Source organism: Roseovarius sp. (assembly GCF_027019125.1).
In the GTDB taxonomy this organism is placed as follows: domain Bacteria; phylum Pseudomonadota; class Alphaproteobacteria; order Rhodobacterales; family Rhodobacteraceae; genus Roseovarius.
The window spans coordinates 1-56,586 of the sequence record NZ_JALUXE010000030.1; the positions used below are offsets into that span (position 1 = coordinate 1).

General features: G+C 63.7%; 53 protein-coding genes and 1 other RNA gene. 32 read left to right on the forward strand and 22 right to left on the reverse strand.

All coding sequences use genetic code 11. The features are described from left to right. Positions 1-147: 147 nt before the first annotated feature. The gene (locus MVC20_RS12290) at positions 148-366 is read left to right on the forward strand and encodes a hypothetical protein (protein WP_297541765.1); all 219 of its coding nucleotides are present in this window, start codon (positions 148-150) and stop codon (positions 364-366) included. Positions 367-448: 82 nt separating this feature from the next. Here MVC20_RS12290 and MVC20_RS12295 read toward each other — a convergent pair whose 3' ends face one another. Continuing rightward, positions 449-1,579 carry a site-specific integrase gene (locus MVC20_RS12295; RefSeq protein ID WP_297541767.1) on the reverse strand — a complete coding sequence of 377 codons (1,131 nt, stop codon included), beginning with the start codon at positions 1,577-1,579 and terminating at the stop codon, positions 449-451. 108 nt (positions 1,580-1,687) lie between these two features. Between MVC20_RS12295 and dusA the strand changes: the two genes are divergently transcribed. Then, complete coding sequence (dusA, locus tag MVC20_RS12300) at positions 1,688-2,713, forward strand: tRNA dihydrouridine(20/20a) synthase DusA (protein WP_297541769.1); 1,026 nt, start codon at positions 1,688-1,690, stop codon at positions 2,711-2,713. Here dusA and MVC20_RS12305 read toward each other — a convergent pair. Next, positions 2,703-3,593 (reverse strand): LysR family transcriptional regulator ArgP, encoded by an 891-nt coding sequence (locus MVC20_RS12305; RefSeq protein WP_297541772.1) that lies wholly within the window; start codon positions 3,591-3,593, stop codon positions 2,703-2,705. The two genes, dusA and MVC20_RS12305, sit on opposite strands and share 11 nt — an antisense overlap. Before the next feature lie 118 nt (positions 3,594-3,711). Between MVC20_RS12305 and MVC20_RS12310 the strand changes: the two genes are divergently transcribed. Both MVC20_RS12310 and MVC20_RS12315 read left to right on the forward strand, forming a co-directional pair. Then, complete coding sequence (locus MVC20_RS12310; RefSeq protein WP_297541774.1) at positions 3,712-4,305, forward strand: LysE/ArgO family amino acid transporter; 594 nt, start codon at positions 3,712-3,714, stop codon at positions 4,303-4,305. Between the two features lie 95 nt (positions 4,306-4,400). After that, positions 4,401-5,321 (forward strand): DMT family transporter, encoded by a 921-nt coding sequence (locus tag MVC20_RS12315; protein ID WP_297541777.1) that lies wholly within the window; start codon positions 4,401-4,403, stop codon positions 5,319-5,321. 6 nt (positions 5,322-5,327) lie between these two features. Here the strand turns inward: MVC20_RS12315 and choV are convergent, their stop codons facing one another. The 4 genes from choV to MVC20_RS12335 all read right to left on the reverse strand — a co-directional run bounded on the left by choV (position 5,328) and on the right by MVC20_RS12335 (position 9,840). Next, on the reverse strand, positions 5,328-6,356 hold the full coding sequence (choV, locus tag MVC20_RS12320; protein WP_297541779.1) for a choline ABC transporter ATP-binding protein: 1,029 nt from the start codon (positions 6,354-6,356) through the stop codon (positions 5,328-5,330). Then, a complete protein-coding gene (choW, locus tag MVC20_RS12325; RefSeq protein WP_297541781.1) occupies positions 6,353-7,189 on the reverse strand; it encodes a choline ABC transporter permease subunit in 837 nt (278 codons plus the stop codon). Before choW ends, choV begins: the two co-directional genes overlap by 4 nt. A gap of 67 nt (positions 7,190-7,256) precedes the next feature. Further along, entirely contained in the window at positions 7,257-8,186 is a 930-nt protein-coding gene (gene choX, locus MVC20_RS12330; protein ID WP_297541783.1) for a choline ABC transporter substrate-binding protein, read from the reverse strand. Positions 8,187-8,286: 100 nt separating this feature from the next. Then, positions 8,287-9,840 carry an ABC transporter substrate-binding protein gene (locus tag MVC20_RS12335; protein ID WP_297541785.1) on the reverse strand — a complete coding sequence of 518 codons (1,554 nt, stop codon included), beginning with the start codon at positions 9,838-9,840 and terminating at the stop codon, positions 8,287-8,289. A gap of 240 nt (positions 9,841-10,080) precedes the next feature. Here MVC20_RS12335 and betI point away from each other — a divergent pair, with 240 nt between their 5' ends. From betI to MVC20_RS12355, 4 genes are all read left to right on the forward strand, one after another. Continuing rightward, positions 10,081-10,668: a transcriptional regulator BetI gene (gene betI / locus MVC20_RS12340; RefSeq protein ID WP_297541787.1), complete on the forward strand. Its 588-nt coding sequence runs from the start codon at positions 10,081-10,083 to the stop codon at positions 10,666-10,668. Continuing rightward, positions 10,665-12,173, forward strand: a complete 1,509-nt coding sequence (gene betC / locus MVC20_RS12345; RefSeq protein ID WP_297541789.1) for a choline-sulfatase — start codon at positions 10,665-10,667, stop codon at positions 12,171-12,173. The genes betI and betC overlap by 4 nt, the downstream gene beginning before the upstream one ends. A 73-nt stretch (positions 12,174-12,246) precedes the next feature. Continuing rightward, a complete protein-coding gene (betA, locus tag MVC20_RS12350) occupies positions 12,247-13,905 on the forward strand; it encodes a choline dehydrogenase (protein ID WP_297541791.1) in 1,659 nt (552 codons plus the stop codon). 63 nt (positions 13,906-13,968) lie between these two features. Further along, positions 13,969-14,649 carry a thermonuclease family protein gene (locus MVC20_RS12355; protein ID WP_297541793.1) on the forward strand — a complete coding sequence of 227 codons (681 nt, stop codon included), beginning with the start codon at positions 13,969-13,971 and terminating at the stop codon, positions 14,647-14,649. 82 nt (positions 14,650-14,731) lie between these two features. Here the strand turns inward: MVC20_RS12355 and MVC20_RS12360 are convergent, their stop codons facing one another. After that, positions 14,732-15,424 (reverse strand): metal-dependent hydrolase, encoded by a 693-nt coding sequence (locus MVC20_RS12360; protein ID WP_297541795.1) that lies wholly within the window; start codon positions 15,422-15,424, stop codon positions 14,732-14,734. Positions 15,425-15,568: 144 nt separating this feature from the next. Here MVC20_RS12360 and gatC point away from each other — a divergent pair, with 144 nt between their 5' ends. The 9 genes from gatC (at position 15,569) to ctaD (ending at position 24,224) form a co-directional block, all read left to right on the forward strand. After that, positions 15,569-15,856, forward strand: a complete 288-nt coding sequence (gatC, locus tag MVC20_RS12365) for an Asp-tRNA(Asn)/Glu-tRNA(Gln) amidotransferase subunit GatC (RefSeq protein WP_037268196.1) — start codon at positions 15,569-15,571, stop codon at positions 15,854-15,856. Next, a complete protein-coding gene (gatA, locus tag MVC20_RS12370; RefSeq protein ID WP_297541798.1) occupies positions 15,856-17,343 on the forward strand; it encodes an Asp-tRNA(Asn)/Glu-tRNA(Gln) amidotransferase subunit GatA in 1,488 nt (495 codons plus the stop codon). The genes gatC and gatA overlap by 1 nt, the downstream gene beginning before the upstream one ends. Positions 17,344-17,380: 37 nt before the next feature. Next, a complete protein-coding gene (locus MVC20_RS12375) occupies positions 17,381-18,109 on the forward strand; it encodes a hypothetical protein (protein ID WP_297541800.1) in 729 nt (242 codons plus the stop codon). Positions 18,110-18,173: 64 nt separating this feature from the next. Then, on the forward strand, positions 18,174-18,806 hold the full coding sequence (locus MVC20_RS12380; protein ID WP_297542748.1) for an N-acetylmuramoyl-L-alanine amidase: 633 nt from the start codon (positions 18,174-18,176) through the stop codon (positions 18,804-18,806). Between the two features lie 12 nt (positions 18,807-18,818). Continuing rightward, an RNA gene (gene rnpB, locus MVC20_RS12385) (RNase P RNA component class A) lies at positions 18,819-19,232 on the forward strand. 34 nt (positions 19,233-19,266) lie between these two features. Beyond that, a complete protein-coding gene (locus tag MVC20_RS12390) occupies positions 19,267-19,773 on the forward strand; it encodes a DUF2244 domain-containing protein (RefSeq protein ID WP_297541802.1) in 507 nt (168 codons plus the stop codon). Between the two features lie 42 nt (positions 19,774-19,815). Then, entirely contained in the window at positions 19,816-20,595 is a 780-nt protein-coding gene (gene rlmJ, locus MVC20_RS12395) for a 23S rRNA (adenine(2030)-N(6))-methyltransferase RlmJ (RefSeq protein ID WP_297541804.1), read from the forward strand. Positions 20,596-20,672: 77 nt separating this feature from the next. After that, the gene (locus tag MVC20_RS12400) at positions 20,673-22,328 is read left to right on the forward strand and encodes a pentapeptide repeat-containing protein (RefSeq protein ID WP_297541806.1); all 1,656 of its coding nucleotides are present in this window, start codon (positions 20,673-20,675) and stop codon (positions 22,326-22,328) included. 222 nt (positions 22,329-22,550) lie between these two features. Beyond that, positions 22,551-24,224, forward strand: a complete 1,674-nt coding sequence (ctaD, locus tag MVC20_RS12405; protein WP_297541808.1) for a cytochrome c oxidase subunit I — start codon at positions 22,551-22,553, stop codon at positions 24,222-24,224. A 321-nt stretch (positions 24,225-24,545) separates the two neighbouring features. On the opposite strand, the gene MVC20_RS12410 is transcribed toward ctaD, so the two are convergent. Beyond that, positions 24,546-26,237, reverse strand: a complete 1,692-nt coding sequence (locus tag MVC20_RS12410; protein WP_297541810.1) for a winged helix-turn-helix domain-containing protein — start codon at positions 26,235-26,237, stop codon at positions 24,546-24,548. Positions 26,238-26,352: 115 nt separating this feature from the next. Here MVC20_RS12410 and MVC20_RS12415 point away from each other — a divergent pair, with 115 nt between their 5' ends. Beyond that, positions 26,353-26,769: a hypothetical protein gene (locus MVC20_RS12415; protein ID WP_297541812.1), complete on the forward strand. Its 417-nt coding sequence runs from the start codon at positions 26,353-26,355 to the stop codon at positions 26,767-26,769. 417 nt (positions 26,770-27,186) lie between these two features. Further along, complete coding sequence (locus tag MVC20_RS12420; protein ID WP_297541814.1) at positions 27,187-28,116, forward strand: dihydroneopterin aldolase; 930 nt, start codon at positions 27,187-27,189, stop codon at positions 28,114-28,116. A gap of 10 nt (positions 28,117-28,126) precedes the next feature. Here the strand turns inward: MVC20_RS12420 and MVC20_RS12425 are convergent, their stop codons facing one another. The 5 genes from MVC20_RS12425 to MVC20_RS12445 form a co-directional block, all read right to left on the reverse strand. Then, the gene (locus MVC20_RS12425) at positions 28,127-28,810 is read right to left on the reverse strand and encodes an ABC transporter ATP-binding protein (RefSeq protein WP_297541816.1); all 684 of its coding nucleotides are present in this window, start codon (positions 28,808-28,810) and stop codon (positions 28,127-28,129) included. Continuing rightward, the gene (locus tag MVC20_RS12430; RefSeq protein WP_297541818.1) at positions 28,803-30,089 is read right to left on the reverse strand and encodes a lipoprotein-releasing ABC transporter permease subunit; all 1,287 of its coding nucleotides are present in this window, start codon (positions 30,087-30,089) and stop codon (positions 28,803-28,805) included. Before MVC20_RS12430 ends, MVC20_RS12425 begins: the two co-directional genes overlap by 8 nt. Before the next feature lie 289 nt (positions 30,090-30,378). Then, entirely contained in the window at positions 30,379-31,734 is a 1,356-nt protein-coding gene (gene proS / locus MVC20_RS12435; RefSeq protein WP_297541820.1) for a proline--tRNA ligase, read from the reverse strand. An 80-nt stretch (positions 31,735-31,814) separates the two neighbouring features. Beyond that, a complete protein-coding gene (gene argE, locus MVC20_RS12440) occupies positions 31,815-32,978 on the reverse strand; it encodes an acetylornithine deacetylase (protein ID WP_297541822.1) in 1,164 nt (387 codons plus the stop codon). A gap of 2 nt (positions 32,979-32,980) precedes the next feature. After that, entirely contained in the window at positions 32,981-34,801 is a 1,821-nt protein-coding gene (locus tag MVC20_RS12445) for an ABC transporter ATP-binding protein (protein ID WP_297541824.1), read from the reverse strand. 274 nt (positions 34,802-35,075) lie between these two features. Here MVC20_RS12445 and MVC20_RS12450 point away from each other — a divergent pair, with 274 nt between their 5' ends. From MVC20_RS12450 to MVC20_RS12460, 3 genes are all read left to right on the forward strand, one after another. Continuing rightward, positions 35,076-36,776: a peptide ABC transporter substrate-binding protein gene (locus MVC20_RS12450; protein WP_297541825.1), complete on the forward strand. Its 1,701-nt coding sequence runs from the start codon at positions 35,076-35,078 to the stop codon at positions 36,774-36,776. Between the two features lie 89 nt (positions 36,777-36,865). Beyond that, entirely contained in the window at positions 36,866-37,873 is a 1,008-nt protein-coding gene (locus MVC20_RS12455) for an ABC transporter permease (RefSeq protein ID WP_297541827.1), read from the forward strand. Further along, entirely contained in the window at positions 37,866-38,798 is a 933-nt protein-coding gene (locus MVC20_RS12460) for an ABC transporter permease (RefSeq protein WP_297541829.1), read from the forward strand. Before MVC20_RS12455 ends, MVC20_RS12460 begins: the two co-directional genes overlap by 8 nt. Before the next feature lie 107 nt (positions 38,799-38,905). On the opposite strand, the gene mltG is transcribed toward MVC20_RS12460, so the two are convergent. Both mltG and fabF read right to left on the reverse strand, forming a co-directional pair. After that, complete coding sequence (gene mltG / locus MVC20_RS12465) at positions 38,906-40,063, reverse strand: endolytic transglycosylase MltG (RefSeq protein ID WP_297541831.1); 1,158 nt, start codon at positions 40,061-40,063, stop codon at positions 38,906-38,908. Beyond that, complete coding sequence (gene fabF / locus MVC20_RS12470) at positions 40,063-41,322, reverse strand: beta-ketoacyl-ACP synthase II (protein ID WP_297541833.1); 1,260 nt, start codon at positions 41,320-41,322, stop codon at positions 40,063-40,065. Before fabF ends, mltG begins: the two co-directional genes overlap by 1 nt. A gap of 204 nt (positions 41,323-41,526) precedes the next feature. On the opposite strand from fabF, the gene MVC20_RS12475 reads away from it, so the two are divergent. The 4 genes from MVC20_RS12475 (at position 41,527) to folP (ending at position 44,524) form a co-directional block, all read left to right on the forward strand. After that, positions 41,527-42,504 (forward strand): Ldh family oxidoreductase, encoded by a 978-nt coding sequence (locus MVC20_RS12475; RefSeq protein ID WP_297541835.1) that lies wholly within the window; start codon positions 41,527-41,529, stop codon positions 42,502-42,504. Between the two features lie 77 nt (positions 42,505-42,581). Continuing rightward, a complete protein-coding gene (locus MVC20_RS12480) occupies positions 42,582-42,986 on the forward strand; it encodes a cytochrome c (RefSeq protein WP_297541837.1) in 405 nt (134 codons plus the stop codon). Between the two features lie 53 nt (positions 42,987-43,039). Then, positions 43,040-43,438 (forward strand): DUF4864 domain-containing protein, encoded by a 399-nt coding sequence (locus MVC20_RS12485; protein WP_297541839.1) that lies wholly within the window; start codon positions 43,040-43,042, stop codon positions 43,436-43,438. A gap of 75 nt (positions 43,439-43,513) precedes the next feature. Then, on the forward strand, positions 43,514-44,524 hold the full coding sequence (gene folP / locus MVC20_RS12490; RefSeq protein WP_297541841.1) for a dihydropteroate synthase: 1,011 nt from the start codon (positions 43,514-43,516) through the stop codon (positions 44,522-44,524). 133 nt (positions 44,525-44,657) lie between these two features. On the opposite strand, the gene MVC20_RS12495 is transcribed toward folP, so the two are convergent. Further along, positions 44,658-45,575, reverse strand: a complete 918-nt coding sequence (locus MVC20_RS12495) for a DMT family transporter (protein WP_297541843.1) — start codon at positions 45,573-45,575, stop codon at positions 44,658-44,660. Between the two features lie 66 nt (positions 45,576-45,641). Next, positions 45,642-46,664 carry a ketol-acid reductoisomerase gene (gene ilvC, locus MVC20_RS12500; RefSeq protein ID WP_037269717.1) on the reverse strand — a complete coding sequence of 341 codons (1,023 nt, stop codon included), beginning with the start codon at positions 46,662-46,664 and terminating at the stop codon, positions 45,642-45,644. Between the two features lie 127 nt (positions 46,665-46,791). On the opposite strand from ilvC, the gene MVC20_RS12505 reads away from it, so the two are divergent. From MVC20_RS12505 to MVC20_RS12515, 3 genes are all read left to right on the forward strand, one after another. Beyond that, positions 46,792-47,247, forward strand: a complete 456-nt coding sequence (locus MVC20_RS12505) for an Lrp/AsnC family transcriptional regulator (RefSeq protein ID WP_037268261.1) — start codon at positions 46,792-46,794, stop codon at positions 47,245-47,247. Further along, positions 47,244-47,702 (forward strand): Lrp/AsnC family transcriptional regulator, encoded by a 459-nt coding sequence (locus MVC20_RS12510; protein WP_037268264.1) that lies wholly within the window; start codon positions 47,244-47,246, stop codon positions 47,700-47,702. The genes MVC20_RS12505 and MVC20_RS12510 overlap by 4 nt, the downstream gene beginning before the upstream one ends. A 64-nt stretch (positions 47,703-47,766) precedes the next feature. Then, the gene (locus MVC20_RS12515; RefSeq protein ID WP_297541846.1) at positions 47,767-48,894 is read left to right on the forward strand and encodes an aminotransferase class V-fold PLP-dependent enzyme; all 1,128 of its coding nucleotides are present in this window, start codon (positions 47,767-47,769) and stop codon (positions 48,892-48,894) included. A 3-nt stretch (positions 48,895-48,897) separates the two neighbouring features. Here MVC20_RS12515 and MVC20_RS12520 read toward each other — a convergent pair whose 3' ends face one another. The 3 genes from MVC20_RS12520 to MVC20_RS12530 form a co-directional block, all read right to left on the reverse strand. Then, positions 48,898-50,100, reverse strand: a complete 1,203-nt coding sequence (locus tag MVC20_RS12520; RefSeq protein WP_297541848.1) for a UbiH/UbiF family hydroxylase — start codon at positions 50,098-50,100, stop codon at positions 48,898-48,900. Between the two features lie 32 nt (positions 50,101-50,132). Further along, entirely contained in the window at positions 50,133-50,351 is a 219-nt protein-coding gene (locus MVC20_RS12525; protein WP_297541850.1) for a hypothetical protein, read from the reverse strand. An 85-nt stretch (positions 50,352-50,436) separates the two neighbouring features. Continuing rightward, entirely contained in the window at positions 50,437-51,081 is a 645-nt protein-coding gene (locus tag MVC20_RS12530; RefSeq protein WP_297541852.1) for a pyrimidine 5'-nucleotidase, read from the reverse strand. A gap of 102 nt (positions 51,082-51,183) precedes the next feature. On the opposite strand from MVC20_RS12530, the gene MVC20_RS12535 reads away from it, so the two are divergent. Further along, positions 51,184-51,834, forward strand: a complete 651-nt coding sequence (locus MVC20_RS12535; protein ID WP_297541854.1) for a GntR family transcriptional regulator — start codon at positions 51,184-51,186, stop codon at positions 51,832-51,834. On the opposite strand, the gene MVC20_RS12540 is transcribed toward MVC20_RS12535, so the two are convergent. Continuing rightward, positions 51,775-53,703, reverse strand: a complete 1,929-nt coding sequence (locus MVC20_RS12540; protein WP_297541856.1) for a glycosyltransferase — start codon at positions 53,701-53,703, stop codon at positions 51,775-51,777. The genes MVC20_RS12535 and MVC20_RS12540 overlap by 60 nt on opposite strands. 94 nt (positions 53,704-53,797) lie before the next feature. Continuing rightward, on the reverse strand, positions 53,798-54,946 hold the full coding sequence (gene carA, locus MVC20_RS12545; protein WP_297541858.1) for a glutamine-hydrolyzing carbamoyl-phosphate synthase small subunit: 1,149 nt from the start codon (positions 54,944-54,946) through the stop codon (positions 53,798-53,800). Between the two features lie 162 nt (positions 54,947-55,108). Here carA and MVC20_RS12550 point away from each other — a divergent pair, with 162 nt between their 5' ends. Beyond that, the gene (locus MVC20_RS12550; protein WP_037268281.1) at positions 55,109-55,567 is read left to right on the forward strand and encodes a GatB/YqeY domain-containing protein; all 459 of its coding nucleotides are present in this window, start codon (positions 55,109-55,111) and stop codon (positions 55,565-55,567) included. 518 nt (positions 55,568-56,085) lie between these two features. Further along, the gene (locus MVC20_RS12555) at positions 56,086-56,556 is read left to right on the forward strand and encodes an Rrf2 family transcriptional regulator (protein ID WP_297541861.1); all 471 of its coding nucleotides are present in this window, start codon (positions 56,086-56,088) and stop codon (positions 56,554-56,556) included. Positions 56,557-56,586 lie beyond the last annotated feature (30 nt).

A 56,586-nucleotide genomic window follows, 5' to 3' on the forward strand; every position in this document is an offset into this window, starting at 1 on the left:
GGATGGTTGGGAAACCTTGGCTCAGCCCATCGCTCCGATCAGCCTTGACCTCGCGGCCTGATCAGGCCCAAATCCACATGCTCGGAGAACGCCGCCGGAGAATTTCTACCAGATTCGAGACACAACCGCCGCGAACAACTTTCCGAAGTGATCCAGAAATGGTCTGCCGCGATGTCGATCGAAAGCTTTTTTCGCGAGGCGGAAGAGCGACTTGCCGGCGTCGAGCCCGAGAGGCGCCAGGCCTTGTCCTCTCGGCTTGATCTGGCACGGTCCATGATGGGAACGCTCGATCCGCTGGAGTTTCTGGAACAGTGGGTGGCACCGGATGAGCGTTACACGCGCCTCTATCAAGACGATCAAGATTAATTTATATCAGATACTTGGTGGGCATTTGTCATGTGTCACCTCTAAGCTTCCGAACCCGTTTGCTCCGAAGCCTGGCGGCATCTTATCGCCGCGCTGAACTTCTCCTGCGCTGCCTTGGATTCCGCGTCGTGACTTCAGCGATCCAGCTCCAGTCCTCGAACTTGTCCCCGGTTTGGCGCAGGTGGGTGTAGCGCTTGAGCGACGTCCAGGATCGGTGGCCGGAAACAGCCGCCGCGTGTGGAACGTTGTAGCCGATCTCGAACAGGCGCGAGACACCTTCGTGCCTGAGGTCATGGAACCGCAGATCCTCGATCCCCAGAAACTGCGTTGCCCGTGTAAAGGCCGCGCTGATCGCATCGGTGGAGTAGGGGAAGATCTGGCTCGCGTGTTTTGGCATCGCCTCGATGATCTCCAGCGCCGGATCGGGCAGGTCGCACCAGACGTCGTTGCCCATCTTCTCGCCGGGGTTCTTCATGTCGCGCACAAGGACGCGTTTACCCTCCTTGTCGAGGTCCGCCCATTTGATGCGGGTGATCTCTTCCTGCCGCCGGGTCGAGAAAATCGCGAAAGCGATAACGCGATGCATGGGGACAGAGGAGGGGCGGCGGATCGAGCGGTCGAGGAAATGCGCCATCAACTGCTCGAGCTCGTCCAGTGTTGGCCGCCGATCGCGGTGACGGCTCTTCTGGGTCAGGCCTAGCTTCTTGGCGACGATCATCGCATTGCGCATCGCACGCTCGTCCAGCGGATAGTTCCAGGCCGGGCCGGCCACTGTGAAGACCGCGCTGAGATGTGACAGGTAGTTAGACACGGTTTGCGGCGAGACACCGGTATTCAGCTTCTCCTTGGCGAAGGCCACGATGTCGGCGCTGTCGATCTGGGCGCACAGCTTGTTCGCGATGTCGAACTCCTTGATGCTTTTCAGCACCTGCGCCTTGGTCCGACCGATTGCCTTCGCGCTGTCTTCCACATATTTGTCGATTGCGTCGCCGAGGGTCACTTCGCGGCGGCGGGTCTCTCCGATTGGCAAGTTTTCGAGGGCGCCGGGCTTGGCCAGGTCCTTCTCGCGCTTCTCGATCCAGGCCGCCGCGGTCGAGCGCAGCTCAAAGGTTCGGTTTTCGCGCCAGACGGTTTTTCCGGCCCGCCGAACGGCGATCTGGGCAAGCCAGGCGGCAGAGCCGTCTTTGCGCTTTCGCTTGATGATGGTACCCATGGGGTTACAACATTTGGCTCAAGTTACAACATTTGTTGTAAATCCTACCCGAAATGGGCGTGATTTACAACAAATGAGACAAGAACAGGCTCAAGGGCTGGGCGGTAAATGGCTGATAAAGATAAAAAATATAACGTTCTCAATGCGTCGCGTTTATCGGTTGCGCCTATGATGGACTGGACCGACCGGCATTGTCGCTATCTGCATCGGCGGCTTAGTCGGCATGCGTTGCTCTATACTGAAATGGTGACGGCACCGGCCTTGGTGCGGGGTAATGCGTTGCATTTGCTGGACTTTTCTGTCGAGGAGCATCCGGTTGCCTTGCAGCTTGGCGGATCGGACCCTGCGGAGCTGGCGCTGGCGGCGCGGATGGGGGCCGAGGCGGGCTATGCCGAGATCAATCTCAACTGCGGCTGCCCGTCGGACCGGGTGCAATCGGGGCGGTTCGGGGCGATCCTGATGACCGAGCCGGCGCTTGTGGCCGAGTGTTGCGCGGCCATGATTGCCGCGCAACCTGTTGAAGTTACGGTAAAATGCCGGATCGGGGTGGATGACCAGAACCCCGAGGAGGTGTTGCCGGAGTTCCTGGCACGGATCATCGCGGCGGGTGTGCAGCGGGTTCAAATTCATGCGCGCAAGGCCTGGCTTGACGGTCTCAGCCCCAAGGAAAACCGCGACATTCCGCCCTTGGATTATGATCTGGTGCAGCGGATGAAGATGCTGTTCCCCAATCTCCACATCTCGATCAACGGCGGAATTACATCGTTGGATCAAGCGGTTAGCCTGCTTGATCAAGGTCTGGACGGGGTGATGGTCGGGCGCGCGGCCTATCATCAGCCGGCGGATATTCTTTGTGCGGCGGACCGGCGGATTTACGGTGCCACCGGGCCGGATACCACAGCAGAAGGGGCGGTGCGGGACATGCTCCCCTATATCGAGGCGCATCTCGCAAGCGGTGGGCGATTGCACCAGATCACCCGGCATATGTTGGGTCTTTTTGCTGGAAAACCGGGCGCGCGGGCGTGGCGGCGGCATCTGTCGGAGGGGGCGACGCGGCCTGGTGCCGGGCCGGAACTGGTCGAGCGGGCCTTGGCAGAAGTAACAGACCTTACGGAATCCGCCTCTATTTTGTAAGGTCGCGCAGCCCCAGCCGCGCCCCACGGCGCAGCGCGCGGGTGAGCGGGGCGAGAGCCTTGCCCAGAAGCCGGGTCCATTGCCAATAGAGCGGCGTGTCGAGCGGGCAGTCGGCGCGCAGGAGGCAGAGCGTGCCGCGTGCCAGATCCTCGTGCAAGAGCGCCTCGGGGGCCATGCCCCAGCCCATGCCAAGCCGCGCGGCGGTCACGAACCCCTCGGAGGACGGCAAGCGGTGACAGGGCGGCGAGAGCGTGGCGCCGGTGGCCTTTGTGATCCATCGGTGCTGTAACTGATCGTTCATATTGAACTGCAACATCGGGGCGGTGGCGAGCCTCTCTGCCGTGGCCCCGTCGGCAAAATGCCGGGCCATGAATTCGGGGCTGGCGATGGCCTGATAGCGCAGCGCCCCAAGTGCCATGACATCGCAGCCGGGCAGGGGGCTGGCGCGGGTGGTCAGCGCGCCCAGCACTTCGCCGCGCAAGAGCCGGTCGTGCGACATATCCTGATCGTCGATCACCAGATCAAAGAGATGATCGGGCAGGCTGGCCAAGGCCGCGGGCAGCCATGTGGCGAGGCTGTCGGCATTGACGGCGAGGCGCAGTCGGGTTTGCGGCGCAGGGGCAAGCCCTGTGATATCCTCTCGAAGCCGGGTTTCCAGCAGGGCAATCTGATCGGCATGGGCGGCAAGGCGTTGGCCCACGGGGGTTGCGGTGCAGGGTGTCGTGCGATGCAGGAGTTGCGCGCCGACGCGGGTTTCCAGCGCCTTGAGCCGCTGCGAGATGGCCGATTGCGTGAGGCCAAGCGCCTGTGCCGCGCCCTCGAAACTGCCGGTTTGCAGAATGGCCGAGAGGGTGGCGAGATGCTCGGGCGGCAGGGGCATTAGAATATCTGATGAGACATAAGCATATTGAATTTGAGTAATGAGATGCGCGCCGATAGGCAAGCCCCGGCGGCGCGGCCGCGATCGAGTATTTGAAGAACGAGGAAAGGGCGGGCGGATGCAGGCGGGGCTGGCGGGATTTGCATTGGGGTTGAGCCTGATCATGGCCATCGGGGCGCAGAATGCCTTTGTGCTGCGGCAGGGGCTGCGGCGCGAGCATGTCTTGGCGGTGGTGTTGGTGTGTGCGCTGTCCGATGCGGTGCTGGTGGCGGCGGGTGTGACCGGCTTTGGTGTGTTGTCCGAGGCGGTGCCGGGGCTGGAGCGGATCATGCGCTATGGCGGGGCGGCGTTCTTGCTGGTTTACGGCGCGCGCAGTTTTCTTGCGGCCTGGCGTGGTGGGGGCGCACTTGAGGCGGGCGAAGGTGCGGGCAGTCTGCGGCGCGCCGTGCTGACATGTCTCGCGCTGACATGGCTCAATCCGCATGTCTATCTCGATACGGTGGTCTTGCTGGGGTCGGTCTCGGCGCAATATGCGGATCGCCTTGCCTTTGGTCTGGGGGCGGTCTCGGCGAGTTTTGTGTTCTTCTTTGCCTTGGGCTATGGCGCGCGCCTGCTCGCGCCGCTCTTTCGCCGTCCGGAAAGTTGGCGGGTGCTCGATGCCGGGGTGGGCTGTGTGATGTGGGCGATTGCCATCGGGCTCTTGCGTGGCTGAGCCATGCGTCAGGTGACAGGGTGCGTTGCGCGAACCGCATGGCAAAGCGCCAAGCCAGCCTCGACAGCCGGGCAGAGGCGTGAATTAATGCAGCCATGAGCGCGCAACAGGCAAGCAAGGCAGAGAGCACGGCAAGGCCGGGCTGGGGCATCTTCTGGATGGTCGTCACGGGGCTTCTCTTTGTCGGGGTCACGGCGCTGGTCAAGGTATTGGGCACACGCGTGCCCGCGCCGCAGGCGGCGTTCCTGCGCTATGCCATGGGCCTTGTGTTTCTCATTCCGATGCTGGGATCGCTTTGGCGTTTGCGGCTGGATCGCGGCACCTGGGGGTTTTTCGCCGCGCGTGGGCTGGTGCACACGGTGGGCGTTGCGCTGTGGTTCTATGCCATGGCGCGGATTCCCATCGCCGATGTGACGGCGATGAACTATCTGGCGCCGATCTATGTGACGCTGGGGGCAGGTCTTTTCCTCGGTGAGCGCCTCGCGCTACGGCGGGTGCTGGCGGTGGGCGTGGCCCTGATCGGGGCGCTGATCATTCTGCGGCCCGGATTTCGCGAGGTCGGGTCGGGGCATCTCGCGATGATCTTTACCGCGATTTTCTTTGGCGCGTCCTATCTGATTGCCAAGGTCGTCTCGGGGCGCAGCAGCCCCGGCGTGGTGGTGGCGATGCTGTCGATCACGGTGACAATCGGGCTTGCGCCCTTGGCGGCGGCGGTCTGGGTCACGCCGACGGTTTGGGAATTGGCGATCCTCTTTGGGGTGGCCTGTCTGGCCACGGCGGGGCATTACACGATGACGCTGGCGTTTCGCGCCGCCCCCCTGGCGGTCACGCAGCCGGTGACCTTCCTGCAACTTGTCTGGGCCGTGCTCTTGGGGGCGCTGGTCTTTGGAGAGGGGGTGGATGTGTTCGTGGTCTTGGGCGGCATGGTGATCGTGGGCGCGGTCAGCTTTATCAGCTGGCGCGAGGCGGTGCTGAAGCGGCGGATCACACCGACGGTGTCGGCGACCAAGGTCTGAGGGCGCTCAGGCGCGCGGATCCAGCAGCTTGGCCAGAATGCGGTTGCGGGTGATCTGACCCAGCAGTTGGCCATTCTCGGACACGCCAACCGGGCGGTCATGCCCCTGGGCGCATTCCATCACGTCCTGAATGCTGGCATCGGGGCCGACGCAGGTCTCGGGCGTGCCCACCGCAGGCTCCATCACGTCGCGCGCGCAGAGCACGCCAAGCGGGTTCATATGGGCCACGAATTCGGCCACATAATCGGTGGCGGGATTGGTGAAGATGTCCTGCGGGGTGCCGCATTGCACGATGCGCCCGCCCTCCATGATGGCGATGCGGTCGCCCAGTTTGAACGCCTCGTCCAGATCGTGGCTGACAAAGATGATGGTGCGCCCCAGCGTCTTTTGCAGGTCGATCAGTTCGTCCTGAAGATGGTTGCGGATCAGCGGATCGAGGGCCGAAAAGGGTTCGTCCATGAGAAGGATCGGCGCATCGGTGGCAAAGGCGCGGGCCAGGCCCACGCGCTGTTGCATGCCGCCCGACAGCTCGCCCACGCGGCGCTCGGCCCAGTCGGAGAGGTTGACGAGCGACAGTTGCCGGTCGACGCGCTCGGCGCGCTCGGGTTTGGGGATGCCTGCCAGTTCGAGGCCGAGGCCCACGTTTTCGCGCACCGAGCGCCAGGGAAGCAGGCCGAATTGCTGGAACACCATGGCGATATGGTGCTGGCGCAACCGGCGCAGCGTGGCGGGGTTGGCGTTGGTGACATCCACCATGCCGCTGCCGTCGTGGATCTCGACCGTGCCGCGCACCACAGGGTTGAGGCCATTGACCGCGCGCAGGAGCGTGGATTTGCCCGAGCCCGACAGGCCCATCAGCACGAGGATTTCGCCCGGTGCCACCGACAGGTCACAGTCATGCACGCCCAGAACCTGCCCCGTGCTTTGCTGGATCTCGGCGCGGGTCTTGCCTTGATCCATCAAGGGCAGGGCGGTCTGCGGCGCATCGCCAAAGACGATGGAGACCTTGTTGAAATTGACGATTGCGTCGGTCATTTCCGGCCCTCCATCCGCAGCATCCGGTCAAGGACGATGGCCACGACGACGATCATCAGCCCGGATTCAAAGCCAAGGGCGATGTTGACCGTATTGATCGCGCGCAGCACCGGCACGCCAAGGCCGTCGGCCCCCACCAGCGCGCCGATGACCACCATCGACAGCGAGAGCATGATGGTCTGGTTCAGACCCGCCATGATCTGCGGCAGGGCGTAGGGCAGTTCCACTTTCCACAGGGTCTGGCGGTTGGTGGCGCCAAATGCCTGCGCGGCCTCCAGCAGCGGTTGTGGCGTGTTGGAGATGCCCAGATGCGTAAGGCGGATGGGCGCGGGGACGACAAAGATCACCGTGGCGATGAGGCCGGGCACCATGCCGATGCCGAAAAACACGATCGCGGGGATGAGATAGACGAAGGGTGGCAGCGTCTGCATGAGGTCGAGCACCGGGCGCATCCCGTCATAGAGGCGCGGGCGATGCGCGGCGGCGATGCCCAGGGGCACGCCAAGCGCCATGCAGAAGACACAGGACGAGACGACCAGTGTCAGGCTCTCGGTGGTTTCCTCCCAATAGCCCTGATTGAGGATGAAGAGAAAGCCGAGAAGCACGAAGAGGCAGGTTTTCCAGTTGCGCTGCAACACCCATGTCAGCGCGACGAAGATGCCGATGATGACCATGGGATGCGGGGTTTGCAGCACCCAGAGAAAGGCGTCGATCAGCCCCTCCATCAGCACTGACAGCATGTCGAAAAAGCCCGCGGCATTGTCCTGAAGCCAGAGGAAGAAGCCTTCGGCCCATTGGCCCACGGGGATTTTGTGATCGCTCAGCCAGTCCATGCGGGTGCCTCACATCTGATCTGTCTGGAAGGAATAGGGCGGCGCATGGCACGCCGCCCTTGGCCGCTCAGAGTCCGAGCGCCGATTTGACGGCTGCTGCCGCATCGCCACCGTCCTTGGTGGTCACGCCGGCAAGCCAGGGGGTGACGGCATCCGGGTTGGCCTTGAGCCAGGCGCTTGCGGCATCTTCGGGCTTGGCCCCGTCATTCAGGATCGCGCCCATGATCTCGTTTTCCATGGCCAGCGAGAATTCGAGGTTCTCGAGGAACTTGCCCACATTGGGGCATTCCGCGACATAGCCTGCGCGGGTGTTGGTATAGATCGTGGCGCCGCCCAGATCGGGACCGAACCAGTCATCCCCGCCGGTCAGATAGGTCATCTCGTGGTTGGCGTTCATCGGGTGCGGTTCCCAGCCGAGGAACACGATGGGTTCCTCGCGGCGGTCGGCGCGGCTGACCTGGGCCAGCATGCCCTGTTCCGAGCTTTCCTTGACCTCGAATCCCTTGAGACCAAAGGCATCGGCCTCGATCATGTCGAGGATCAGGCGGTTGCCGTCATTGCCCGGCTCGATGCCGTAGATGGTCGAGTCGAGCGCTTCTGCATGCTGCGCGATCGTCTCGAAGGAGGTGATGCCAAGCGCGGCGCCGGCGGCATTGGTGGCCAGCGTGTATTTCGCGCCCACGAGGTTGGCGCGCACGGTGTCGACGGTGCCTGCTTCGCGGTAGGGGGCGATATCGGCCTCCATGGTCGGCATCCAGTTGCCCAGGAACACGTCGATGTCGCCCGCGGCAAGCGAGGTATAGGTCACAGGCACCGAGAGCACCTTGGCCTCGGTCTCATAGCCAAGCGCCTCGAGCACGAAAGAGGTGGCGGCGGTGGTGGCGGTGATGTCGGTCCAGCCAACATCGGCAAAGGTCACACTGTCGCAATTGGCAAGCGCAGGCCCGGCGGCCGCAGTGGCGAGGGCAATGGCGGTCAGGGTTTTCTTGAAGGTCATGTGATGTCTCCCACGGTTGATTATTCCGGGGCTGCGCCCGGTTTGGCAAAGGCCCGAGGGAATCCCCCCCGGGCCTTGCAGTCAGGTCAGGTGGGCTGGATCAGGCCATCCACCAGCGCTCGATGAAGCGCATGCCGTCCACATCCCAATTGGCCCCGAGGGTGTCGGAATGTGCAATCTTGTTCGAGTTGCCAAAGACGTAGTTGGCGAACATCGGCACGATCACGCCGCCGTCGTCGCTGCAGATCTGCTGCATCTCGAAATACATCTCGCGGCGCTTGGCCTCGTCGAGTTCCGAGCGCGCCTTGAGCATCAGCTCGTCAAAGCGGTCGTTGCACCAGAAGCTGTCGTTCCATGCCGCGCCGCATTTATAGGCGGTGGCGAACATCTGATCCTCGACCGGGCGACCCGACCAGTAGACGGCGCAGAAGGGTTTCTTCATCCACACGTCCGACCAGTAGCCGTCATTCGCTTCGCGCACCGGCGTGAGGTTGATGCCCGCGCCCGCAGCGGAGCTCTGGTAGAGCACGGCCGCATCGACCGCGCCGCCAAAGGCCGCGTCCGCTGCCGAAAGCTTGACATCGAGACTGTCGAGGCCGGCCTGCTTGAGGTGGAACTTGGCCTTGTCGGGATCATAGGTTTTCTGCGCGAGTTCGGTGTTGAAATAGCGCTGGCCCTGGCCGATGGGATGGTCATTGCCGACCGAGCCATAGCCGAACAGGATCTTGTCCACCAGTTCCTGACGGTTGATGCCGTATTTCAGGGCAAGGCGCACATCGGGGTTGTTGTAGGGCTCTGCCCGGGTGTCCATGGCGAAGGTGAAATGCTGCGTGCCCGCGACCGAATTGATCTGGATATTGGGGTTGCGTGCCAAGAGGCCCACGGTCTTGAGGTCGAGCCGGTCGACCACATCCACATCGCCCGAGACAAGCGCCGTGGTGCGGGCGTTCTGATCGACGATGGCGAGGATTTCGGCGCTGTCGAACCAGGCCACATCGCTGCGCCAGTGGTTCGGGTTGCGCTCGACCGCAAAGGACACGCCGGGCTTGAAATCCTTGAGCACATAGCTGCCGCAGCCATCGCCCGATTTCCAGTCGATGCCGTCGCCTTCGGCCTTGCAGATCACGAGGTGATAATCGCTGAGGAAGAAGGGGAAGTCGGCATTGCCGCCATCCAGGGTAAAGACGACGATGTCATCGCCTTCGGTGGTGATGTCGGTCACGTTGGCCACCAGCGGCCCGGCGGCAGAGGTCGAATTCTCGCCCCGGTGGAAGTTGATCGAATTGACGACATCGGCCGCGGTGACGGCCTTGCCGGAATGGAAGGTTACGCCCGAGCGCAGCTTGAACCGCCAGACCGAGGCATCGGCCGAAGCTTCCCAGCTTTCGGCGACTTCGGGGATAAGCGAGCCATCGGCGGCCACTTCGGTCAGCCGGCCGTGGATGGCAAAGGCGAGCGAGGTTGTGAAGCTGTTGGAATAGGTGCCCGGATCAAGCACGTCGGTGGTCTGGCCGTGGCCGATGGCCGCGCGCAGATGCCCGCCGCGCGAAGGCGCCGCCTTGGCCCGCAGCGGCAGGCCCGCGACAAGAGCCGCCCCGGCGGTGGTGGCCATGAAACCGCGTCGGTTGATGCGGCCGGAATTCAGAATGGTCATGGTGGTCTTCTCCCTTTGGTTTGCTTTCCGAACCGGCCTTATGTCCTCTGGGGATCGCGCGGCCCCCTGCCGCGTGGCGGTCGGTTTATACCTGCCAAGGCTAATATGACGCCGTGATGAAATACAACGCCATTCTGGCTGGGGGGCGGTGTTGTGATGTGGTCCCTCTTGGTTTTTATTGATTGACGAGTCAATTAAACACGATTAGGCCAGTCTGGCAACAGGTCTTTGGAGGGTGTGATGCCGAAAATCGGGATGGAACCGATCCGCCGCACCGCGCTGGTGGAGGCCACGATTTCCGAGATCGGCGCGCATGGCAGCCTGGATGTGACCGTGGCGCAGATTGCCCGGCGCGCGGGCATGTCGAGCGCGCTGGCCCATCATTATTTCGGGTCCAAGGAGGCGATGTTCGCCGCCGCGATGCGCCATATCCTCTCGCTTTACGGGGCCGAGGTGCGCGGTGCGCTGATCATGGCCAAGACCCCGCGCGACCGGATCGAGGCGATCATCCGCGCCAGTTTCACGCCGGCGCAATTTCGCGGCGAAATGGTTTCGGCCTGGTTGAATTTCTACGTTCAGGCGCAGCGCTCGGACGAGGCGCGGCGTCTGCTGCATATCTATCAGCGGCGGCTGCGCTCGAACCTGCATCACGCCTTTCGCGTGCTGGCCCCCGCCGAGGCGCGCACGCTGACGCGCGGTCTCGCGGCGATGATCGACGGGCTTTATATCCGTCAGGCGCTGCGCGAAGGGCCGATGCAGCCCGGCCTCGCGATTGATGTGCTGCTGCATTACCTCGACACCAGCCTGCCCCAGAAGGACACCGCATGACCGCGCCCAATATCCTGATTTTCATGGTCGATCAGCTCAACGGCACCCTCTTTCCCGATGGTCCCGCGCCGTGGCTGCACGCGCCCAATCTCAAGGCGCTCGCGGCGCGCTCCACGCGGTTTGCCAATGCCTATACCGCCTCGCCGCTCTGTGCGCCGGGACGCGCGAGCTTCATGTCGGGGCTCTTGCCGTCGCGCAGCCGCGTCTATGACAATGCCGCCGAATTCGCCGCCGATATTCCCACCTATGCGCATCACCTGCGGCGCGCGGGCTATCAGACCTGCCTCAGCGGCAAGATGCATTTCGTGGGCCCCGACCAGTTGCACGGGTTCGAGGAGCGGCTGACCACGGATATCTACCCCGCCGATTTCGGCTGGACGCCCGACTATCGCAAGCCGGGCGAGCGGATCGACTGGTGGTATCACAACATGGGTTCGGTGACGGGCGCGGGGGTCGCGGAAATCTCGAACCAGATGGAATATGACGACGAGGTGGCGCACAACGCGCGCGCCAAGGTCTACGATCTGGCGCGGGGGCTCGATGCGCGGCCCTGGTGCCTGACGGTCAGTTTCACCCATCCGCACGATCCCTATGTGGCGCGCAAGAAATACTGGGATCTCTACGAGGACTGCGATCACCTGCTGCCAGAGGTGCCCGCCATGGCCTATGAGGCGCATGATGCCCACGCGCGGCGGATTTTCGACGCGAATGACTGGCGCAATTTCGACATCTCGCAGGAGGACATCCGCCGCTCGCGCCGCGCCTATTTCGCCAATATCTCGTATCTCGACGACAAGATCGGCGAGATTCTGGAGGCGCTGGAGAGCACAAGGCAAGAGGCGATCATCCTCTTTGTCTCGGACCATGGCGACATGCTGGGCGAGCGCGGGCTGTGGTTCAAGATGTGTTTCTACGAGGGGTCAGCCCGCGTGCCGCTGATGATTTCGGCCCCCGGCATGGCACCGGGGCTGATCACCGATCCGGTCAGCAATATCGACGTCTGCCCGACGCTCTGCGAATTGGCCGGGGCGGATATGTCCGAGGTGATGCCCTGGGTCGAGGGGCAATCGCTGGTCTACCTAGGGCAGGGCGGCACCCGCGACGCGCCCGTCGCGATGGAATATGCCGCCGAAGCGTCCCAAGCGCCGCTGGTGTCGCTGCGCTATGGCAAGTGGAAGTTCAACCGCTGCGCGCTCGACCCTGATCAGCTCTTCGATCTTGAGGCCGATCCGCATGAGCTGACCAATCTGGCGGACGACCCCGCCCATGCCGGCACCCTGGCGCAGTTGCAGGCCAAGGCCGAGGCGCGCTGGGATCTGGCGGCCTTTGACGCCGCCGTGCGCGAGAGCCAGGCGCGCCGCTGGGTGGTTTACGAGGCGCTGCGCAAGGGCGGCTATTACCCCTGGGATTACCAGCCGCTGCAAAGGGCGTCCGAGCGCTACATGCGCAACCACATGGACCTCAACGTGCTGGAGGAAAGCAAGCGCTTCCCGCGGGGCGAGTGATGCTTTCAACGTTCTGTGAATACGCGTTTTCCGCCCCTCGCGGCGGGAATTGCCCTGAAGGAAAGAGAAACTGATGCAAGCCGATTACATCATCGTGGGCGCAGGGAGCGCGGGCTGTGCCATGGCTTACCGTCTGGCCGAAGCAGGCAAATCCGTGCTGGTGATCGAGCATGGCGGCACCGATGCCGGCCCCTTTATCCAGATGCCCGGCGCGCTGAGCTATCCGATGAACATGAAGCGCTATGACTGGGGCTATCAGAGCGAGCCGGAACCGCATTTGGGAGGCCGCCGCCTTGCCTGTCCGCGCGGCAAGGTGATTGGCGGGTCAAGCTCGATCAATGGCATGGTCTATGTGCGCGGGCATGCGCGCGACTATGACCATTGGCGCGATCAGGGCTGCGATGGCTGGGGCTATGCCGATGTGCTGCCCTATTTCAAGCGGATGGAGAACTGGCACGACGGCGGCCACGGCGGCGATGCGGGCTGGCGCGGCACGGATGGCCCGCTGCACGTCAGCCGGGGGCGGCGCGACAACCCGCTGGTGCGCGCCTTTGTCGAGGCGGGCAAACAGGCGGGCTATCCCGAGACCCATGATTACAACGGCCATCAGCAAGAGGGGTTTGGCCCCTTCGAGATGACCGTCTGGAAGGGGCAGCGCTGGTCGGCGGCCAATGCCTATCTGCGGCCTGCGCTCAAACGCGAGAATTGCGATATTATCCGGGGTTTTGTCACCCGCGTGGTGATGGAAGAGGGCCGCGCCGTGGGCGTCGAGGTGATCCTCAAGGGCCGCAAGGAAGTGGTGCGCGCGCGCGCCGAGGTGATCCTTGCCGCCTCGTCGATCAACTCGCCCAAGATCCTGATGCTCTCGGGCATTGGCCCGGCCGCGCATCTGGCGGCGCATGGCATCCCGGTGGTCGCGGACCGGGCGGGCGTGGGCCAGAACCTGCAGGACCATCTGGAACTGTATATCCAGATGGCCGCAAGCCAGCCCGTGAGCCTCTACAAATACTGGAACCTCATGGGCAAGGCCTGGGTGGGCGCGCGCTGGCTCTTGAACAAGACCGGGCCGGGGGCCAGTAACCAGTTTGAAAGCTGCGGCTTCATCCGCTCGGCCGCGGGCGTGGACTATCCCGACATCCAGTTCCATTTCCTGCCCATCGCCGTGCGCTACGATGGCAAGGCGGCGGCGGAGGGGCATGGCTTTCAGGCGCATGTCGGGCCGATGCGCAGCCCCTCGCGCGGCGCCGTGACCCTGCGCAGCGCCAATCCCGCCGACGATCCCGTGATCCGCTTCAACTACATGAGCGAGGCGCAGGATTGGGAGGATTTCCGCAAATGTATCCGCCTCACGCGCGAGATCTTTGCGCAAGACGCCTTTGCGCCCTATGTCCGGCACGAGATCCAGCCCGGTGCGGCGGTGCAGAGCGACGATGAGCTTGACGATTTCATCCGCGAACACGCCGAGAGCGCCTATCACCCCTGCGGCACCTGCAAGATGGGGCGTGCGAGCGATCCGATGGCGGTGGTCGATCCAGAGGGCCGGGTGATCGGGGTCGAGGGGCTGCGCGTGGCGGATTCGAGCCTGTTTCCGCGCATCACCAATGGCAATCTCAACGCGCCCTCGATCATGGTGGGCGAAAAGATCGCCGATGCCGTGCTGGGCCGCAGCCCGCTGCCGCCCGAGAATGCAGAGCCGTGGATGCATGTCGACTGGGCGCAAAGCCAGCGCTGAGGCGTTAACCTTTTGTTCACCTTCTGTCTTGCGGGCGGGCAGCGGCCTCCGGCATAAGGGGGTATGTTAAGGATTTGTTTACTCATCGTTCTTGGTCTGGTCCCGCTTTCGGCGGGGGCAGAGGGGTTTGGCGGCCCGGTTCGGGTGATCGACGGCGATACGCTCGACGTGGGCGAGACCCGCGTGCGGCTGCATGGGATCGACGCGCCGGAGCTGGGGCAGATCTGCACCAACCCCGATGGCGAGACCTGGGATTGCGGCACATGGGTGGCCGAAGAGGTGCGCGCCCGGATCGAGGGCCGCGAGGCGCGTTGCGAGGCGGTGGAGAAGGACCGCTATGACCGCACCGTCGCGCGCTGCACGGTGGTGGGGCAGGATGTGGGCCGGATGCTGGTGGCGGATGGTCTGGCGCTGGCCTATCGCAAATATTCGATGGCCTATGATCTGGATGAAAAAGCCGCCGTTGTGGCGGGGCGCGGCCTGCACGAGGTGTTGATGGCGCGCCCCGAGGATCACCGCCGCATGGTGCGCGAAAACCGCGCGGCAGAGGCCCCGGCAAACGCGCCCGCGCCGCAAGGGGGCTGTGTGATCAAGGGCAACCGCAGCGGATCCGGCAATCGGATCTATCACATGCCGGGGCAGGCGGATTATGACGCGACGCGGATCAACGAGGCCAAGGGCGAACGCTGGTTCTGTTCCGAGGCCGAGGCCCGCGCCGCAGGCTGGCGCCGCGCCAAGCGCTGAGCGAGAGGAGCGATATGTGCCGCCCCGGGGCGAGCCCGGGGCGTGTTTGAGTATTTCTGGAACAGTGAAAGGCGCGGCGTGCTCAGAGAGTGATCGGCTGCATCACCTGCGGCTCGATCACATCGACCCCCGGCAGGGCCGCCGCCAGCGCCTCGGCGGATTGCTCCAGTATCGGGAAGGTCCGGTAGTGGCAGGGGATCACCGTCTTGAAGTCAAAGAAGGTCTTGGCCGCATAGGCGGCGCGGCGCATGTCCATGGTGAAATGCCCGCCCGCGCAGAGAATCCCGATGTCGGGCGCATGGAGCGCGTTGAAGACGCCCATATCGGCCATCACATCGGTATCGCCCGAGACATAGATCACATGCCCTTCACCGGCGATCATGTAGCCACATTCGCTGCCGGTGACCTGCGGTCCGGCGTCGGTCGCGATCGAGGTGGAGTGGGTGGCATGGACCATCGTCACCTGCACCCCGCCCAGATCGACCGTGCCGCCCTTGTTGAAGCCGACGGTCTGGATATTCTCCTTGGCCTCCCAATGGGACATGAGGTCATATTGCCCCACGACCGGCACGCCGAGGCGTTTGGCCAGGGGCAGCACATCGGCGACATGGTCGAAATGCGCGTGGGTCAGCAGGATATGGGTGGCGCCCTCGGTGGCGGGGCCGTGTTGATCCTCGGGCAGCATCGGGTTGCCGCCCAGCCAAGGATCTAGAAGCAGAACCTGTCCACCGATTTCGATCCGGAAAGAGCTGTGGCCGAGCCATGTGATGTGCATTGGTGTCTCCGCTAGGGTTTCATGTTGACCCATACCTTAGCAAGCATGTCGGGCAAGGAAAGGGGGCGATGTGCCGGCCCGATCCGCTTGCGCCCGCGCGGTCCCGGCGGTAAACGCAAGCCAAACGGATCGTGGGAGAGGCTCATGTCGATTGATCTCGAAACCGCCGCCAAGGTGGCCAAGCTGGCACGGATCGCCGTGCCGCAAGACGCGCTGCCGGCGCTGGCCAATGAATTCAACACCATTCTCGGGTTCATCGAGCAGTTGAACGAGGTCGATGTCGAGGGGGTCGAGCCGATGACAAGCGTCACGCCCATGCGCCTCAAGCGGCGCGAGGATGTGGTGAGCGATGGCAATCAGCAGGCGGCGGTGCTGTCCAACGCGCCCGATGCGCGCGAAGGATTCTTTGCCGTGCCGAAAGTGGTGGAATGATGACCGATCTCAACAAACTGACGATTGCCGAGGCGCGCGATGCGCTGCGCAAGGGCGACGTGACCAGCGTCGAGCTGACCGAGGCCTGTCTTGCGGCGGTCGAGGGGGCCGGGGCGCTGAACGCCTTCGTGCATCACACGCCCGAGATTGCCCGCGCGCAGGCCGCTGCGGCGGATGCGCGGATTGCCAAGGGCGATGCGCCCGCGATGTGCGGCATCCCGCTGGGGATCAAGGACCTCTTTTGCACCAAGGGCGTGCCCTCTCAGGCCGCAAGCCGGATTTTGCAGGGGTTCCGCCCGGAATACGAATCGACCGTGACGCAGAACCTCTTTGACGCGGGCGCGGTCATGCTGGGCAAGCTCAACATGGACGAGTTTGCCATGGGGTCCTCGAACGAGACCTCGTGCTATGGCAATGCCGTCAACCCGTGGCGGCGCGGCAATGATGAGGCGGCGCTGACGCCCGGTGGCTCGTCCGGCGGGTCGGCCAGCGCCGTGGCCGCCGATCTCTGCCTTGGTGCGACCGGCACCGATACCGGCGGCTCGATCCGCCAGCCTGCGGCCTTTACCGGCATCACCGGCATCAAGCCCACCTATGGGCGCTGCTCGCGCTGGGGGATCGTGGCCTTTGCCTCGAGCCTCGATCAGGCCGGGCCGATGACCAAGACGGTGCGCGATTCTGCCATCATGCTGGGGGCGATGTGCGGGCATGATCCCAAGGACAGCACCTCGGCCGATATTCCCGTGCCGGATTTCGAGGCGCTGCTGACCGGCGATATTCGCGGCAAGGTCATCGGTATCCCGCGCGAATACCGGATGGAGGGTATGCCCGCCGAGATCGAAAAGCTGTGGTCCGATGGTGCGGATATGCTGCGCGCGGCCGGGGCCGAGATCCGCGACATCAGCCTGCCGCATACGAAATACGCGCTGCCCGCCTATTACGTCATCGCCCCCGCCGAGGCCTCATCCAACCTCGCGCGCTATGACGGGGTGCGCTATGGCCACCGGGCCAAGCTGTCGCAGGGCGATGGCATCACGGAAATGTACGAAAAGACCCGCGCCGAAGGCTTTGGGTCCGAGGTGCAGCGCCGCGTGATGGTGGGGACCTATGTGCTCTCTGCCGGGTTCTACGACGCCTATTACAACCGCGCCCGCCGGGTGCGCGCGCTGATCAAGCGCGACTTTGACGAGGCCTTTGCCGCGGGCGTCGATGCGATCCTCACCCCCGCCACGCCAAGCGCCGCCTTTGGTCTGGGCGAGATGACGGATGCCGATCCGGTGCAGATGTATCTCAACGACGTCTTTACCGTGACCGTCAACCTTGCCGGTCTGCCGGGCATTGCCGTGCCGACCGGGCTGGATGGCAAGGGGCTGCCGCTCGGGTTGCAACTCATTGGGCGGCCTTGGGAAGAGGGCGATCTGCTTAACACCGCCTATGCGCTGGAACAGGCTGCGGGTTTTGTGGCCAAGCCCGCGAAATGGTGGTAAGGCGCGGGTCGAAACGGCTTTTGGCAGGATGAAAGACATGCGGTTCACTGTTGGTTTGGTTGCCCTGATGGCTCTGGTGGCCTGTGCGCCCGCCGTGCCCGATAGTGGCGCCGGGGTCGGCTTTCAGGATTATGACAGCTATCAGCGCGACAAGGCCGCGCGCGATGCGGCGCTGGCACGCGGTGCTCTGCCGCCGCCCGATGCCGTCTCGACCGAGACGCTGAGCGCTACGGGCCAGACCGCGGCGCAGTCCGACGACGCCGCCACCATCGCCGCCGAGGCGCGCGCCGCCCTTGAGGCGGCAGAGGCCAATTCCGGCGTGCCGCCGCTGAATGCCAGCCCCTCGAACCCGCCCCCCGCGGTCGAGAATGCCGCCGGGATCTCGCAAGAGAACAACTTTGACGCCGTGGGGGCCGAACGCTCGATCGCCGAGGATGCGGCGCGCATCGCCAACAACCGCGCGCAATACCAAGTGGTGCAACCACAGGCGATCGGCAGCCGTCCGAGCGACGTGGGCCCCAATATCGTGGACTACGCGCTGAGCACGAAACATGCCGTGGGCACGCCGGTCTATCGCCGCCTTGGCATCAATGCCGCCTCGAAGTTCGAGCGCAATTGCGCGCAATACCCCTCTGCCGATCAGGCGCAGCTTGATTTCCTCCGCCGTGGCGGCCCCGAGCGGGATCGTCAGGGGCTCGACCCCGATGGCGATGGCTATGCCTGCAACTGGGACCCGCGCCCGTTCCGCAACGCGGTGCGCGGCTGAACCTGCGGTGATCCGGCACCCGTCGCCCAATTTCGGCCCGCGCCGGGGCGACGTGCGGCCGGACATGATCGTGTTGCATTATACCGCGATGGCGACGCCCGAGGCCGCGCTTGAGCGGTTGTGTGATCCCGCTGCCGAGGTATCGGCGCATTACCTCATCTGCCCCAAGGGCCGCGTCTGGCATCTGGTCGAGGAAGCGGCCCGCGCCTGGCATGCCGGGGCCGGGCAATGGGGGGCCGTGACGGATGTCAATTCGCGCTCCATCGGCATCGAACTGGCCAATCCCGGCGCAGAGCCGTTTCCCGAACCACAGATGGCGGCGCTGGAAGACCTGATGGCGGGGATCATGGCGCGCTGGGATATTGCGCCTGCGCGCGTCATTGCCCATTCCGACATGGCGCCTGCGCGCAAGGGCGATCCGGGACCGCGGTTTGACTGGCGGCGGCTGGCGCGGCAGGGGCTGTCGATCTGGCCAGAGGTCGGGGCAGGGGGCGGGGCCACGCCTGCGCAATTCGCCCGCGATGCCGCGCGATTTGGCTATGCCCAAACCGAGGGTGTCAGCGACGCCGACATCCTGCGCGCCTTTCGCCTGCGGTTTCGCCCCTGTGGCACGGGGCCGCTCGCGCCGCAGGACTGCGCGATGATGGCGGACCTCGCCGCACGCTTCGCCGTTGACCGCGCCGCCCCAAGCGCCTAAGTCAGCCCTTGCGCGGAGGGCCGGATGGCCGCGGCACCTGAGAGGGTGACGAGGAAAGTCCGGACTCCACAAGACAACGGTGCCGGGTAACGCCCGGCTGGGGCAACCCAAGGGAAAGCGCCACAGAGAAGAGACCGCCTCGGAGCGATCCGGGGTAAGGGTGAAACGGTGGGGTAAGAGCCCACCGCGGGACGGGCAACCGGACCGGCACGGCAAGCCCCACCGGGAGCAATGCCAAATAGGGACCGCGCGCGGGGGCTGGTCCGGGGCTTCGGCCCGGGATACCGCCCGCAGGCATGTCTTGGCCCGGCGGTCCGGGTTGGCAGCTAGAGGGGCGGTGGCAACACCGTCTCAAGAGGAATGGTCATCCAGCCCCGGGTTTCGGTCCGGGGTGGACAGAATCCGGCTTACAGGCTCTCCGCGCTCTTTTCATTTCGCACCGGCGGATTAAAACCCCGACATGCCGTACCAATGGACCACGCCTCACCCCGAGGCCGACACAGATATGACCCTCTCGCTCTGGCCGCATCGCTCGTTGCCGCGCCGGGGCTTTGCCGCCTTTGTGCTGGCCACGTTCACGCTGATCACCGTGCCGCTTTATCCGCTTCTTGGCACGGCGGTGCTCTGGGGATTGTTGCCGTTTCTGCTCCTGGCGCTGGCGGGGATGTGGTGGGCGCTGGAGCACAGCTATCGCAGCGCGCGGCTGAGCGAGGTGCTGACCATCGCCCCCGAAGAGGTGCATCTGGTGCGCACCAATCCGCGCGGCGATGTGCAGGAATGGGCCTGCAACCGCTATTGGGCGCAGGTCAACATGCATGACACCGGCGGGCCGGTCGCGCATTACCTCACGCTCAAGGGGGCCGGGCGCGAGGTCGAGATCGGGGCCTTCCTGTCGGAAGAAGAGCGTATGGCGCTCTACGGCGAATTGCTGCGCGCGCTGCGCCCGCCTGCGCCGTTGGCGGGATAGGCGCCCCCTTTTCCACCCGCCCGCGACCTGCTACCAACCGCCATGCTCAGCTATCAGCACCATTATCACGCGGGTAATCCGGCGGATGTTCACAAGCACGCGGCCCTGGCCTGGGTGCTGGCCTATCTGTGCCAAAAGGACAAACCCCTCAGCTATATCGAGACCCACGCCGGGCGCGGGCTCTATGATCTGAATGACGCCGCCGCGCTCAAGACCGGCGAGGCGGCGCAGGGCGTGGCGCGGCTTGAGGCGCGCTTTGCCCCCGATCACCCCTACCGGCGCTGCCTGAGCCAGACCCGCGCCGCGCATGGGGCCGCTGCCTATCCCGGCTCGCCGCTGGTGGCCAAGCAGAGCCTGCGGGCGATGGACCACCTTTACCTCGCCGAATTGCACCCCGGAGAGCACGCGCATCTGCGCCGCACTCTGGCGGTCCCCGGCGTTATCCTCCGTCAACAGGACGGGTTCGCGATGGCGCAGGAAATCTGCCCGCCCACGCCCCGGCGCGGCCTCTTGCTCGCGGACCCCAGCTATGAGGTCAAGACCGAGTATGACAGCATCCCAAGACACTTCGCCCAGATCGCCCGCAAATGGAACGTAGGCATCCTCATGCTCTGGTATCCGATCCTGACCAGCGGCGCGCATGACGGGATGCTGACCCAGCTTGGCGCGGCCTTTCCCGAGGGGCTGCGCCACGAGGTGCGCTTTCCCCCGGTGCGCGCCGGGCACCGGATGCTGGGCTCGGGCCTGTTCGTGGTCAACCCGCCCTATGGGCTCGAGGCGGAACTCGCGCGGATAACAGAGGTGTTCGCGGCGAAGGGGTGAGGGGGATAAACCAGCCCCTTGCCCCGAGGCCCCGATCCCGCCAAGGTTGCGGGGCGCGTCGGTAAAGGGTGCCCCGTATGAAGGATAAAGAGCCGCCACAGGATTTGCTCGACTGGATGGGCGTCAAGAACGCGCCCAATTGGGTAGGGGCGAGGTCATTTGGGCGTCTCATCGGAACGCTCTTGGTGGTAGCGGTCCCCGCACTTTTTGCTGGATCACTGATCGCTGCATTTGTGGTGCTCTGGCACACTGTTGATCTAGCGATCAACGGTGAAGGCGGGGCGATAAATCTAGGGGCGGGTGCCCTGATCACCGCGCTCCTGGGTGCCCCTTTCCTGATCTGGAGCACGGTCCTTAAACACCAGACGGTGCGCTATCAGAAAGAGGGCCATATCACCGACCGGATCAACAAGGCGGTGGAGCAGTTGGGGGCGGAAAAGAGCGTCAAGCGCGACGGCGAGGAAACCACCGTTCCCAATATCGAGGTCCGCATCGGGGCGATCCTGTCGCTGGAACGCATCGCACAGGACAGCACGCGCTATGACAAGGGGCGCGATCATGTGCGGGTGATGGAGATTTTATGCGCCTATGTGCGGGAGAATTCCAAGGCTACCCCACCGCGCGACTTTCCCTTGCCAGAGTGGGAGCCGCTGAAGGACGATGCCACAGAGGAAGAGCGCGCGGCGCATGAGATGTGGCGACAGGCGCGGTTTGGGAAACATTTTAATGCCAACGCGCGTGAATGGGCGGCGAGCCTGCCGAAACCCCGCGCCGATATTGCGCAGGCGTTGCAGGTTCTGGGGCGCCGCACCGCCGAACAGCGGCAGGCAGAGGCGGCTTGGCCCAATCCGCGCACAGATGGGACGATCTGGCCGTTTGATACGGCCCTTGACCCGTTGCCAGACGTTTACGGCGACGCCACCCGGACAAAAGCAGAGATCGACGCCTTCAAGAAGAGACTAGACGCATGGCGCAAGGGGTTGCGCGCCTATTCCGGCTATCGGCTGGATCTGCGCGGGGCCAATCTGCAAGGTGCAGACCTCTCGGCGAAACGTCCAGATGCCTCTGACGCGGTGTTTTCCGGGGCCTTGATGCAAGGGGCGCGGCTGGAGGGGGCGAACCTCTGGACGGCGCGGATGGAGGAGGCGAACCTGAGCGAGGCGCGGATGGAGGGGGCGAACCTGGGCATGGCGCGGATGGAGGGGGCGGACCTGAGCCGGGCGCGGATGGAGGGGGCGAAGCTGGGCGCGGCGCGGATGGAGGGGGCGTACCTCGGCGCGGCGCGGATGGAAGGCGCGGACCTCTGGAAGGCGCTGATGGAGGGGGCGAACCTGATCGCGGCGCGGATGGAGGGGGCGAACCTGATCGCGGCGCGGATGGAGGGGGCGAACCTGGGCAGGGCGCGGATGGAGGGGGCGGACCTCTGGGAGGCGTGGATGGACGGGGCGGACCTCGCGCGGGCGCGGATGGACAGCTCCACCTTTCTCACGGCGGCTACTTTCCAAAGTGCCGCCGTGAGAGAGGTGGACTTCAGAAAGGTGCCGATTAGCGCCGAACAGGTCAATGCAAGTTTCGGCGATGACAGCGTGCGCCTGCCTGATCGGACTAAGCGCCCGGATCATTGGCCGGATTGGGTATTGCCAGATGAAGGCCCCCACTCCTTCAATACCGAATACCAAAAATGGCTTTCCAACCCCAACACCTATACGCCCCCGCCCAAGCCGGAGGGGTGAGGGGACAGGTCTTATCTCTCGGCCTCCGCACCCGAGCGCCACGCCCCCAAACCCCCCGTCATTCCCGCCCCCGACCGCAAGGGGGTGCGACAAAATTCTTTGATCTGCATCAAATTCGCGCATTGCCGCGCCCCCCCGGACAATCTAAAACCCTGAAACATCACGGGCAAGTGAGACTCAGGGTTTCCATGCCCCGGCACCAACACCAGCAGGAGGCAGACAATGGCAGATGCAGCCATTCACGGCCACGAACACGAAGATCAGCGCGGGTTTTTCACCCGGTGGTTCATGTCCACGAACCACAAGGATATCGGTATCCTCTATCTGATCGTCTCGGCATTCGTCGGCCTGATCTCGGTCACGTTCACCGTCTATATGCGGATGGAACTGATGGAACCGGGCGTTCAATACATGTGCATGGAAGGCGCGCGATTCATCGCCTCTGACGTCGCCGAATGCACGCCCAACGGCCACCTGTGGAACGTGATGATCACCTATCACGGCGTGCTGATGATGTTCTTTGTCGTCATTCCCGCGCTGTTTGGCGGTTTTGGCAACTATTTCATGCCCTTGCAGATCGGCGCGCCGGACATGGCGTTCCCGCGCATGAACAACCTGTCGTTCTGGCTCTATGTTGCGGGCACCTCGCTGGGTGTGGCCTCGCTCTTGGCGCCGGGCGGCAACGGTCAGTTGGGCTCTGGTGTGGGCTGGGTGCTCTATCCGCCGCTCTCGACCAACGAAGGCGGCATGTCGATGGACCTCGCGATCTTCGCGGTCCACGTGTCGGGGGCCTCGTCGATCCTGGGTGCGATCAACATGATCACCACCTTCCTCAACATGCGCGCGCCGGGCATGACCCTGTTCAAGGTGCCGCTGTTTTCCTGGTCGATCTTTGTCACCGCGTGGCTGATCCTGCTGTCGCTGCCGGTTCTGGCGGGCGCAATCACCATGCTGCTCACCGACCGCAACTTCGGGACCACCTTCTTTGATCCCTCGGGCGGCGGCGATCCGATCCTCTATCAGCACATCCTGTGGTTCTTTGGCCACCCGGAAGTGTATATCATCATCCTGCCCGGTTTCGGCATCATCAGCCACGTGATCGCCACCTTCGCGCGCAAGCCGATCTTTGGCTATCTGCCGATGGTCTGGGCGCTCATCGCGATCGGTGTTCTGGGCTTTGTCGTCTGGGCGCACCACATGTACACCGTGGGCATGTCGCTGACGCAGCAGAGCTACTTCATGCTGGCAACGATGGTCATCGCGGTGCCGACGGGCGTCAAGGTGTTCTCCTGGATCGCGACCATGTGGGGCGGCTCCATCGAGTTCCGCGTGCCGATGCTCTGGGCCTTCGGCTTCCTCTTCCTCTTCACCGTGGGTGGTGTGACGGGCATTGTCCTCAGCCAGGCCGCCGTGGACCGCGCCTATCACGACACCTACTATGTCGTGGCGCATTTCCACTACGTGATGAGCCTGGGCGCGGTGTTCGCGATCTTTGCGGGGATCTACTTCTACTTCCCCAAGATGACCGGGCGCATGATCCCCGAATGGGGCGGCAAGCTGCACTTCTGGGCGATGTTCGTCGGTGCGAACCTGACCTTCTTCCCGCAGCACTTCCTGGGTCGTCAGGGCATGCCGCGCCGCTACATCGACTATCCCGAGGCCTTCGCGGTCTGGAACTGGTGGTCGTCGGTCGGTGCCTTCATCTCCTTCGCGTCCTTCGTGTTCTTCTTCGGCCTCGTGATCTATGCCCTCTTCCGGGGCGCACGCGAGACCCGTCCGAACCCGTGGAACGAATATGCCGACACGCTGGAATGGACCCTGCCGTCGCCGCCGCCGGAGCATACCTTTGAACAGCTCCCCAAGCGCGAAGACTGGGACAAGCAGCCCGCCCACTAAGGCGCAGCGCAAGACCCCAAAGGCCCCGGAGAAATCCGGGGCCTTTCTCGTGAACGGGGAAGCCCCGCCCCACCCGCCACGGCGACAGAGCATTTCAAAGACGTCTGGATCGTGCGCGCCATCGCGGATACACCCCGCCCGGCGGTAACGGCGCGCACCCGGCGGCATGAGTGTCACAGATGCCGCAGCGGGAAGCTTCGACCGTATCCCGGCAGCCGACCTTCAAACCGACAGCGGCGCGCGGCGGGATCGAGCCCATTTCAACAGTTGCTGCAACACTCAAGAACGTCTGGTACCGGGATATTCCGTATATGCCGTGCGTTATTCAGGCAGCCCCGCGTTCTGCAGGCTTTCAAGCCAGATCCTGCGGTTTTCGGGATGGTTCTTTGATCCGGCGAACTGCCGTCGCATTGCCGAGATCGAAAGGTTCGGATTGATCGACAGAGCTGCGTCTATCGCGTTGCGCGCCTCGTCGCCACGGTTGAGTTCGATCAGGTTCGCGGCACGCAGGAGGTTATGAAAGATCCTCCAGGTGTCACTTGTGGCCACGGCGCCCAGGCGATGCGCGGCTTCAAGTGCCTCATCGTGACGACCAAGATGGAACAGGATGTGACCCTTGTAGAAATACATGTTCTGAAGCATGGGGTCCCGCGGACTGAGGTCGATCGCCATCTCGATCTGAGGCAATGCAAGGTCCTGCATGCGAAACCAGTCGTAGGTGTGTGCAAGCTCCAGACGAATGCGCGCGTCGTTAGGGTTCAAAGAAACGGCACGTTCCAGATTTGCGATCGCGGGCTCGGCGTCGCCGGTAAACCGGTAAATGTAGCCAAGAGCCGCATGCGCCTGTGCATCACGGTTATCGAGTTCAATCGCGCGGGTTGCGGCTTCGGTCGCGGAAACCAGAGTGTCCTGCGGTGTCTCGCTCCATTGAAAGAAGAAAATCGTCCCGAGCGCACGCGCTTTCAGACTGTACGCGGCCGCAAACTCCGGATCGCGCGCAATCGCATCCTGAGCAATACCGACGGCCTCGTACTGGGCCTCTTTGGTGAAGACCGCCTGCCGCATGCGCCCGCGCAGATAAAGCTCCCAAGCGCCGAAATCCTCGGTTGGCTTTGCGCTCAGGCGTGCGTCGTCCGACTGATAGATTTCCGGCAGTAACCGGCCGGCGATCGCTCCGCTGATCTTGTCCTGAACATCGAAGACGTCCGTCAATTCCGAGTCAAAGACCTCTGCCCAGATGGTTTCGCTCGCGGCCACATCAATAAGCTCGACGCTCACGCGCACCTTGCCTTCGGACCGGCGCACACTTCCTCGGACAACATAGCTGACGCCGAGATCACGGGCGATTTCGACTGGCGTCTCCTGATCTTCCGCATAGGAGAACATGGTCGCGCTCGAGACGACGAACAATTCACGATTGCGGGACAGGTGGCCAATGAGGTCATCCGTCAGCCCGTCGACAAAATACTGCAGCCTGTCTTCGTCGCCAAGATTGTCGAACTGCACAACAGCCAGAGACGGCTTTTCGGTATCCAGCACAGCCGGGCCGTCGTCCGGAAACATGAGCGTGACCAGCACGAGCAGAAGCGCCGTAAAGGCGCCGGCGATCAGCGTCCATTTCCCCGACGGCCTGCGCTCCGAAGGACCCTGAGCATCGGTCACGGTCACCGGGGCCACGAACTGGAAGCCGCGTTTCGGAAAGGTCTTGATGTATTTCGCGCTCGCTGCCGAGTCACCCAGAGCCTTGCGCACGGAGCGGATGCGCGTGTTCAGGGCCGCATCGGTAATCGCGTTCCCCCCCCAGATCTCGTCGACGAGATCCTGCTTGCTCACTATCCTGTCTCTTTGTCGGATCAGATATTCGAGCAGTTGTATCGCCTGTGGCTCAAGGGCAACCGGCTTTCCTGAACGCGTCAATCCTTTGGCCGGGTCAAGCTCAAATGTCTCAAAGCGATACATGACCCATTTACACCCCTGTGCGACATCGGCGCAACGGCCTTGGGCGATTGTCATATGGATGTCAGAAATTGTCAGCGTCCTATCAAGCCGCACCGGACCGCGTCGTCTAACCAAGTTTCAGGGCATTCGGCCCGACACAACAACTTTGGACGAACACAGGAGATCCGATATGACGCGTTCCAAAATTTTCACGATGACGGCTGCCATGGCCCTGACGGCTACCACGGCAGTTGCAGGATCCGACCTCGAAGTCGCGATTGACGGCGGAGGCGAGCGGCTCACGTCGGACCAGATCGCGGAGCTTCTGATCGGCAAGACCGTCACCGCGAAGTCTGGCGACAAGATGTTTCACTTTTATTACCACCCCGATAACGAGCTTGAGGGCGAGCTCGTCAGCGGAGGATGGAAGGGCACGGGTGCCTTTGCCATCACCGATGCAGATCAGGTCTGTGTGTCCATGGCCGCCGACAAGGGCCGCTACCGATGCCTGACAGTTGTCCGCAATGGCGAGACGATCCAGAAGTTTGACGCCAAAGGAAAGATGACCTTCGAATTGCTCAGCTTTGAACCTTCGACCGGCCTCTGATCTTCACGTTCGTTTCTGCGCCTTGTCGCGCCAAAGCTCCCGTTGACCTTCAAGGAGCCCACGACGGCATTGTCCGCACACCGCTCACTCACCTGATCCGGCATGAAGGTCCTCGATCAGCAGCCCCGCGGTTTCGCACCGGGGCTGCTTCGGGCCGGAGCCTGACCCCACCTCTGCCCCCGTCCCGCATCTTGCGCCGTCAGGCATCGCCCCCCGCGTTAACCCTCCCCCCATATCCGCCCCGCACTGACGCGATATCGACGCGATGCAGAGGCCGCATGTCCTGCAGGGCAAGGCCGTCAACCATCGAATCGCTGCACGTGCCGCCAACCCGCCCCCCCTTGTCGCATTCACCCTTCCACCGTCACATGCGGCCATGCTAAGCCCGATGCGAGAAAAGCAGAGGCACTGAAACCTATGACACATGAAATCCGCCTCGCCTTCGAGCACCCAGCCGCCCGCGCTTCCGCCACGGCGCCCGACGGCCCGCTCGATCGTATTTCCGTGCGCGACCATATTGTCGAGGTCGAAATCGGTGCCTTTCAGGCCGAGCGCGGCACGACACAGCGCATCTGCTTTAACGTGGTGGTCGAGGTGCGCCCGCTGACCGATGCCATCGAGGATGATGTGGACCGCATCCTGAGCTATGACAAGGTGACAGAGGCGATTGCCGCCGAACTGGCCGAAGAGCGGCTGAACCTGCTCGAAACCCTCGCCGAACGTATCGCCGAACGCATCCTGTGGGAGCCGCAGGCGGTGCGCACCTTTGTCCGTATCGAAAAGCTGGACCGGGGTCCGGGGGCATTGGGCGTCGAGATCGTGCGCTCGGTCAATGACCTCAAGACCAAGCCGATCACCTCCCATGCCGCGACCACGCCGCATCCGCATGTGGTGTTCCTGACCAATGCCGCGATCCGCTCGCCCAATCTGGCCCGTTGGCTCGACCAGCTCGAGGCGCGGGCCGAGCCGGTGATCCTCTGCGTGGGCCGCGCCGATCTGGCCGCGCCCCAGACGGGCCACCGCATGACACAGCGCCGCGTGGATCTGTTGGCGATGGAGCAGAACGCCTGGGTTCTGGCGGGGCGCGACGAGCGCTGCGTCGTGGTGGCCACCCGGACCGAGCTGGATTGGTCGATGAAGCATGGGCAGATCAGCGTCTGGGCCCCGTCCAAGATCGTGCTGGATGCCGTGGACGGGCCGGGGGTCGCGACCGATGACCCCGTGGCGCTCGCGGCGTGGTTCGCGGGCCATATCGAGGCCTCGGATCTCCTGATGATCGGCGAGGCACCGCCCAAATCCTGCCGCGTGCCGGTGCTCTTTCAGGACGTGGCGCAGTCGGGTTTGTAAGCCCGGCCGCTCAGCCCGGCACGACCCGCCCCTGATCCAGCCGCAGGATACGGTCCATCCGGGCCGCCAGATCAAGGTTATGCGTGGCAATCAGCGCCGAGAGGCCCGTGCCGCGCACCAGCCCCGTGAGCGCGGCAAAGACCTGATCCGAGGTGCCGGGATCGAGATTGCCCGTCGGCTCGTCTGCCAGGAGAACGCGGGGGGAATTGGCCAGCGCCCGGCAAAAGGCCACGCGCTGTTGCTCGCCCCCCGACATGGCCGAGGGCCGGTGCCCGGCGCGCGGCCCGACACCCACCTCTTCCAGCAGCGCCTGCGCCCGCGTCTCGGCCTCGCGCCGTGCCACGCCATTGGCCAGTTGCGGCAGCACGATGTTTTCCAGCGCGCTGAACTCGGGCAGGAGGTGGTGGAACTGATAGACAAAGCCCACCTCCTGCCGCCGCACCATGGTGCGCCGCCGGTCGTTGAGGCCGGTCATGTCCTCGCTCCCGATCTCGACCCGGCCCGCGTCGGGCGTATCGAGCAGCCCCGCGATATGCAGCAGCGTGGATTTGCCGGCCCCCGACGGGGCCACCAGCGCCACCATCTCGCCGCGCGCGAGCGTGAGATCGACACCGTTCAGCACCCGCACCTCAGAGGTCAGGCCGCGATTGTAGATCTTCTCGACGCCGCTCAGGCGCAACACCGCCTCACTCATAGCGCAGCGCCTCCACCGGGTTCATCCGCGCCGCACGCCGCGCCGGAAAGATCGTGACCACGAAACTCAGGCCCAGCGACAGCACCACCGCCGACATCACATCCTCGGCACGCAATTCTGCGGGCAGCCGGTAAATGCCACGGATCGACGGATCCCAGACCTGACCGCCCATGGCCATGTTCACAAAGCTGAAGATCGGGTCGATATAGAGCGCGAAGAGACACCCCAAGATCACCCCCATCGCCGTGCCGATCATCCCGGTAAAGGCCCCGCAGATGAAAAAGACGCGCAGGATCGACCCCTCGGTCAACCCCATGGTGCGCAGGATGCCGATGTCGCGGCCCTTGTTCTTGACCAGCATGATCAGGCCGCTCGTGATATTCATGGCCGCGATCAGCACGAGGATCGAGAGGATCACGAACATCACGTTATCCTCCACCTCGAGCGCGCGCAGGAAGGCGCCGCTCGCGTCTTGCCATGTCCAGAGCATGGCCCGCTCGCCCGCCACCTCCAGCAGCGGCAGGGTCAGGTCGTCGACGCGTTCGGGCGCGCTCACCATCACTTCCAGTTCATCCGCGCGCCCGTCGCGGTTGAAGAATGTCTGCGCCTCGGCAAAGGGCAGATAGGCGCGCACCCGGTCGATGTCATAGCGCCCGGCGGTGAAGATATAGACCACCTCATAGGCATTGACGCGCGGGCTGGTGCCCAGCGGCGTCTTGACCCCGTTGGGCGAGATCAGCTTGATCCGGTCGCCCACTGTCACGCCGAGTTCCTGCGCCACGCCGGACCCGATGGCGATGCCCTGGTCAAAGCGGGAAATATCCCCTTGAGAGGTCTCGGGATCGGCCACGCGGCGGATGGTTTTCAGATCCTCGGCCATGATGCCGAAAACCTGCACCCCTGCGTTGCGGTCGCGGGCATTGGCCATGACCTGACCCTTGACCAGCGGGGCCACGCGGGTCACGCCGGGAACCGCGCGCACGCGCTCGGCCATGGCGGCGTAATCCTCAAGGCTGCGGTCCACGCGCCCCGAGGCATCGACCGCGCCGGAATTGTAAACCGTGACATGCGCATTGGCGCCAAGGATCGTATCGACGAATTCCGCGCGAAAGCCCGAGCGCACGGCGAGCGTGGCAATAAGGGCAAAGACCGCCAGCGTGATGCCGATAAGGCTGATCCAGGTCATGACGCTGACGCCGCCCTCGGCCCGCTTGGCGCGCAGATAGCGCCAGGCGATCAACCATTCAAAGGCGGCAAAGGGGGCAGGCGTTCTGGCCATTCCGGCTCCTTGGTTTCGGGTTCGGGCGGAGAGTGGGGGTTTCGTCCGGGGGCGTCAAGGGAGGGGGGTAACCTCAGCCCCAAGCGATGAGCGGCGCGGTCGCTGGGCCGGGGACTAGCGATGCAACAGACGTGACTGCCACTTTGTGCCAGCCAAGTCCGTATGACCTCACAGTGAGGCGCTCCCTCTCAAAATCGCTAGGCCGCGGGACGGCCCGGCGATCGCGCGGCGGCGCTCCGCGCCTTGTTCCGCGCGGGGGAGTTCGGGGAGTCTCACCCCAATCACACCCTCACAAACTCGGCCGCAGCACATGCCCCGCATAGGCCAGCGCCAGCTTTTCGACGGCCTGTTCGGGCGGCAGTTCCTCGCTCTCGCCCGTGCGGCGGCAGGTCAACTCGACCACGCCATTCTTCAACCCGCGCGGTCCCACGGTGATCCGCCACGGCAGGCCAATCAGGTCCATCGTGGCAAACTTGCCGCCCGCCCGCTCGTCGCGGTCATCGTAGAGCGGCTCCATCCCCAGCGCCACCAGCGACGCATAAATCGCCTCGCAGGCGGCGTCCGCCTCGGCATCGCCCTGTTTCAGATTCACGATCCCGGCATGGAACGGCGTCACGCCCTCGGGCCAGATGATGCCCTTGTCGTCATGGTTGGCCTCGATGATCGCGCCGATCAGACGGCTCACGCCGATGCCATGGCTGCCCATATGCACCGGCACGGATTTGCCGTCGGGCCCTTGCACATTGGCGCCCATCGGCCCGGAATATTTGGTGCCGAAGTAGAAAATCTGCCCCACCTCGATGCCACGGCTGGCCTTGCGCCGCGCCTCGGGGATCGCCTCGTAGAGTGCTGCGTCATGGGTCTCGTCGGTGCGTGCATAGGGCGTGGTCCATTCCTTGACGATGGCCTCGCATTCTTCGCGGCTGGCATAATCCACCACGCGGTTGCCAAGGGTCAGATCGGTGATGGCGCTGTCGTAGAACACCTCCGATTCGCCCGTATCGGCCAGCACCAGAAACTCATGCGTGTCGTCGCCGCCGATCGGCCCGCTATCGGCGCGCATCGGGATGGCCTGCAATCCCATCCGCTCATAGGTGCGCAGGTAGCTGACCATGTGGCGGTTATAGGCGTGCAGCGCGTCTTCCTTGGTCAGGTCGAAATTATACCCGTCCTTCATCAGGAACTCGCGGCCCCGCATCACGCCAAAGCGCGGGCGCACCTCGTCGCGGAATTTCCACTGGATATGATAGAGCGTGAGCGGCAGGTCCTTGTAGCTGCCGACATGGGCCCGGAAAATATCGGTGATCAACTCTTCGTTGGTCGGACCATAGAGCATGTCGCGATCATGCCGGTCCTTGATCCGCAGCATTTCCGCGCCGTAATCGTCATAGCGCCCGGACTCGCGCCACAGGTCCGCCGATTGCAGCGTGGGCATCAGCACCGGGATATGGCCCGCGCGCACCTGTTCTTCGTGCACGATGTTTTCCAGCTTGCGCAGGATCTTGAAGCCCAGCGGCAGCCAGGAATAGATCCCGGCGCTCGCCTGCTTGATCATCCCCGCCCGCAGCATCAGCCGGTGCGAGGCAATCTGCGCCTCCGCGGGGGTTTCCTTGAGAACGGGCAGAAAGTAACGGCTCAGACGCATGGGCAGGGCACCTTCGAGATGAAATGCTTGATGCCGTCGGAGTATCCTAGGGCAGGGGGCGGGGCAAGGGGCAGGGGCCTTTACCCCGCCAACCGCCCCAAGAGGGCGCGCATGAAATCATGGCCTGCCTCGAACTGTGCCACGGTGATGTATTCATCCGGCTGATGCGCTTGCGCGATGTCGCCGGGTCCGCAGATCACCGCCGAATAGCCCGCCTCCTGGAATTGCCCCGCCTCGGTGCCGTAGCTGACCACATGGCGGCCATTGTCGCCGGTGATCTGGCGCACCAGACCCTCCGCCGCGCCCGCCTCTTCGGGTTGCAGGCCCGGCACGCGGAACCTCGGGCGCAGGTCGATCCGCGTCTCGGGGCGCACCGCCTGCATCGCGGCCTCGGCGGCGCGCACCTCGGCCTCGAACCGCTGCCCCCATCCTTCGGCATCCTCGCCCGGCACCACCCGGAAATCCATGCCAAAGCGGCAATCCTTGGCGGTGATGTTATGCGCCGTGCCGCCCGAAATCTGCCCGACATGCAGCGTGGTCCAAGGTGGCTCGAACATCGCGGCCAGATCCGTTGGCACCTTCGCCCGGTTCTCGGCATTGCGCGCATTGGCCCAGTCGATCAGCGGGGCGGCGGCCATGATCGCATTGACGCCCAGATGCAGGATCGAGCTATGCACCTCGTAGCCCACCACATGCACCTCGTAGCCCAGCCCGCCCTTGTGGCCCGTGACCGCCTGCATCATCGACGGCTCGCCGATTATGGCGAGGTCGGCGCGCGGCAGAACGCCCTGCATCGCCGCAATCATCGGCGGCGCGCCGATGCAGCCCACCTCTTCGTCATAGCTGAGCGCCAGTTGCAGCGGGCGCGCCACGCCCGAATGATGCGCCTCGACCAGCGCCCAGATTGCCAGCGCGTCAAAGCCTTTCATGTCGCAGCAGCCGCGCCCGTAATATTTGCCGTCGCGCGCGACCACGCGAAAGGGATCGCTGCTCCAGGGCTGGCCATCCACGGGCACCACATCGGTATGACCCGACAGGACGACACCCCCTGCCACCTCGGGCCCGACATGGGCGAAAATCGCGGCCTTCTGCCCGGTCTCGTCGTAATGGCGATGCGCGGCGATGCCGTGGCTTGCCAGATAGTTCTCGACCCAATCCACCAGCGGCAGATTGCTGTCGCGGCTCACGGTGGGAAAGGCCACCAGCCGCTCCATGATCTCGAACGGCGTCAAACGCGTGGCCATGCTCAATATCCGCTTTCGGATGTCAGCACGAAATGCCCCGGTGTGACCTCTTCATAGACCGACGGCCCCGGCACGTAGCCGACCCGGTGGATGGGCGAGGGGATCGGCTTGAAATTCAGGTCCTTCTCGGATTTGCGCCGTCGCGGATCGGCGATCGGCACCGCCTTCATCAGGGCCTGCGTATAGGGATGCTGCGGGTTCTCGAACACCGCCGCGCGCGGCCCCCGCTCGACGATCCGGCCCAGATACATGACGCCGACATCATGGCTCACCCGTTCGACCACGGCCATGTCATGGCTGATAAAGACGTAACTCAGCCCCAGATCGGCCTGCAATTCCATCATCAGGTTGAGCACCTGCGCCTGCACGCTGACATCCAATGCGCTCACCGCCTCATCCGCGACAATGAGCTTGGGGTTGAGCGCCAGCGCGCGGGCAATCGCCACCCGCTGCCGCTGTCCGCCCGACAACTCGTGCGGAAACCGCCGCAGGAAAGAGCGCGGCAGTTCCACCCGGTCAAAGAGCATCGCCACCCGGTCCTCGATCTCGGAGCCCGAGGCCAGCCCGTAATTCTTCATCGGCTCCGCCACCTGCGCCGCCAGCTTCATCTGCGGATTGAGGCTTGCGAACGGGTCTTGAAAGACCATCTGCATATCCACGCGGGCGCGGCGCAGATCGGCGGGCCCAAGCGCCATGATGTCAACGCCATCCAGCACCACCTCGCCCGCCATCGGTTCCACCAGCCGCAGGATCGAGCGGCCAGCGGTGGATTTGCCGCAACCCGACTCGCCCACAAGGCTGAGAGTGCGCCCCTTGTTGAGCGAAAAGGACACGTCCTCGACCGCATGGACATTGGCCAGCGTCCTGCGAAAGAACCCGCCCTTGACCGGGAACCGCGTGATCAACCCCTTGACGCGCAACAGCTCCTGATCCTGCCCCTTGATCGGCGCGATCTCTTGCGCGTCCGCGCCCAACAGGCGCATCGGCTCGGGCCAGGCCTTGCCGCGCATCTCGCCCAGCTTGGGCACGGCCGCCAGCAGCGCGCGGGTATAATCATGGCGCGGGGCCTCGAAAATCTGCTCGACCGGCCCTTCTTCCACCTTGTTGCCGCGAAACATCACGACCACCCGGTCAGCCATCTGCGCCACGACCGCCATGTCATGCGTGATGAAAATCACCGCCGTGCCGGTTTCGCGCTTGAGCCGGTCAATCAGTGCCAGAATCTCGGCCTGAATGGTCACGTCGAGCGCGGTCGTCGGTTCGTCCGCAATCAGAAGGCGCGGTTTGCAGGCCAGCGCCATGGCGATCACCACCCGTTGCCGCATCCCGCCCGAGAGTTCGTGCGGATATTGCTCCAGCCGCCGTTCGGGTTCCGGTATCCGCACCTCGCGCAAAAGCTCCAGCGCCTGCGCCCGCGCCGCCACCTTGTCCAACCCGCGATGCACGCGCAGCCCCTCGGACAATTGCCGCCCCACGGTAAAGACCGGGTTGAGCGCGGTCATCGGCTCCTGAAAGATCATGCCGATCTCGTTGCCCCGGATCGTGCGCATCAGGCTCTGATCCGTCTTGGCCAGATCCACCGCGCCGCCCTCTCTGCGGTCAAAGAGGATGCGCCCGCCCGCAATCGTGCCGCCGCCGTAATCAATGAGCCGCATCAGCGACAGCGACGAGACCGATTTGCCCGATCCGCTCTCGCCCACGACACAGACCGTCTCGCCGGGATTGACGGCAAAAGACACATCCTCGACCCCGACGACCGGCCCATCCCGCGTCTCGAACTCGACCCGGAGGTTCTCGATCCGGACAATCGGGGTATCCAGCATGGGCGCGGCCTCTGTGATCAGGGAAGGATGCCTAAACGCTACTCACTTTCGCGCGCCCCTGTCAAATAACGCCGCAGGCCTGACGCAATCTTGACCAATCGCTCAAATGCAATGCTTGCTTTTTATTCTGATCCGGTCTGTGATGCCCATGCCAGTCAGGGTTGTGGGCTCACCGCACCCGACCGGCATGCGCCCGGCCAAGCATAACGCGCCGCGGATAAACGAATGAGACGGCCCAAGAATCGCTGTCCAACACCGGAGGAAGACCAAAGCCATGACCCTGAAATCTCTCATGCTCGGTGCCACCGCCGTCACCAGCCTCGCCTCCATGGCGATGGCCGAGCGCGGCGCCGATGGCCACGTGAACCTGATCTACTGGCAAGCGCCGTCCATCATGAACCCCTATCTCTCGGGCGGCACCAAAGAGGTCGAGGCCGCCAGCCTCGTGATCGAACCCCTGGGCCGTTACAACACCAAGGGCGAGATGATCCCCTACCTGGCCGAAGAAATCCCCACCGTCGCAAATGGCGGCGTGTCCGAGGACCTCACCTCGATCACATGGAAGATCAAGCCGGGTATCCTGTGGTCGGACGGCACGCCCTTTACCGCAAATGACGTGAAATTCACCGCCGAATACTGCATGCACCCCGAAGGCGGCTGTGCCCAGCTTGGCAAGTATGAGGGCGTGTCCTCGGTCGAGGTGATCGACGACCTGACGGTCAAGGTCAATTTCTCTCAGCCCACCCCGGTGCCCTACGGCCCCTTCATGGGCGGGCAGGCCCCGATCATTCAGGCGGCGCAATTCGCGGACTGCCTCGGTGCCAAAGCGCAGGAATGCAGTGCCGCCAACTTCGCCCCCATCGGCACCGGCCCCTTCAAGGTCGATGAATTCCGCCCCAATGACGTGATCTCGCTCTCGGCCAACCCCAATTATCGCGACCCGGCCAAGCCGCGCTTTGCCACGATGACCTTCAAGGGCGGCGGCGATGCCACGGCGGCGGGCCGCGCGGTGCTGGAAACCGGCGAGTTTGACTATGCCTGGAACCTGCAACTTGCCCCTGATGTGATCGCCAACATGGAGGCGGCAGGCAAGGGCGTGGCCATGTCGGCCTTTGGCACGCTGGTCGAACGGATCGAGATGAACCTCACCGATCCCTCACCCGACCTGCCCGAGGGCGAACGCTCGACCGCCAAGCATCCGCATCCGATCCTGACCGACATGCGCGTGCGCAAGGCGCTGTCGATGGCGATTGACCGCGAATTGCTGACGGAAATCGGCTATGGCAAGGCGGGGCGTCCCACCTGCAACCTCGTGCCGGCACCGGAAATCTTTGCCTCCGACAACACCGATTGCCTGACGCAGGACATCGAAGGGGCCAAGGCGCTCTTGGAAGAGGCGGGCTGGACCGTCGGCGCCGGTGGCATCCGCGAAAAGGACGGGCGCAAGCTGTCGCTGCTTTACCAGACCTCGACCAACGCCGTGCGCCAGGACTTTCAGGCGCTGATCAAACAGTGGTGGTCGGAAATCGGCGTCGAAACCGAGCTGCGCAACATCTCTGCCTCCGTGTTCTTTGGCAGCGATCCGGGCAGCCCCGATACCTTCCCCAAGTTCTACGCCGATGTGGAAATGTATGCCAACAACTTCGATGGCACCGATCCGCAAAGCTATCTGGCAGGCTATACCTGTGAAAAGGCCCCGCGCCCGGAAACCCAATGGCAGGGCGAGAATATCAACCGCTTCTGTGATCCGGCCTATGACGAACTGGTCAAGGAACTGGGCCGCACCGCCGAGTTGGACAAGCGCGGCGAGATTGCCAAGAAACTCAACGACATGCTGACCAAGGACAGCTATACCATCGTGCCGCTGGTGGATCGGGGCCGCGTCTCGGCGCGCTCCAACACGCTGGGCGGGGTCGAGTTGAACACCTGGGACACCGAGCTCTGGAACGCCGCGGACTGGTTCCGGATCAAGTGATCTGACCTTCAACAGCCGCCCCGGATCATCTCCGGGGCGGCACCTTGCCTGTCAGACCCCCGCAAGACCGACCGCATGAGGCACCGCGCATGCTGACCTATACGATCCGAAGGTTCGTCCTCGCGATCCCGACATTGCTGTTCATCAGCCTTGTGATCTTTCTCCTGCTCGAACTTGCCCCCGGCGATCCCATGGCGCAGGTCCCCCTGACCGTGCCGCCCGAGGTCAAGGAAAAGATGCGCCTGGCCCTCGGCCTCGGCGATCCGACGCATATCCGCTTTGGCAAATGGATGTGGCAATTCTTTGTGGTCGAGCCGATGACCTTCATCGACTGGCTTTTCGGTACGGCCTGGGCCGAAGGGCAACAGCGCGTGCTCAGCTGGCAATTCCGCTCGCCGGTCATGGATGTGATCGTGCAGCGCATGCCGCAAACCCTCTGGGTGGTGGCCATGTCCTATGTGGTGGGCATCCTCATTGCCCTGCCCATCGGCATCTATTCCGCCTATCGGCAATATTCCGTGTTCGACCAGACCGGCACATTCGTCACCATGGTCGGTTATTCGGTCCCGCCCTTCTTTTCCGGCGTGCTGGTGATCGTGATCTTTTCGGTGCAACTGGGCTGGTTGCCCTCGATCTATGACACCACGCTGGTGGTGGTGGACTGGGCCACCTTCAAACAGCAATTGATGCAGATGGTCATGCCGGTGATGGTGCTCGCCCTGCAGACCACGGCGCAGATCAGCCGCTTCATGCGCGCCTCGATGCTGGACAACCTCAATCAGGATTACGTGCGCACCGCCCGCGCCAAGGGGCTGTCGGAATGGTCGGTGGTCATGGTGCATGTGCTGCGCAATTCGATGATCCCGGTGATCACGGTCATTGCGCTTGGCGTGCCCTCGATCTTTGGCGGCGCGATCATCACCGAACAGATTTTCAAGGTGAACGGGCTGGGCCAGCTTCTGATCACCGCGATCGAGGCCAACGACCTGCCGATGGTGCAGACCGTGACCTTCATGATTGCCGTGCTGATCGTCTTTTTCAACATCGTCGCCGACGTGCTCTATGGCGTGTTCGACCCGAGGATTCGCTATGACTGAAACCCCGAAACCCATCGCGGCCCTCGCCGACACCGGCCCGACAGCCCCGCCGCGCAGCCAGTGGCGCGATGTCTGGGATCAGTTCCGCAGCCATCGCGGCGCCCTCATTGGCAGTGTCGTTCTGATCCTCATTATCGCGGCGGTGTTCCTTGGTCCGCTGGTCTGGCCCTATGACGCCACCTTCATCGACATTCGCGCGCGCAATCAGGGGCCAAGCTGGGCGCATCCCTTTGGCACCGACCAGCTTGGCCGCGACACGCTGGCACGGATGATGGCGGGCGGGCAGACCTCGATTGCGGTGGGTCTGACGGCGATGCTGCTGGCGCTGGTGCTGGGCTCGCTGGTGGGGGTTCTGGCGGGGTTCTTTCGCCGCCTTGACGGGCCGCTCATGCGGCTCACGGACCTATTCCTGTCGCTGCCGCTTCTGCCGCTCCTGCTCGTGATGGTGCTGCTCTTTCGCGAGAGCCTGAACGGTGTCTTTGGCCCCGAGACCGGGATTTTCATCCTGATCGTGGTGGCCATTGGCGTCACAAGCTGGATGCCCACGGCGCGGATCGTGCGCGGCGATGTGCTGGCGCTGAAAGAGCGCGAATTCATCCTCGCCGCGCGGTCCATCGGCACCACCAATTTCGGCCTCATCACCCGGCATATCCTGCCCAATGTGATGTCACCGATCATGGTCTCGGCCACGCTTGGCATTGCCAATGCCATCATCACCGAAAGCGCGCTGTCGTTCCTCGGCCTGGGCTTTCCGCCCGATTTCCCGACATGGGGGCGGCTCTTGAATGACGCGGTGCAGTATCTGCAGGATTACCCCGAACGCGTGTTCTGGCCCGGCCTTGGCATCTCGCTCACGGTGCTGTCGATCAACTACATGGGCGACGGCCTGCGCGACGCGCTGGACCCGAGAATACGGGGGCGGTGAGGGGGCCTGGATACGCCGCGCGGTCGCTAGGCCGCGGGACGGCCCAGCGATCCGCGCGGCGGCGCTATGCGCCTTGTTCCGCGCGGGGGCTTGGGGCGAATGGCCCCTCAGTTATTCCCGCGCTCCGCCTCGATCTGACGCCAGCGGGCGACGTTGCGGTTGTGCTCGTCCAATGTCTCGGCAAAGGCATGGCCGCCGGTGCCATCGGCCACGAAGAACACATAATCCGTGCTGTCGGGGTTCACCGCCGCCTCGATGCTGGCGCGGCCCGGATTGGCGATGGGCGTGGGCGGCAGCCCTTCGATCACATAGGTGTTCCACGGCGTTGCGCCGCGCAATTCGCTCTGCCGCAGACCCCGGCCCAACACGCCTTTTCCTTCGGTCACGCCATAAATCACCGTCGGGTCGGTCTGAAGCCGCATGCCACGGTTGAGCCGGTTGACAAAGACGCTCGCCACCTGTCGCCGCTCATCCGCCACGCCAGTTTCCTTCTCGATGATCGAGGCAAGGATCAGCGCCTCTTCCGCCGATTTCAGCGGCAGGCCCTCGGCCCGCCCTTGCCACGCCGCGGCCAGAATGACCGCCTGCGCCTCGGTCATGCGGGTGAGCACGCTTTCGCGCGTATCGCCGGCGCGCACCTCGTAGCTGTCGGGCGCAAGCGTGCCCTCGGCCGGCACCTCGGCCACCTCGCCGGTCAACACATCGACCGCCTTCAGCCCCTCGACCACCTGCCAGCTTGTCACGCCTTCAGCCAGCGCCACGCGATAGCGCGTATCGGCCTGTTCCCGCACTTCCGTGAACTCGGCCGGTGGCGCGCCCTCGGCATTGGGATCGAACTTGGCCCGCTCCTCATAGCGCCCAGAGGCGGCATCCAGCTCGCGCACCACCACCTCGGTCTCGGTCACACCCAGCCGATAGACAACCTCGGTGCCACAGGTGCTGGCTCCGCCGCGCGTGATGATGTCGGTGATCTCCGCCATGCTGGCACCTTCGGGAATGAGCCAGCTACCCGCCTTGAGCAGCGCGTCCTTCTCGGTATATTCCGCGCCGATGCGAAAAATCGCGCCGCTCGTCACCGCCCCGTCACTTTCCAACCGGCTGGAGATGCGCCGCATCGTGCTGCCGGGATCAACCCGCAGACAGATCGCATCCGACAAGGGGCCGCGCGCCGAGTATTGCTGCTGCCCCCACAGGATCACACCGCCCAGCAGAAACACCACCACCACCAGCAGCGTCAGAAAGTTCGAGACGATGTGTCGCCACATCAGCGCGGCTTCCCGACAATCAGCGCCGCATTGGTGCCGCCAAAGCCAAAGCTGTTGCTGAGCGCCACGTCGATCTTGCGTTCGCGCTTGGCGTTGGGGGCCAGATCAAGCGGGGTTTCCACCGCCGGATTGTCCAGATTGATCGTCGGCGGGGCCACCTGATCGCGGATCGCCAGAATACAGAAGATCGCCTCGACCGCACCGGCCGCGCCCAGAAGATGCCCGACCGAGGATTTTGTCGAACTCATCGTCACATTCGCCGCCGCATTGCCCAAGAGCCGCTCGACCGCTTTCAACTCGATCGTGTCGGCCATGGTCGAGGTGCCATGCGCGTTGACGTAATCAATATCCGACGGGCTGAGCCCGGCGCGGTTCAGCGCCGCCTGCATCGCGCGAAAGCCGCCATCGCCCGTCTCGGACGGCGCGGTGATGTGATAGGCATCCCCCGAGAGACCGTAGCCGAGGATCTCGGCATAGATCTTGGCACCGCGCGCCTTGGCATGCTCGTATTCCTCAAGCACGACCACGCCCGCACCTTCGCCCATGACGAACCCGTCGCGGTCCATGTCATAGGGGCGGCTGGCGGCTTGCGGATCGTCGGCGCGCTTGGTCGACAGCGCCTTGCAGGCGTTGAACCCGGCAATCCCCATCTCGCAGATCGAGGCTTCGGCCCCGCCTGCCACCATCACATCCGCGTCGCCCAATTGAATAAGGCGCGCGGCATCGCCAATCGCATGCGCGCCGGTGGCGCAGGCGGTGACGACCGAATGGTTCGGTCCCTTGAACCCGTAGCGAATGCTGACCTGCCCCGAGATCAGGTTGATCAGCGCGCCGGGGATAAAGAACGGCGACACCCGCCGCACGCCCTTTTCACGGATGATCCCGGCGGTTTCCTCGATCGAGCGCAGCCCGCCGATACCCGATCCCAGCATCACGCCGGTGCGCTCGCGCGCGTCCTCGTCCTCGGGCATCCAGCCCGAATCCTCGACCGCCTGCTGCGCGGCGGCGATGCCGTAGAGGATGAAATCATCCACCTTGCGGCGCTCTTTCGGCTCCATGTACTTATCGGCGAGGAACGTCCCGTCGGTGCCATCGCCCAGCGGGATCTGGCAGGCGTATTTCGTCACCACATTGACCGGGTCAAAGCGGATGATGGTGCCCGCCCCCGATTGCCCCGCCAAGAGCCTGCTCCAGCTCAGTTCGACCCCATCGGCCAGCGGGGTCACGAGACCCAGACCTGTGACAACGACACGCCGCATGATGCTGCCCTTCCCTTATTGCGCTTTTGCTGCTCTTACCCCGCCTTGGCCCCAAGGAGCAAGAGCATCGCGCCATCCCCTGCAAAGCCCCGCCACCAGACCGCGATTTCGGCCAAACTGAACTCTGCTTCAGAAGGATTGGATTGACCGCGCGCCGCCCGCGCACCCATAGCTGTCGGCGCAGATACCGCGAGAGGGGGCACCATGGCCGACATAGACCTGAACGACATCGAGACCCGCACCACGGCGGCCCTCATTCGCCATGGGGCCGCCCCTTGGATCGCGGCAGAGGTCGCCCGCGCCGTGCGTGCCGCCGAAAGCATCGGCAACCGCATCTGCGGCCTCTACTATCTCGAGAGCTATTGCCAGCAATTGCGCTCGGGCCGCGTCAACGGCACCGTCGAACCAGAGGTGACCCAGCCGCGCCCCGCTGCGATCATGGTCGATGCGCGCATGGGCTTTGCCCAACCCGCCTTTGCCCGTGGCATCGACCGCGCCGCCGCGGCCGCGCGCGACAATGGCGTGGCCAGCCTTGCCATCGGTCACGCTCATACCTGCACCTCGCTGGGCTATTTCACCGAACAGATCGCGCGGCGCGGGCTCATTGGCCTTGGCATGACCAATGCCTCGCCCATCGTGGCCGCACCGGGCGGCAAGACGCGGGTGATCGGCACCAATCCCATCGCATTCTCGGTGCCCGACGGGCAGGGCGGTCTTGCCATGCAGTTCGACCAATCCACCACCGTTGTAGCACTTGGCAAGATCACCATGGCCAAGGCGGCAGGCCAGCCGATCCCGCTCGGCTGGGCGCTTGACGCGGAAGGAAACCCCACCACCGACCCCGAGGCGGCGCTGGGCGGCTCTCTCGTCAGCATCGGCGGGGCTAAGGGCTGGGGCTTTGGCCTCATGGCCGAGCTTTTGGCCGCTGGCATGACCGGCGGCGTGGTCAGCCGCGATGTGAAACCGCTCAAGGCGCCGGATGGCCCCCCGCATGATCTGGGCCAGTATTACCTGCTGATGGATCCGGACCTGTCGGGCGCCTTCTTTGACCGGCTGGCGCAGGTGGCAGAGGCCGCGACCACGGACCCGGGCGCACGGATGCCGGGGCAGGGCAAGCGCAGCTGCGATTCCGTTACCGTGCCGGATGCCCTCTGGGCGCAGGTCTGTGACCTTGCCGGTTGATCCCGATCAAGGCATGGGGCACGCTCCGGACCTATAAAAGAGAACCACCGCTTTTGGACACCGCAAGGAGACCTCTCATGCGCGCGACACTCTCGATCGTAATCTTGGCAAGCCTCGCTCTGACAAACGCCACGCAAGCCCAGGACATCCGCGCCGGAACCCAGACCTACGAGCGCTATTGCGCCGCCTGCCACGGTGCTGACGGCACCGGCTTTGGCCCCATGCGGGCGGTGCTGACACTGCATCCCACTGACCTGACCGCGCTCAAATCCAGCAACAATGGCCGGTTCCCGGTGGAACGGGTGGTGCGCCGGATCGACGGGCGCGACCCTCTCGTGTCGCACGGCAGCCCGATGCCGATCTATGGCAGCTTCTTCGAGGATCGCGACGTGGGCCTGCGCACCGAACGCGGTCAGACCATGCTGACCAGCCAGCCGGTTGTCGATCTGGTGGCCTATCTCGAAACGCTGCAAACGCCCTGATCGCTTGACCTCTGCGGCATGAGGGCTACCTGCGCAGCAGCGAAAGGTCTGCCATGCGCCCTCTGATCCTGTCTTTGCTCCTTATGCTCGGTCTTGCTGCACCCCTGCGCGCCGATCCGGACGCGCAGGCCGTGATCACAGCGCAGATCGAGGCGTTTCTGGCACAGGACGTCACCCGCGCCTATGGCTATGCCAGCCCCTTCATCCAGCAGAAATTCGGCTCGCCCGAACAATTCGGGACAATGGTGCGTGAGGGTTATCCGATGGTCTGGCGCCCTTCGGATGTGACCTTTCTTGAAATGCGCGAGATTGCCGGGCGGCTCTGGCAGGGGGTTCGCGTCCTCGATGCGGCGGGCGCGGCGTGGATCGTGGATTACGAGATGATCGAAACCCCCGAGGGCTGGCGCATCAATGGCGTGACGGTGCGCCCCGCGCCCGACGCAAGCGTCTGAACCGGCACGGTCTTGACCGCGGCGGCGCAGCCCCTTACCTCCCCGGCCTGATCCCATGCCGCATCGAGGCCGTTCATGCCCTATTATCGCCCCATCCCCCGCACCGATCCCGCCCGCCCTGCCGGTGCGTTGACCCTCGCGGGCGGTCTGTGCTGGTTCGATACGGTCGAGGTGCTGGACCGCGCCGCGCCCTCCTATCTCATGCCCGCGGTCGACCTGCCGACCGAAGCGATGCAGAACCTCACCACGCCCCGCGCGCCGGTGGCCTCGCTCGATATGGCCGCGCCGCAGATCATGGGCATCCTCAACGTGACCCCCGACAGCTTTTCCGACGGCGGACAGCATTTTGACCCCGAGGTGGCCCTCGCCCATGCCCGCAAGATGGCCGCCGACGGCGCCGCAATTCTGGACGTGGGCGGCGAATCCACCCGCCCCGGTGCGGCCCCCGTGCCCGTGGATGACGAAATCGCCCGCACCGCCCCGGTCATCGCGGCCCTGCGCGCCGGTATCGCCACGCCCATTTCCATCGACACCCGCAAGGCACCCGTGGCTCAGGCCGCCCATGCGGCGGGGGCCAATCTCATCAACGATGTGGCGGGCTTTACCTATGATCCCGCCCTCGGCCCCTATGCCGCCACCCATGCCCTGCCGGTTTGCGTGATGCACGCGCAGGGCACGCCCGAGACCATGCAGCAAGACCCGCGTTACGACCACGTCCTGCTTGATGTCTACGATTGGCTCGCCGCGCGGATCGAGGCGCTTGTCGCGCTTGGTATTCCCCGCGCGCGCATCGTGACCGATCCCGGCATCGGCTTTGGCAAGACAGTCGCGCATAACCTTACCCTTCTGCAAAACCTCTCGCTTTTTCACAGCCTCGGCTGTCCGATCCTCCTTGGTGCCTCGCGCAAGCGCTTCATCGGCGACATCAGCCGCACACCCGTTGCCGCCGACCGTATGCCCGGCTCGCTCGCCGTGGCCTTGGGCGGCGCGGCGCAGGGGGTGCAGATCCTGCGCGTGCATGATGTCGCGGAAACCCGTGCCGCGCTCGACCTCTGGCGCGCGACCCTTGCCGCGCCGCGATCCTAGACTTGTCGAAACCTCGTCTAGGATCGTGACTTGTCCACAGATTGAAGCCGGTTGCTTGCCAAATCCTGATCGGGGCGCGCGGTAGGGTAGGGACCTTACAGAATCCGGGGGCATTTCGTAAGTTCTGTAAACGTCACCTCGCGCCAAACACCCGGCGCAGGGCCCCCCATTGGCTCATGCCGACACCCACCAGAATCAGCGTCATCGCCGCCAGCAAACTCGGCGGCAATGCCTCGCCGAGCACGAGCGCCCCAAGGATCACCGACCAGACCGGCACCATGTAATTGACAAGGCTGAAAAAACTTGGGCCCGCCTCGCGGTTGACCTGCACCAGCAGGACTTGCGCCACCCCGGTCGGGAGGACGCCAAGATAAAGCAGCGCCAATAAGCTCTTTGTATTCAATGCACTAGGCCATCCCTCAACCACCAGCGCCAAAGGCAGGATCATCCCGGCGGCCAATGTCAGAACCAGCGCGGACAGGGCCAAACGGTCCACCTCCGGCGACAATCGCGTGGCAATCGAGCCAATCGCATAGCCCCCCGCCGCCCCGAGACAGGCCAATCTTGCCAAGGATTCCAGGTCCTTGCCGGTCGATGTGAAGGCACCCGGCCCGATCAGCACCACAACGCCCGTCGTGCCCAGAACAAACCCCACCAACCGCCTGAGATGCATCCGCTCTCCCGGCACCAGAAAATGCGCCAAAGGCAGGATCAGGAGCGGCACCGCTGCCATGCAGACCCCGGCAAATCCCGAGGCCACGGATTGCTGCGCCCATGACAAAAGGATGAAGGGAAAAACATTTGAAAACAACGCCATAACCAAGGCGAACTGCCAGATTTTTCGCCCGTCCACGCCGTTTCTTGGTGGCAATTTCCGCCCCTTCACCCGCAGCAGACACAGCAGAAACCCCGCCCCCAGGACGATCCTCACAGCGGCCAGAAAGAACGGCCCCACCCCGGTCAGGGCGACCGAGACGAACATGAAGGATGCCCCCCAGATCACGCCCAAAGCACCGATCCTCAGCCAGTTGAGTGTGGAAATCTCTTGCATGGTTTGGCCCTCAGACAAAAAAGGGCACCCCAAAGGGATGCCCTTTCCCATTATATTTCAATGGGTTCAGTTCTTCTCTTGATCCACCAGCTTGCCTGCGGAGATCCACGGCATCATCGCGCGCAGCTTCTGACCCACTTCTTCGATCTGATGCGCGTCGTTCATCCGGCGCGTGCCCTTGAAGAACGGCTGACCCACGGCATTCTCCTGCATGAAGTCGCGCACGAACTTGCCGGTCTGGATGTCGCGCAGAATGGCCTTCATCTCTTTCTTGGTCTGCTCATAGGGCAGGACCCGCGGACCGCTGACGTATTCGCCATATTCGGCCGTGTTCGAGATCGAATAATTCATGTTGGCGATGCCGCCTTCATAGATCAGATCGACGATCAGCTTCACCTCGTGCAAGCACTCAAAGTAAGCCATTTCAGGGGCATAGCCCGCTTCGACCAGCGTCTCAAAGCCCATGCGGATCAGTTCTACGAGGCCACCGCACAGCACCGCCTGTTCGCCGAAGAGGTCGGTTTCGCACTCTTCGCGGAAGTTGGTCTCGATGATCCCCGAGCGACCGCCGCCAATGGCCGAGCAGTAGGAAAGCCCGATTTCCAGGGCCTTGCCGGACGCGTCGTTGTTGACCGCCACGAGGCAGGGCACGCCGCCGCCCTTGACGTATTCACCGCGCACCGTGTGGCCGGGGCCCTTGGGGGCCATCATGATGACGTCCACGCCCTCTTTCGGCTCGATCAGGCCGAAATGAATGTTGAGACCATGGGCAAAGGCAATCGCCGCACCGGGGCGAATGTTGTCATGCACATATTTGCGATAGGTTTCGCCCTGCAGTTCGTCGGGCATGGTGAACATCATCAGGTCGCACCAGGCCGCCGCTTCGGCGATACCCATGACCTTGAGGCCTTCTGCCTCGGCCTTCTTGGCCGATTTCGAGCCCTCGCGCAGCGCCACCACAAGGTTTTTTGCCCCTGAATCCCGCAGGTTAAGGGCGTGGGCATGGCCCTGGCTGCCATAGCCCAGAATGGCGACTTTCTTGTCCTTGATCAGGTTGATGTCGCAGTCACGATCGTAATAGACGCGCATGGCGTTCTCCTCTTCGGTTGATGGGGGCATCATAGGCATGTGTGGGCGAGAGGGACCGGTGATTTCGGTTTATTTCAGGGGATTTTCAGAGTAATCATTCGCCATATCGGAAATATTGGTAAAAATCATGCTCGACGACACGGACCGTCGCATCCTGCGCCACTATCAACATGCCCCCACGCTCGGCGCCGCCGATTTGGCAGAGAGGGCGGGTGTGACCCCTGCCACCTGTGCCCGCCGTTTGGAGCGGATGCAGCAAGACGGCGTGATCCGCGCCAACCGTGCCGTGATCGACTGGCGCGCCCTTGGCTATGAGGTCGAGGTATCCTTGCGCATCACCTTGGACAAGACGCAGCCCCGAGCCTTTGACGAATTCATCGAAGCCGCAAGAAACGTGCCGGAAGTTATTGAAATTCAGACATTTCTGGGCCGTGTTGACCTGCGCCTCTCGGTCATTGCCCGCGACATGGCGCATTATCAACAGCTTTATCGTAGCGCCATCCTGACCCTGCCGCATATCGCCGACATCGAGGCGCTGATGCATGTGGCACGGATCAAATCCGACGAGGTGCTGCCACTATGATCGAACTGGATACCACCGACCGGCTGATCCTGCGCGAACTGGTGCGCGATGCCACCCAATCGGCAAGTGCGATAGGCCGCGCGCTTGGCCTGTCGCAGCCTGCCACATGGCGCCGTCTGCAACGCCTGCGCGAGACCGGCGTGATCAAGGGGCAACGTCTTGAATTGGATCATGAAAAACTGGGCTTCGGGGTCATGGTTTTTCTTGGTGTCAAGCTCGCCACCAAGGGCCGTGTCAGCCTAGAGGATTTCGAACGCGCGGTATCGGCCATCCCCGAGGTGCAGACGGTGGAACATATCCTTGGCCTCTACGATTATCGCCTGCGCGTCGTGGCCCGCGACATTTCCGATTTTGAACGGGTTTTGCGCCGCCGGATCATGACCTTGCCGGGGGTTGGCGATGTCGAGGCCAATGTGCTCTTGAGCGAAGAACGCCGTCCCGGTCCAATCGGCTGACGTGACGCACTGGACTTATGAGCCGTCCCGCGCCATCTTGCCCGCAAGATAGAGGAGACATCCCATGACTGCCCTGCTCGACCATGTAGATCCAGATGGCCTGCTGGAATATTCGGTGGTCTTCACCGATCGCTCGCTCAACCATATGTCTGCCTCTTTTCAAGAGGTTATGTGTGATATTTCATCCATGCTCAAGGATGTCTATGCCGCTGATGCGGTGGCCCTCGTCCCCGGCGGCGGCTCTTATGCGATGGAATCCGTGGCGCGGCAATTCGGGCGCGGCGCGCATGCGCTGGTCGTGCGCAATGGTTGGTTCTCCTTCCGCTGGACCCAGATTTTCGACGCGGGTCAGTTCACCTCTGATACGACCGTCTGCATGGCGCGACAGACCGGCAATGGTGCGACCACGCCCTTTGCCCCGGCGCCCATTGAAGAGGTTGTGGCGAAAATTCATGAATCCAAGCCCGATGTGATCTTTGCCCCGCATGTGGAAACCTCGGCCGGCCTGATCCTGCCGGATGATTATATCACCGCCTTGGCCGATGCCGCGCATGAGGTGGGCGCGCTGATGGTGCTTGATTGCATCGCCTCAGGCTGTGCCTGGGTTGATATGCGCGCCACGGGCGTTGACGTGCTGATTTCCGCGCCGCAAAAGGGCTGGTCCGCCTCTCCTTCTGCCGGTTTGGTGATGCTCTCTGAGCGCGCGGTGGCGCGGCTGGAAGAGACGACTTCGGACAGTTTCGCGCTCGATCTCAAGAAATGGCGTGCCATCATGCAGGCCTATGAGAGTGGCGGCCATGCCTATCATGCGACCATGCCCACCGACGCGCTGCGCGGGTTCCGCGACACGATGATCGAAACCCGCGATTACGGGTTCGAACGGCTGCGCGATGCGCAATGGGAATTGGGTAATGGTGTGCGGGCCATGCTGGCCGCGCGTGGTGTCACGTCCGTGGCTGCCGAAGGTTTTGGCGCGCCCGGTGTCGTGGTAAGCTATACCAGCGACCCTGACATCCAGAACGGCAAGAAATTCATGGCAGAGGGTATGCAGATTGCTGCCGGTGTGCCGCTGCAAGTGGGCGAACCCGAGGGCTTTCGCACCTTCCGCCTCGGGCTGTTTGGTCTGGACAAGCTCTATGATGTGCCCGCCGCGCTCAAGCGGCTGGAAACGGTGCTTGATAAGGTGCTCTGAGCCTTACCCCCGCGCGCCAAGGCCCATTTGCATCAGGGTCTTGCGCACCGGGGCCAGCGAATAGATCGCGCTTAGCGCCTGTGCCCGCGCATCCCTCAGGGGCTGCGCGCTCAGCATCGAGGCGCGGTTGAGAAGGTCAATCCCCGTCACGCGCGCCTGCACCTCCAGATGTCTGCGGCGATGGTAGGTGTCGAGCATCTGGCGGTCGCCCAAACGGTCGGGGTTCGCCTCGGCCAGTTCCAGCAATACCCGCATATCCCCAAGGCTCATGTTGAGCCCCTGTGCGCCAATCGGCGGCACCACATGCGCAGCCTCGGCCACCAGCGCCACGCGCTCGGAACTCATCCGCTCGGCCACCTGGCTGATGATCGGCCAGACGGTGCGGCGCGACGCAAGCGTCAGAGGACCGAAAAGGTGACAGGACCGCGTATTCATCGCGGCCTCGAATTCAGGTACCGGCAGGGCGGCCAAACGCGCAACTTCTGGCCCTTCTTCCATCCAGACGATGGCCGAAGACGGCCGCCCGTCGTGATCGGGCAACGGCACAAGCGTAAAGGGCCCGCCAGAGCGGTGAATCTCGGTCGAGACGTTGTCATGCGGGATCGGATGGGTGACGGCAAAGGCAAGGGCCTTTTGTCCATACCGCGTTGTTTTCACGTCAATTCCCGCGGCCGAACGGATTGGAGAGTTGCGCCCGTCGGCGGCAATCACCAAGCGGCAGCGCACGCGGGTGCCGTCACTAAGCCCCACGCGCGCCTCGGCCTCGCGGGTAAAGAGCGTGCTGGTGCCGGTGCCGGGCTTGAACGTGACCGAGGGCAGACTGTCCAGATGCGCCACCATCTCGCGCCGCAAGAGCCAGTTGGGCAGGTTCCAACCAAAGGGACGGTCGGAAATATCGCTGGCGTTGAACTCGCGCACGACCCGCGGTTCGGGTATCTCGCCGCCCGCATCGACAATCCGCATCACTTGCAAATCGGTGGCATGTGGGGCCAGACGCGCCCAAAGACCGGCCCGATCCAAGAGAGCCTGCGCAGGTTGAAGAAAAGCCGTGGTGCGCAGGTCCGACCCGTCCGCATCGCGCGCGGTCACGGGCGGGGCAGGGTCGACGCAGAGCACGGAAAATCCTGCGCTGCCGAAAACCGCTGCTGCCGTCAGACCGGCGACACCGCCGCCTGACACCACGATGTCATAGTCCGTCTGCGCCATTCTCAGAGCCTCCGAAAGGGGCGAGCGCCCGCTCAGCCCCGTGAAATCAGGATCAGCATCACCCAGATCACCGGCACAAGGGCCAGTGCGGGAATATAAAGCCCCGGAATCCCCCAGAGCACAATGCTTGCTGCCCACCCGGCCAGAAAAACCGCCACGCTGAGCAGGATCGGGCCAACGGCGGCCGCGTCGGGGTCATGGCTCTTGGTGGCGGCGTGTTTGGTGTTGGCGGGGGCTGTGGTCGCGGTCATGTCGGGCCTCTTGGTCAAAGATGAATCTCACCCTGCATAGATATGTCCCGGCCCCCGCCTTCAAAGGGACGGAACGCCGCAGCTGTCAGACCAGGCGCGCCAGAAAACCGCCCAGATCATTGGTGTGGTGGTGAATGTGGTCTGCCTCGACCCGCTCCGGAGCCACATGCACGGTGCGCATCCCCATGGCATGCGGAGCCGCCAGATTGCGTGGCTCATCCTCGAACATCGCCGCTGTGGCGGGCGCGCTTTGGTCCTGTGTCAGGATGGCCTGAAATGCCTCGGGTTCGGGTTTAGGCCGGTAGCCCGCATGTTCCACGCCGTACACCGCGTCGAACGCGCCTGCCAGGCCGCGCGCCGCGATCACCCGCTCGGCATAGGGGGCAGAGCCGTTGGTGTAGACGATCTTGCGCCCTGGCAGGGCGCGGATGACAGTATTCAGCGCGGCATCAGGCTCCAGTTGGTCGAGCGAGATGTCATGCACCGCTGCAAGATAGGGACCGGGATCGAGATCATGCACCCGCATCAGCCCCGCCAGCGTGTTGCCATGCTCGCGCCAGTAGTGATGGCGCAGACGGTCCGCCTCGGCATGGGTCACGCGCAGCGTGTCCATCACGAACCGCGTCATCCGCGCCTCGATCTGATCGAAGAGGCGGGCAGAGGGCGGATAGAGCGTATTGTCGAGGTCAAAGACCCAGGTGCGTATATGGGTGAAATCGGGCTTGGGCATGGCGCAGATATAGGCGGGCGCGACATCGCGTGCAATCGCCCAAGGCTTGATCCCGCGGCCAAAGCGCGTAAGGTTCCCCACCAATATCCAAAAGAAACGGACATGCCGATGAAACCGCCCCCCACAGATGCCTATTCGCTCATTCTCGAAGCGATCGACGTTGGCATCTTCAAGCCCGGAGACCGTCTGGTCGAGAGCGATCTGGCCGAACGCTTTGGCGTGTCGCGCACGCCCATCCGCGAGGCGCTGCAGCGGCTTGAGACGCAATCCATGCTCACGCGGGACGGGCGCAGCCTGATCGTATCGTCATTGGATTACAACCAGTTGGCAGAACTCTACGTGGTGCGTGCCGAGTTGGAGGGTCTGGCGGCAGAGCTGGCCGCGCGCCACGCCACGCCGGAAGAGGTGCGCGTCTTGCGGGATATGGTCGAGGAGGATCGTGCGCTCTTGGGCAAGCCGGTGGAACTTGCGCGCGCAAACCGGCGGTTTCACAAGCAGATACATCTGGCCTCGCACAACCGCTTTTTGGTGCAGCAGCTGGACCTTGTGCATCGCTCGATGGCCCTTTTGGCGACCACCTCTCTTGCGGCGGTCGGTCGGGATGAGGATGCGCTGCGCGAACACGATGCAATCGTCGCGGCGATTGAGGCGCATGATAGTGCGGCGGCCGCGAAGGCCCTGCGCGACCATATCTCAAAGGCCTTTGTGACCCGGCTCAAGCTTGATTCCGGAGAGGTCAAATCCACCGTCTGAGATGCGCCGCCCTCTGGCCGTGACCGAGAGGCCATGCGCGGTCTTGTCCCAGAAGAACGGCTTGAGGATCAGCTCGTAGAGCGCCTTGTAGGCCGCAATCGCCCCGAGCGGTGTGTAAAAATGCATGGTCGGGGCCCAAGCCATCAGATGCCGGTGTCGGGGCCCCGACACCGAGGACATGTGAATGCAGACATTCAATACCTCGACCAGCAGAAAGAGACTGCCCAAGCCGACCATTGCCACATGCGGCAGAACCGGATCGAGCGGGTGCGGCAAGCGAACGAGCACCAGCCAGAATGACCAAAGAAACGGGGCCAGCAGGAATTGCGAGAGCGCCGAAACGAAATGTGCCTGAAATCCCCAGAACTTGCGCGGCCCGAGTTGCTGATAGAGCAATCGCGGGCGGCGCATATGCACCAGATACGTGGTCATATAGCCCTTGAGCCAGCGGGAGCGCTGTTTGATCCAGGGCCATGCGTGGCAATTGGCCTCTTCCTCGGTCACGGTGTGGATCATTTCGGTGCGATAGCCGTGTCGAGCGAGGCGAAAACCCAGATCGGCATCCTCGGTCACGTTATGTGCGTCCCATCCACCCAATTCCTCTAGCGCGTCGCGGCGGAAATAGAGCGTGGTGCCGCCCAAGGGAATGGCCAGCCTCAACCGCGCCATTCCCGGCATCAGGGTGCGAAACCAGGTGGCGTATTCGATGGTGAAACACCGGGCGAGCCAGTTCTGGGTGGGATTGTAATAGTCGAGAATGCCCTGCAAGCAGGCCACGTCACGCGGGACCTGCTGAAACCGGCGCGCGACGACGGTGATCTGATCCGCCTCGGGTGCATCCTCTGCATCGAAAATACCGATGATGTCGCCCTGACAGAAATCGAGCGCGTAATTCATCGCGCGCGGTTTGGTGCGGGGGGTGCCATCGGGCACGATCACGGGCCGCACCCATGGGGGCAGGTCGATCTCTGCCAGTGTCTGACGGGTCAGCGCATCCTCTTCCTCCAGCACAAGGATCACATCGAGCAGGCATTTGGGGTAGGTAAGGCGGCTCAGTCGGGCGATCAGCGCATGGGCGATTTCCGTCTCGCGATAGAGCGGCACGAGGATGGATACTTTGGGCAGAGGTTGGGGGTGGGTTGAGGGGGGCGGCATCGGCTTGACCCCGCTTTGCGCCACGAAGGCCGCGATTTTCAGCCCGGCGGAAACGACGAGTGTAAAACAGGCCCAAAGGGCAAAAAAGCCGAACACAACCACTGGAAAGGCAAGGCTGAGCGCCGTGAGAACCGCAAGGGCGACGAGCGTCAGCGCGAGGCGGTGGTTCATGGCCCCGCCCCATGTGCGGCAACTCTCGATTTCGGGCACGCGAGCCTCGGCCAAACTGCGCAAGAGATCCCTGTGTTGTGCTGCTATGCGATCCTGTATCGCGTGGCGCGGGGCCATCACCGCGCGCGCGTGCGTCAGCGTGACGGGCAGGGCGGGGCGCAGGGCGGCAAGGCTCTCAGGCCCGCCCGTGGCCAGAACCGGCGCACCGGAGGCAGAGGTGAGCGGCAACACACCATGTTTGAGCAGGAGGCGCGGATCAACGCCTGCGTCTAGCGTGTCTGCGCGTGCCAGATCCTCGGCGCTGAGCCGTTTGCTGGACAGACGGCGGGCGTGGGCTTCGAGCAGGTCGTCTTCGGTGGCCAGCCCCTCGGCCTGAAGAATGCGGTCAAGCGAGGTGTCGCAATGGCGACGCACCATTTCCGCAAGTGTCGCATCCCGTCGGCTGATCGCGCCGGCGCGAACCAGTTCGCGCCCCAGCGGGTTGATCGGCGCGCGCGCGCCCGGGCCACGTGCCCCCATGTGACGCAGTTCGGAAATCCCCATGTCGCGACCCTTCCCCTTGCGGCTGAGGAAAGGCTAGCGCGCGCTTGGTTAACGATGTTTTAACGACAGGTTAACAGCTGTGGGATTTTCGCAGTTATTTCGCCATTGACGCGGCAAATCTCTCGAAGAGATAGAAGCTGTCTTGCGGGCCGGGGCTGGCTTCGGGGTGGTGCTGCACCGAAAAGACCGGGCGATCCTTGATCCGGATACCACAATTTGACCCATCAAACAGCGAGACATGGGTTTCGACCACACCGGCGGGCAGGGTCTGGCTATCGACTGCGAACCCGTGGTTCATCGAGGTGATCTCGACCTTGCCGGTTTCCAGGTCCTTGACCGGGTGATTGGCACCGTGATGACCGTGGTTCATCTTGATGGTCTGCGCCCCAAGAGCGAGGGCCAGCATCTGGTGCCCAAGGCAGATGCCAAAGAGGGGTAGCCCTGCCTCCAACACGCCCTGGATCATCGGCACCGCATATTTGCCCGTTGCCGCCGGATCACCAGGGCCGTTGGACAGGAACACGCCATCGGGAGAATGGGCCAACACATCCTCAGCCGTGGCAGAGGCGGGCAGCACGGTCACCTCGCATCCGGCACTTGCGAGACAGCGCAAAATGTTGCGCTTGGCCCCATAATCGACCGCGACCACCTTGTGCCGCGCATCGGTCTGGCGAACGTATCCGTCGGGCCAGGCCCACCGCATTTCGTCCCACCGATAGGACTGTGCGCAGGTCACATCCTTGGCAAGGTCCATGCCTTCCAGCCCGGCAAAGCCGCGCGCACGGGCGACCAGAGCCTCGACATCGAAGTTGCCGTCGGGATCATGGGCAAGCGCCACATGCGGCGCACCTTGTTGACGGATGGCACGGGTCAGACGACGGGTATCGATGCCGCCGATCGCGATGCGGCCCCGCCGCGCCAGCCAGTTGGTCAGATGTTCCTGCGCGCGCCAGTTGCTCGGCTCGGTCGGATCCCATTTCACGACCATGCCAGCGGCAACAGGCTCGGCTGTCTCGTCATCCTCGGCATTTACGCCGGTATTCCCGATATGCGGGAAGGTAAAGGTCACGATTTGCCCGGCATAGCTGGGGTCGGTCATGATCTCTTGATAGCCGGTCATCGCGGTGTTGAAACAGAGTTCCGCGGTGGTCACACCCACTGCGCCGAACCCGTAGCCATAGAACAGCGAGCCATCGGCGAGGGCAAGACAGGCAGTCGGGCGGGGAATGGACGCTTGGGCCATGGGGGCGAGTCTCCGGCTCGGGCAAATTTGCGCATTCCTACGGGGGGGGAGGGGGCGGGTCAAGGGTCTGATCGCGGCAGCGGGCGGCTTGCTCGGCGGTTGCCATCGCGGGCGCTTGGCGTTAGGCTCCCTCTCTTGTGATGATCATGGGGATGACACGGAATGGAACTGCGGGCACGGGTCGATCAGGCCCTGAAACAGGCGATGCGCGACAAGGCGGCGGGCCGGTTGGCGACCTTGCGGCTTATCAACGCGGCCATCAAGGATCAGGAAATTGCTGGCCGTAGCGCGGACGGGGCAACCCCGGTCGGGGACGCGGAAATCATGGCTATTCTTGCCAAGATGACCAAGCAGCGCAACGAAAGCGTGCGCGCCTACGAAGAGGGTGGGCGGCTCGATCTGGCTGAGCGCGAGCGCGCGGAAATCGCGGTGATCGAGGAATTCCTGCCGCGTCAATTGGCAGACGATGAAATTGCCGCCGCCATCGACAAGGCGATTGCCGATGTGGGCGCAAGCACGATCCGCGACATGGGCAAAATCATGGGCAAGCTCAAGGAGCGTCACGCAGGCCAGATGGATTTTGGCGCGGTTGGGCCACAGGTCAAGGCCCGGCTGGGCTAGGCTGTATCGGGTGGGGCACTGTGCCCCGCCTTGAAACAAGAGAGCGGACCGGGCCGGTTTCATCTCCTAAGCTGACGTCTGGCATATGGCGATGCTGAGTGCATCCGAGCCTGCAAGATGCACCTGCGCCTTCGGGCTGGTTTACGTGTGCAGCTTCATCTCACAGCCATGGCTGTCGGGCCAGCAAACCCAGTTTCCGGACGATGTGATCGGTCGGTTCCTCGCGCGCGTGAAACTGGCAGAGCCAGCCGGATCAGGCGCTGCCCCCATGAAGGATCAGCGCAGTGGGCACCCCGAACCATAGGAGGAACGTCAGCGGGTCGAGCAAGAACGACTGCCGCCCGATCCGCCGTCAAATCGCCTGGCGCGGAGGACTGCGCGAGCAGGCAAATCCAAGATTCTAATAGCTCTCTTTGATATGGGTCAGAGAAAATAACTCTTTTGTGATGTACCGTGACAAGCTGACCACTTGTTATTTCCAACGCTTTCGAAATGATGTCATCTACTCGGAGGTTGGTATGCGTCTAACAAAGTTTACAGATTATTCGCTTCGTGTTCTGCTCTATGCCGCGACCCTGAAACCCGGTGAACTGACCACTATCGAGGAAACGGCAAAGCTCTATGACATCTCACGCGCGCATCTCAAGAAAGTGGTGTTGCAACTGATCCATGAAGGGTTCCTGGAGGGGGTTCGCGGGCGCAGCGGCGGTTTTCGGCTTGCACGGCCGCCGCGTGAGATCAACCTCGGGCAGGTGGTGCGCGGCATGGAACCAGAGTTCGCTTTGGCAGAGTGCTTTTCGTCCGACAACGCCTGTCGCATCACCAAAGGCTGTCGGTTGCCCATCGTGCTAAACCTCGCTCTGACCAATTTTCTGAACACGTTTGACGACTTTACGCTGGCTGATCTGGCCATTTCGCCGCGCTATTTCGAGTTGCCGCAGAATGATCAGTATCCACGACGCGGGCCGCATTTGGTCGATTCCGCCTGAGGCCGTGCCAGTCGCGCCGCCTCTTGGCCT

Coding starts and splice junctions, on each gene's coding strand:
- MVC20_RS12295 (WP_297541767.1), bottom strand. CDS start 1,579: ATGGGTACCATCATCAAGCGAAAGCGCAAAGACGGCTCTGCCGCCTGG.
- dusA (WP_297541769.1), top strand. CDS start 1,688: ATGGCTGATAAAGATAAAAAATATAACGTTCTCAATGCGTCGCGTTTA.
- MVC20_RS12305 (WP_297541772.1), bottom strand. CDS start 3,593: ATGCCCCTGCCGCCCGAGCATCTCGCCACCCTCTCGGCCATTCTGCAA.
- MVC20_RS12310 (WP_297541774.1), top strand. CDS start 3,712: ATGCAGGCGGGGCTGGCGGGATTTGCATTGGGGTTGAGCCTGATCATG.
- MVC20_RS12315 (WP_297541777.1), top strand. CDS start 4,401: ATGAGCGCGCAACAGGCAAGCAAGGCAGAGAGCACGGCAAGGCCGGGC.
- choV (WP_297541779.1), bottom strand. CDS start 6,356: ATGACCGACGCAATCGTCAATTTCAACAAGGTCTCCATCGTCTTTGGC.
- choW (WP_297541781.1), bottom strand. CDS start 7,189: ATGGACTGGCTGAGCGATCACAAAATCCCCGTGGGCCAATGGGCCGAA.
- choX (WP_297541783.1), bottom strand. CDS start 8,186: ATGACCTTCAAGAAAACCCTGACCGCCATTGCCCTCGCCACTGCGGCC.
- MVC20_RS12335 (WP_297541785.1), bottom strand. CDS start 9,840: ATGACCATTCTGAATTCCGGCCGCATCAACCGACGCGGTTTCATGGCC.
- betI (WP_297541787.1), top strand. CDS start 10,081: ATGCCGAAAATCGGGATGGAACCGATCCGCCGCACCGCGCTGGTGGAG.
- betC (WP_297541789.1), top strand. CDS start 10,665: ATGACCGCGCCCAATATCCTGATTTTCATGGTCGATCAGCTCAACGGC.
- betA (WP_297541791.1), top strand. CDS start 12,247: ATGCAAGCCGATTACATCATCGTGGGCGCAGGGAGCGCGGGCTGTGCC.
- MVC20_RS12355 (WP_297541793.1), top strand. CDS start 13,969: ATGTTAAGGATTTGTTTACTCATCGTTCTTGGTCTGGTCCCGCTTTCG.
- MVC20_RS12360 (WP_297541795.1), bottom strand. CDS start 15,424: ATGCACATCACATGGCTCGGCCACAGCTCTTTCCGGATCGAAATCGGT.
- gatC (WP_037268196.1), top strand. CDS start 15,569: ATGTCGATTGATCTCGAAACCGCCGCCAAGGTGGCCAAGCTGGCACGG.
- gatA (WP_297541798.1), top strand. CDS start 15,856: ATGACCGATCTCAACAAACTGACGATTGCCGAGGCGCGCGATGCGCTG.
- MVC20_RS12375 (WP_297541800.1), top strand. CDS start 17,381: ATGCGGTTCACTGTTGGTTTGGTTGCCCTGATGGCTCTGGTGGCCTGT.
- MVC20_RS12380 (WP_297542748.1), top strand. CDS start 18,174: ATGATCGTGTTGCATTATACCGCGATGGCGACGCCCGAGGCCGCGCTT.
- MVC20_RS12390 (WP_297541802.1), top strand. CDS start 19,267: ATGCCGTACCAATGGACCACGCCTCACCCCGAGGCCGACACAGATATG.
- rlmJ (WP_297541804.1), top strand. CDS start 19,816: ATGCTCAGCTATCAGCACCATTATCACGCGGGTAATCCGGCGGATGTT.
- MVC20_RS12400 (WP_297541806.1), top strand. CDS start 20,673: ATGAAGGATAAAGAGCCGCCACAGGATTTGCTCGACTGGATGGGCGTC.
- ctaD (WP_297541808.1), top strand. CDS start 22,551: ATGGCAGATGCAGCCATTCACGGCCACGAACACGAAGATCAGCGCGGG.
- MVC20_RS12410 (WP_297541810.1), bottom strand. CDS start 26,237: ATGACAATCGCCCAAGGCCGTTGCGCCGATGTCGCACAGGGGTGTAAA.
- MVC20_RS12415 (WP_297541812.1), top strand. CDS start 26,353: ATGACGCGTTCCAAAATTTTCACGATGACGGCTGCCATGGCCCTGACG.
- MVC20_RS12420 (WP_297541814.1), top strand. CDS start 27,187: ATGACACATGAAATCCGCCTCGCCTTCGAGCACCCAGCCGCCCGCGCT.
- MVC20_RS12425 (WP_297541816.1), bottom strand. CDS start 28,810: ATGAGTGAGGCGGTGTTGCGCCTGAGCGGCGTCGAGAAGATCTACAAT.
- MVC20_RS12430 (WP_297541818.1), bottom strand. CDS start 30,089: ATGGCCAGAACGCCTGCCCCCTTTGCCGCCTTTGAATGGTTGATCGCC.
- proS (WP_297541820.1), bottom strand. CDS start 31,734: ATGCGTCTGAGCCGTTACTTTCTGCCCGTTCTCAAGGAAACCCCCGCG.
- argE (WP_297541822.1), bottom strand. CDS start 32,978: ATGGCCACGCGTTTGACGCCGTTCGAGATCATGGAGCGGCTGGTGGCC.
- MVC20_RS12445 (WP_297541824.1), bottom strand. CDS start 34,801: ATGCTGGATACCCCGATTGTCCGGATCGAGAACCTCCGGGTCGAGTTC.
- MVC20_RS12450 (WP_297541825.1), top strand. CDS start 35,076: ATGACCCTGAAATCTCTCATGCTCGGTGCCACCGCCGTCACCAGCCTC.
- MVC20_RS12455 (WP_297541827.1), top strand. CDS start 36,866: ATGCTGACCTATACGATCCGAAGGTTCGTCCTCGCGATCCCGACATTG.
- MVC20_RS12460 (WP_297541829.1), top strand. CDS start 37,866: ATGACTGAAACCCCGAAACCCATCGCGGCCCTCGCCGACACCGGCCCG.
- mltG (WP_297541831.1), bottom strand. CDS start 40,063: ATGTGGCGACACATCGTCTCGAACTTTCTGACGCTGCTGGTGGTGGTG.
- fabF (WP_297541833.1), bottom strand. CDS start 41,322: ATGCGGCGTGTCGTTGTCACAGGTCTGGGTCTCGTGACCCCGCTGGCC.
- MVC20_RS12475 (WP_297541835.1), top strand. CDS start 41,527: ATGGCCGACATAGACCTGAACGACATCGAGACCCGCACCACGGCGGCC.
- MVC20_RS12480 (WP_297541837.1), top strand. CDS start 42,582: ATGCGCGCGACACTCTCGATCGTAATCTTGGCAAGCCTCGCTCTGACA.
- MVC20_RS12485 (WP_297541839.1), top strand. CDS start 43,040: ATGCGCCCTCTGATCCTGTCTTTGCTCCTTATGCTCGGTCTTGCTGCA.
- folP (WP_297541841.1), top strand. CDS start 43,514: ATGCCCTATTATCGCCCCATCCCCCGCACCGATCCCGCCCGCCCTGCC.
- MVC20_RS12495 (WP_297541843.1), bottom strand. CDS start 45,575: ATGCAAGAGATTTCCACACTCAACTGGCTGAGGATCGGTGCTTTGGGC.
- ilvC (WP_037269717.1), bottom strand. CDS start 46,664: ATGCGCGTCTATTACGATCGTGACTGCGACATCAACCTGATCAAGGAC.
- MVC20_RS12505 (WP_037268261.1), top strand. CDS start 46,792: ATGCTCGACGACACGGACCGTCGCATCCTGCGCCACTATCAACATGCC.
- MVC20_RS12510 (WP_037268264.1), top strand. CDS start 47,244: ATGATCGAACTGGATACCACCGACCGGCTGATCCTGCGCGAACTGGTG.
- MVC20_RS12515 (WP_297541846.1), top strand. CDS start 47,767: ATGACTGCCCTGCTCGACCATGTAGATCCAGATGGCCTGCTGGAATAT.
- MVC20_RS12520 (WP_297541848.1), bottom strand. CDS start 50,100: ATGGCGCAGACGGACTATGACATCGTGGTGTCAGGCGGCGGTGTCGCC.
- MVC20_RS12525 (WP_297541850.1), bottom strand. CDS start 50,351: ATGACCGCGACCACAGCCCCCGCCAACACCAAACACGCCGCCACCAAG.
- MVC20_RS12530 (WP_297541852.1), bottom strand. CDS start 51,081: ATGCCCAAGCCCGATTTCACCCATATACGCACCTGGGTCTTTGACCTC.
- MVC20_RS12535 (WP_297541854.1), top strand. CDS start 51,184: ATGCCGATGAAACCGCCCCCCACAGATGCCTATTCGCTCATTCTCGAA.
- MVC20_RS12540 (WP_297541856.1), bottom strand. CDS start 53,703: ATGGGGATTTCCGAACTGCGTCACATGGGGGCACGTGGCCCGGGCGCG.
- carA (WP_297541858.1), bottom strand. CDS start 54,946: ATGGCCCAAGCGTCCATTCCCCGCCCGACTGCCTGTCTTGCCCTCGCC.
- MVC20_RS12550 (WP_037268281.1), top strand. CDS start 55,109: ATGGAACTGCGGGCACGGGTCGATCAGGCCCTGAAACAGGCGATGCGC.
- MVC20_RS12555 (WP_297541861.1), top strand. CDS start 56,086: ATGCGTCTAACAAAGTTTACAGATTATTCGCTTCGTGTTCTGCTCTAT.